Below are 57,149 nucleotides of genomic sequence, written 5' to 3' on the forward strand. Positions count from 1 at the left end.
CGCGACAGGCAGTTGAAGAGCGTGGTCTTGCCGGCGCCGTTCGGGCCGATCAGCCCAAGGATCTGGCCCTTGTGCATGTCGAAGGACACGCCGTTGAGCGCGACGATGCCGCCGAACACGACGCTAACGTCGCGAACCGCGAGCAGGGGCGATCTACCCTGCGCGAGCTGTGCCTGCGTCATCTCGTCTCGCTCACGTCGTTCAGTGAGCGATGGGGCGATGCGAGCCGCTCCCGATCATGACAAAGGCTATCTGAATCCCTCGGCCACACGCGCAACTTTTCCTCCTGATTTCAGCTTTTTGCTGCTGTCTTTTTTTGAATGCGGCATCAGACCCCCGAGCGCCGCCTCGATGTTCCTTACCATCGCTAAGAGACGCGGTCCAATGTCGTTGATCAAACGCTCTTCCGTGAAACGGAATGCGGGCGCGCCGCAATTGAATGCGTAAGGTCCGGTTCCGTCGTTGAGTTTGAGCGCGACGCCGGCCGCGCCGATGTCGTCGTGCCAATCGCCGACCGAAATCGCAAAGCCGTATTTCGCGACCGTCTCGCCGGAGCGTTCCAATCCCTCGCGCATCTTCGGCCAGCGGCTGCCGTAATGTTCGCGCAGGATGCGCGACACTTCGGCGCGACCTTCGTCATCGAGCGCCCAGAAATAGGCGCGGCCCATCGCGCTGGTTGCAATCGGCACGCGCGAGCCGACGTCAAGTTGAACGCCGACGGTCTCGCTGCCGCGGCTCTGCCCGAAATAGATCATGCTGTGGCGGTCACGGCCGCCGACGGCGACGGCGCCGCCGGTCGCGCGCATCACCTCTTCGCGGAACGGCTCGGACAAATGCCGAACGCCCAGATTGGCCAGCGCCGCGTAGCCGAGCGACATCGCTGCCGGGGCGAGCTGGTACTTCTCGAAGCGGGGAACCGGCGTCAGATAGCCGAGCTTGGTCAGCGTGTAGGTCAGCCGCGACACGGTGGGCTTGGGCAGTTTGGTGCGGGACGCAATCTCTTGATTGCCGAGCAGGCCGTCATTGGGTTGGAACGCGCGCAATACTTCCAGTCCGCGGGAAAGCGCGACGACAAAATTCCGATCGGTCGCGGTCTTCTTTCCTGTACGCTTCATCCCTGATCTGCTTCTTGCGCGGAGTCGTTGACAACGTCCGTGCTTCAAAATAACCCTGCCGTCAAGATGCGGAATTAAATTCCGCAATGCGAAATCGAAACAAAAGTAAATCCCCACCAAGGAGGGACACCGTGAGCGAAGTGGTCAAGCTTGAGCGTCATGACGAAGTCGGGATCGTCACGGTCAACAGCCCGCCGGTCAATGCGCTGAGTGCCGCAGTCCGCGGTGGAATCCTCGAGTGCATCAAGGCCGCGATCGCCGATCCCGCCATCAAGGGCATCGTGCTGACCTGCGCCGGTCGCACCTTCATTGCCGGTGCCGACATCACCGAGTTCGGCAAGCCGCCGAAGCCGCCCGCGCTCAACGACGTGCTGTCCGAGATCGAAAACTCGCCCAAGCCGGTCGTTGCCGCGATCCACGGCACCGCGCTCGGCGGCGGCCTCGAGGTCGCGCTGGCCTGCCATTTCCGCGTCGCGGTGAAAGAGGCCAAGCTCGGCCTGCCCGAGGTCAAACTCGGACTTCTGCCCGGTGCCGGCGGCACCCAGCGCCTGCCCCGTGCGGTGGGCCCGGAGCTTGCGGTCAAGATGATCGTCGGCGGCGATCCGATCGGGGCGGCGGAGGCGCTGAAGAACGGCCTGATCGAGGAGATCATCGAAGGCCCGGCCTCCGGCGGCGAGGCGTTCGTGCGCAAGCTGCTGGCGGAGAAGCGCCCGCTGCGCCGTCTGCGCGACGACGATTCCAAGCTCGCGGCGGCCAAGGCCGACCGTTCGATCTTCACCAATGCGGTCGCGGCCATGACCAAGAAGTCGCGCGGCCTGGAGGCGCCGTTCGCGGCGGCCGATGCCGTCGGCTACGCCATTGACCTGCCGTTCGACGAGGGCCTGAAGAAGGAGCGCGAGGGCTTCCTCAAGCTCGTCGCCAGCGACCAGTCCAAGGCGCAGCGTTACGCCTTCTTCGCCGAGCGCGAGGCCAACAAGATCGCGGGCGTGCCTGAAGGCACCAAGCCGCGGCCCGTGAACCGCGTCGCCATTCTCGGCGCCGGCACCATGGGCGGCGGCATCGCGATGTCCTTTGCCAATGCCGGCATTCCCGTCACCCTGATCGAGACCGGCGAGGAGCAGCTCAAGCGCGGCATGGGCGTGATGCAGAAGAACTGGGAGGCGACCGCCGCGCGCGGCGGCATTCCGGCCGATGCGCCCGCCAAGCGCATGGCGCTGATCAACGGCGTCGTCGGCATCGAGAATGTCGGCGATGCCGATCTCGTCATCGAGGCCGTGTTCGAGACCATGGCGGTCAAGAAGGAGGTGTTCGGCAAGCTCGACCAATACGCCAAGCCGGGTGCCGTGCTCGCCTCCAACACCTCGTATCTCAACATCGACGAGATCGCGAAGTCGACCAAGCGTCCGCAGGACGTGCTCGGCATGCACTTCTTCTCACCGGCCAACGTCATGAAGCTGTGCGAGATCGTGCGCGCCGACAAGACCGCGCCGGATGCGCTGGTGACTGCGGTGACGATCGCGCGAAAAATCGCGAAGGTGCCGGCCGTGGTCGGCGTCTGCGATGGCTTCGTCGGCAACCGCATGCTGGCCCAGCGCGGCAAGCAGTCCGAAAAGCTGCTGTTCGAGGGCGCGCTGCCGCAGCAGGTCGACGCCGTCGTCACCAAGTTCGGCATGCCGATGGGCCCGTTCGCGATGAGCGATCTCGCCGGCCTCGACATCGGCTGGCGCTCGCGGAAAGATCGCGGCATCAAGTCGGAGATCGCGGACGCGCTGTGCGAAGCCGGCCGCTTCGGCCAGAAGACCGGCAAGGGCTATTACAAGTACGAGCAGGGTTCTCGTGCGCCGCTGCCCGATCCCGATGTCGAGAAGCTGATCGACGAGACCTTGCTGCGCCTCGGCCGCAAGAAGCGAGTCGTCAGCGACGAGGAGATCCTCGAGCGCATGATGTATCCGATGATCAACGAGGGCGCGAAGATCCTGGAAGAGGGCATCGCCGCGCGTCCCTCGGACATCGACGTGGTCTGGCTTTACGGCTATGGCTGGCCGATCTATCGCGGCGGCCCGATGTTCTGGGCCGACAGCGTCGGCCTCAAGCACATCGCCGATCGCTTGGCCTTCTACGCCAAGGAGACCAACGACCCCAGCCTCGAGCCCGCCCCGCTGCTGAAGAAGCTCGCCGCGGAGGGCAAGACGTTTGCCTCGCTGGCTGCGGAGTCGAAGGCGGCGTGATGGGAGCTTCGTCTCATCCTTCGTCATTCCGGGATGCGCCGCAAGGCGCAGGCCCGGAATCCATAACCCCAGCTGGTGGCTATGGATTCCGGGTTCGCCCTTCGGGCGCCCCGGAATGACGGTCTGTGTTAGTTGCTCGCTCAAGCAATCCTAAAATGACCCATCCCGGCGAACAGTTTTACCCCGAGGGCGTGCGGTGGGACGAAACCATCGTCCAGGGCACGCTGCCGGACCTTCTGTCGAAGGCCGCCGCCGATTACGGCCCGCGCACCGCGCTGGAATTCCGCGACCGGCCGATCAGCTACACCGAGCTCGCAAGCTTGGCCGATCGCGCCGCTGCAGCGTTCCTGCGCGCCGGCTGTGGCAAAGGCGCGTCGGTCGCGCTGTTCCTCGGCAACACGCCCGATCACCCCGTCAATTTCTTCGGCGCGCTGAAGGCCGGCAGCCGCGTCGCGCATTTGTCGCCGCTCGACGGCGAGATCGCGCTGACGCACAAGATCACCGATTCCGGCTCGCGCGTGCTCGTCACCTCCAACCTCCAGGCCCTGCTGCCGACCGCGCTGAAATTCCTGGAGAAGGGCCTGATCGACACGCTCGTCGTCTGCGAGGACGATCATTGGGGCAAGGTCGGCACGCCGCAGGCGGCGATCCCCGACGATCCCCGCATCGTTACGTTCAGGGTTTTCGTCGAAGCCGCCGCCGCGCCTGCGCAATGGCCTGTCGTTACGGCCGACGACGTCGCGCTGCTGCAATACACCGGCGGCACCACCGGCCTGCCCAAGGGCGCGATGCTCACCCACGGCAATCTCACCTCGGCGGTGTCGATCTACGACGTCTGGGGCAGGCCGGCGCGTGCCGCCCGCGGCGACGTGATCGAGCGCGTGATCTGCGTGCTGCCGCTGTTCCACATCTACGCGCTCACGGTGGTGCTGCTGTCCTCGCTCCGCCGCGGCAATCTGATCTCGCTGCATCAGCGTTTCGACGTCGAAGCCGTGATGCGCGACATCGAGGTCAAGCGTGCGACCTATTTCCCGGGCGTGCCGACGATGTGGATCGCGATCGCCGCGCTGCCCGATCTCGACAAGCGCGACTTCTCCTCGCTCAATGCCATCGGCTCCGGCGGCGCGCCGCTGCCGGTGGAGATCGCTGGCTTCTTCGAGCGCAAGGTCGGCAAGAAGCTGAAGAGCGGCTGGGGCATGACCGAGACCTGCTCGCCCGGCACCGGCCATCCGCCCGCGGGGCCCGAGAAGCCCGGCTCGATCGGCCTGATGCTGCCCGGCATCGAGCTCGACGTCGTCGCGCTCGACGATCCCAGGCGCGCGCTGCCACCGGGCGAAATCGGCGAGATCCGCATCAAGGGCCCGAACGTCACCAAGGGCTACTGGAACAAGCCGGAGGGATCGACCGAGGCTTTCGTCGACGGCCGCTTTCTCACCGGCGACATCGGCTATGTCGATGGCGACGGCTATTTCTTCCTGGTCGACCGCAAGAAGGACATGATCATCTCCGGCGGATTCAACGTCTATCCGCAGATGATCGAGCAGGCGATCTACACCATCCCGGGCGTGCACGAGGTGATCGTGCTCGGCATTCCCGATCCCTATCGCGGCGAGGCCGCCAAGGCCTTCATCAAGCTCAGGCCCGAGGCAAAGCCGTTCACGCTCGACGAATTGTGCGCGCAGCTCGCCGGCAAGCTCGGCAGGCACGAATTGCCGGCCGCGGTCGAATTCGTCGATGACCTGCCGCGCACGCCGGTCGGGAAATTGTCGCGCCACGAATTGCGCCAGCAGCAGAAACCGTCGTCCGGGACTCGCGCTGCTGATGCCCCCGCAATGACGAAATGAAGTAACGTTTCACAGGAGGATCCAATGGATCTCGCATTCACGAAAGAAGAGCAGGCGTTTCGCGACGAAGTGCGGCAGTTCTTCCGCGACAACGTGCCGCCGGATACGCGGCGCAAGCTGGTCGAGGGCCGTCACCTCTCCAAGGAGGAAATGGTGACGTGGTGGCGCATCCTCAACAAGAAGGGCTGGGGCGTCAGCCATTGGCCGAAGGAATATGGCGGCACCGGCTGGACCTCGGTGCAGCACTACATCTTCAACGAGGAGCTGCAGTCCTATCCGGCGCCGCAGCCGCTCGCTTTCGGCGTCAGCATGGTCGGCCCGGTCATCTACACCTTCGGCAACGAGGAGCAGAAGAAGAAGTACCTGCCGCGCATCGCCAATGTCGACGATTGGTGGTGCCAGGGCTTCTCCGAGCCCGGCTCCGGCTCCGACCTCGCCTCGCTGAAGACGAAAGCCGAGCGCCGCGGCGACAAGTGGATCATCAACGGCCAGAAGACCTGGACCACGCTCGCCCAGCACGCCGACATGATCTTCTGCCTCTGCCGCACCGACAACAACGCCAAGAAGCAGATGGGCATCTCCTTCATCGTGTTCTCGATGAAGTCGAAGGGCGTCACCGTGCGCCCGATCCAGACCATCGACGGCGGCCGTGAGGTCAACGAGGTCTTCTTCGACGACGTCGAGGTTCCCTACGAGAACCTGATCGGCGAGGAGAACAAGGGCTGGGATTACGCCAAATTCCTGCTCGGCAACGAGCGCACCGGCATCGCCCGCGTCGGCGTCTCCAAGGAGCGCATCCGCCGCATCAAGGATCTGGCCTCGAAGGTCGAATCCGCCGGCAAGCCGATCATCCAGGACCCCGCTTTCCGCGAGAAGCTGGCGGCCTGCGAGATCGAGCTGAAGGCGCTCGAGCTTACCCAGCTCCGCGTCGTCGCCGACGAAGGCAAGCACGGCAAGGGCAAGCCCAATCCGGCCTCCTCGGTGCTGAAGATCAAGGGCTCGGAGATCCAGCAGACCACCACCGAGCTGCTGATGGAAGTGATCGGCCCGTTCGCTGCGCCTTACGACGTGCACGGCGACGACGGCTCGAACGAAGCCATGGACTGGACCGCCCAGATCGCGCCGAGCTACTTCAACAACCGCAAGGTCTCGATCTACGGCGGCTCCAACGAGATCCAGCGCAACATCATCGCCAAGGCGGTGCTGGGGCTGTGATCGTAGCCAGTCACCACACACTCGCCGTCATGGCCGGGCTTGACCCGGCCATCCACTCGTCGCGGCACGAAGAACGTGGACGCCCGGCACAAGGCCGGGCATGACGACATCAGATACCGGGAGAGTAGAGAAAAATGGATTTTGATCTGAACGAGGAGCAGCGGCTTCTCAAGGAAAGCATCGACGGCCTCTTGACCGATTCCTACGATTTCGAGCAGCGCAAGAAGTACATGGCGGAGAAGGGCGGCTGGAGCAAAACGGTCTGGCTCAAGCTCGCCGAGCAGGGTCTGCTCGGTCTGCCCTTCAGCGAGGCCGATGGCGGCTTCGGCGGCGGCGGCGTCGAGACCATGATCGTGATGGAAGCGCTCGGCAAGGCGCTGGTGCTGGAGCCGTATCTCGCCACGGTCGTGATCGGCGGCGGCTTCCTGCGCCATGCCGGCACCGATGCGCAGAAGGCCGCGCACGTGCCGGGGATTATCGATGGCAGCAAGACGCTGGCGTTTGCACAGCTCGAGAAGAACTCGCGCTACGATCTGTTCGACGTCACCACGACCGCGAAGAAGAAGGGCGATTCTTACGTGATCGACGGCGAGAAGTTCGTCGTGCTCAATGGCGAGAACGCCGACACGCTCGTCGTGACCGCGCGCACCAAGGGCGACCGCCGCGACAAGTCAGGCATCGGCGTGTTCCTGGTCCCCGCCAATGCCAAGGGCGTCGCCAAAAAGTCCTATCCGACCCAGGACGGCCTGCATGCCGCCGACATTACCTTCACCGGGGTCGAGGTCGGTCCTGAGGCCGTGCTCGGCAACCCCGAGGATTCGCTCGCGCTGATCGAGCGCGTTGTCGATGAAGCCCGCGTCGCGCTCTGCGCCGAAGCGGTCGGCCTGATGGACGAATCGCTCAAGACCACGGTCGAGTACATCAAGACGCGCAAGCAGTTCGGCGTCGCGATCGGCTCGTTCCAGTCGCTGCAGCACCGCGCCTCCGACATGTTCGTCGCCACCGAGCAGGCGCGCTCGATGTCGATGTTCGCGACCATGGCGAACGACTTCGAGGACGCCAAGGAGCGCAGCAACGCGATCGCCGCGGCCAAGGTGCAGATCGGCAAGTCGCTGAAGTTCGTCGGCCAGCAGTCGATCCAGCTTCACGGCGGCATCGGCATGACCATGGAGGCCAGGATCGGCCACTACTTCAAGCGCCTCACCATGATCGAGAACACGTTCGGCGACACCGACTACCACCAGCGCCGCGTCGCCGACGCGGGCGGGTTGATCTGAGGCACGCTGTCATCCCGGGGCATCGCGAAGCGATGAGCCCGGGATCTCTCTCCACATCGTCATTGCGAGCGAAGCGAAGCAATCCAGAATCTTTCCGTTGAGGCAGTCTGGATTGCTTCGTCGCTTCGCTCCTCGCAATGACGGAGGCCGTTGAATCAGCGGAGCAACACCCATGAAAAACTCCCCGTTCGATCTCACCGGCAAGGTCGCCGTGGTCACCGGCTCCAGCCGCGGCATCGGCCGCTCGTCGGCCGAACTGCTGGCAAAGTTGGGGGCCAAGGTCGTGGTCTCCTCGCGCAAGGCCGACGCCTGCAAGGAGGTCGCCGACGGCATCATTGCGGCCGGCGGCGACGCCATCGTCATTCCCTGCAACATCGCGCGCAAGCACGAGGTCGAGGCGCTGATCGCGGGTGCGACCAAGCATTACGGCAAGATCGACATCCTCGTCTGCAACGCCGCGGTGAATCCCTATTACGGCCCGCTGCTCGACATATCAGACGAAGCCTTCGACAAGATCATGGGCTCCAACGTCAAGAGCAACATCTGGCTCTCCGCGCTCGCGATCCCACAAATGGCGGAACGCGGCAAGGGCTCGGTGATCATCATCTCCTCGATCGGGGGCCTGCGCGGCTCCACCGTGATCGGCGCCTACGGCATCTCCAAGGCCGCCGACTTCGCGCTGTGCCGTTCGCTCGCCGGCGAGTGGGGCCCGAAAGGCGTCCGCGTCAACTGCATCGCGCCCGGCCTCGTCAAGACCGATTTCGCCCGCGCGCTCTGGGAAGACGAAGCCAATCTGAAGCGCCGCACCGCCACCACGCCGCTCCGCCGCATCGGCGAGCCCGACGAAATCGCCGGCGCCGTCGCCTACCTCGCCTCTGATGCCTCGAGCTTCATGACCGGCCAGACCATCGTCATCGACGGCGGCGTGACGACGGCGGCGGTGTAGCTTTTCTTCCCCTCTCCCCTTGTGGGAGAGGGTGGATCGCCGCGTAGCGGCGAGACGGGTGAGGGGTATCCCTCCGCGTGTGACTCTTTTGCGGCTGTATCCGCTGAAGCATACCCCTCATCCGGCGCTTCGCGCCACCTTCTCCTACAAGGGGAGAAGGGAAGGCAGCGTCCATCATCTCGCCTTGACCTTGCCGCCCTAATCCGCTCCCTTTGGCGCGACACAATGACCCGTCTCAGGGAAACGCCAAGGTAAGCCGCCATGTCTTTCGTCCTCGCCATCGATCAGGGTACCACCTCGTCGCGCGCCATCGTGTTTCGCGGCGATATTTCCATTGCGGCCAAGGCGCAGGCCGAGTTTCCTCAGCATTTTCCGGCCTCCGGCTGGGTCGAGCACGAGCCGGAGGACATCTGGACCTCGACCGTGATGGTCTGCCGCGAGGCGATCGAGCACGCCGGCATCAGCGCCAAGGACATCGCCGCGATCGGCATCACCAACCAGCGCGAGACCACGGTGGTGTGGGACCGTGCCACCGGCCAGGCCGTGCACCGCGCCATCGTCTGGCAGGACCGCCGCACCGCCGACATCTGCGCAAAACTGAAAGCAGAAGGCCGCGAGGGCGTGATCTCTGAGAAGACCGGCCTGATCATCGATCCCTATTTCTCCGGCACCAAAGTCGCCTGGATCCTCGACCACGTCCCCGGCGCCCGCGCACGCGCCGCGCGCGGCGAATTGATGTTCGGCACCATCGATTGCTATCTGCTCTGGCGCCTCACCGGCGGCAAGGTGCACGCCACCGACGCCACCAACGCCTCGCGCACGCTGCTGTTCAACATCCACACCGGCGAATGGGACGACGAGCTGCTGGAGATCATCGGCGTGCCGCGCTCGATGCTGCCCGAGGTGAAGGATTCCTCTGCCCGCTTCGGCGAGAGCACGCCGGACCTGTTCGGCGGCCCCATCGTCATCGCCGGCATCGCCGGCGACCAGCAGGCCGCCACCATTGGCCAGGCCTGCTTCCGCCCGGGCATGATGAAGTCCACCTACGGCACCGGCTGTTTTGCGCTGCTCAACACCGGCACCACGCCGGTGGTGTCCAAGAACAAGCTGCTCACCACCGTCGCCTACCAGCTCGACGGCAAGCGCACCTACGCGCTGGAAGGCTCGATCTTCGTCGCAGGCTCCGCCGTGCAATGGCTGCGCGACGGCCTCGGCATCATCAAGCATGCCGCCGAGACCGGACCGCTCGCCGATCAGTCCGACTCCATGCAGAGCGTCTATCTCGTCCCCGCCTTCGTCGGCATGGGCGCGCCCTACTGGAATCCGCGCGTCCGCGGCGCGCTGTTCGGCCTCACCCGCAACACCGGCCCGGCCGAGCTCGCCCACGCCGCGCTGGAGAGCGTGTGCTACCAGACCTTCGACCTCTGGGCCGCCATGCGCGCAGACTGGCCGAGTTCGGAAACCGCCAGCGTCGTGCTCCGCGTCGACGGCGGCATGACCGCCTCCGACTGGACCATGCAGCGCCTCGCCGATCTCCTCGATGCGCCGGTCGACCGCCCCGTGATCCAGGAGACCACCGCGTTAGGGGCCGCCTACCTCGCCGGCCTCAACGCCGGCGTCTATCCCGAGCCGACCAAGTTCGCCGACAATTGGCGCCTCGAGCACCGCTTCAAGCCGAACATGAGCCAGGCCACGCGCGAGCGGAAGCTCGCCGGCTGGGCGCGCGCGGTGAAGGGCGTGCTCGCGAGCGACGAAGGGGAGGGGTAGCACGGACTCCTAGCTCCAACCTCGCGAGGCGCATTCCACTGTCTCGACCGTCATTGCGAGGAGCTCTTGCGACGAAGCAATCCAGACTGCCTCTGCGGAAAGATTCTGGATTGCTTCGCTGCGCTCGCAATGACGGAGTGTGGCGCTGCTGTGGTGCCTCAAACGGCGCCGCCCGCTAGCCCACAACAAAAGAAGCAAGAAACATGATCCTCCCCGACGGCTATTCCGACGTCCCGAACGGCAAGATCGCCGCCGTCGTCACCCATCTGGAGATGACCGCGCCTCCAGCACGCCGCGACGATCCGCCCGGCGCCTGGACCCTGCGCAAGGTCGATGCCCCCGCGCTTGCCTGGTACCGCGATCTCTTCCGCCGCGTCGGCGAGGACTGGCTGTGGTTCTCGCGCGCCCGCATGACAGACGCCGAGCTCGCCGCTATCATCCACGCGCCTGGAATCGAAGTCTACGCCCTCGTCCTCGACGGCCACGACGAAGGCCTGCTCGAGCTCGACTTCCGTGAGCCCGGCCAGTGCGAGCTGACCTATTTCGGCGTCACCGCATCCTTGATCGGCACCGGCGCCGCCCGCTTCCTGATGAACCGCGCGCTGGAGCGCGCCTGGTCACGCGACGTCCGCCGTGTCTGGGTCCACACCTGCACGCTCGACCATCCCTCCGCCGTCGCCTTCTATCAGCGCTCCGGCTTCCGCCCCTTCCGCCGCCAGATCGAAGTGGCGGACGATCCGCGGCTTGATGGCACGGCACCGCGCGATGCGGCGAGACATGTGCCGATCATTGAATAACGCGCGGCCGCTCCCTCACCGTCATTGCGAGGAGCCCTTGCGACGAAGCAATCCAGACTGCCTCTGCGGAAAGACTCTGAATTGCTTCGCTGCGCTCGCAATGACGGAGTGTTGTACTGCTGTCGGTCTCCGAATCGTCATATCGACGGCGGGGCGGCGTCGTAGTCCGGGAGAAGCGTAGTGCAATCCGGTAAAGTGTCCCCGCATTCTGCGCTGCTCAATGCGAGATAAGGGGTCAGCCGGATGGGCGCGCGATGAAGGGCAGCGGCGAGTAACGAGCATAGCGAGCAGGCTCTCGTTGCGTCGTCAACGAGAAGAACGCGTGTCACAAGATCAGGGACGACGGAGGAATTCGCTAGGAATTGTCATTGATGTTCCTTGCTTCTTAGCATTCGCTGATTGGAGTGCGCTCAGTGCCTGGATGAGCTTGTCTTCGGTCCAAACATCAACAATGTCGTGCTTAAGGTCGCACATGTTTGCAAAGAATACGTTGGATTGCTCCCCTTCGGGAGTTTTGCCTCGATAGAGGTCGTAATAGTACCTCCGCGCGTGCCACGCGATCAAATCAGATGCTTGCAACGGTAAGACATCACTATCGCTTTTGAAGATTGGCATGCCGGCGCTTATGTTTTTAAGTTCAGGCGGTGCAACCGACATGCAAAGATCGTACTGTGTGGTTAGCGTGGTTTTATCTACCGCCTGCTCATCAAAAATGAGCTCAATCTTGTCTGTCAGTTTGAGTCGGTGAGTTAGCTTCACCAACTGGATCAGAACGCCAAAGAACGAAATGAAATATGGCTGATCTAGCATCTCCAACTTGAATTTTCCCTTCAGTAGCCGTTGATAAGGCTCGATGGGAATCACTGATATTATTCCATGCATTACATGGCGATTGATAACGCGGATGAACATCTTTAGCCGCTCATCACGCTGCTCGTCCGTCCATCCATAGAAGATCGTATTCGGCACTCGATTTCGATAAATGTCTTTCGTCTTTAGCACCCCGCCAGGCACAGGTGCAGGATCAGGATGATCCAAAACGGCTTGCCAATCATTGGAAAAGGCCTCCCAAGCTTCCGCTTTGGATTTACCCGGCGAGTACAAAGACTGGCGATTGGCCATCCCAGCCGCTGTCATCAATAAAACCTTGGATCATGACCACTAAAGCCGCGTGCAGCGCTTCCTATCAAAAAGACTTGACACAAGCGCGCTCCATTCGCGCCAAGCGTGCGATAACTGTACGCCGAAGCTAAGGTAGATTGTAGCCGTGATCCAGCGCAGCGTTCACATTCCGCTCCGCTTCGTGCGGGCTACAATCTCAAAACACCTCCTGCTTCCCCCGCGCCAGCGAAAACCCCCGCTGCATCGCGTTGAAGCACGTCAATCCCGTCTGCTCCGACCGGCACGTGAATCCCCCGCGCTGCCACACCTCGCCATAGGCGAGTACCGGCAGCGACGTGTCCATCACGGTGTCGCCGGCGCAGATGAGCCCCGCGGTGCCCTTCGCGCTCATCTCGAAGGCGTGGCCCCAGTCGAGCTCGCAACTCGCGGGCCGCCGCGGGCGCGCGTCCATGTTCATGATGTCGCAACGGAGCACGCCCTGTCCGTTGTCGGTGAAGAACTGGCAGGCGATGTTCTTTGACGGTGTCAGAAAGCCGATTGGACGGTCCTGGGCGCGGGCGCCACCGACCATCGACAGCAGAATCGCCGTCAGGATCAGTCCGCGCGCTCCCGTCATGTCATTCCCAATCAGCTATCGAAATTCACCGCATTGGTGTTGGCACCGCAGACCAACACCGCAATCCGTTCGCCCGGCTTCGGACGATAACGCCCGGAGAGCACCGCGGCAAAGGCGGCGGCGCCGCCGGGCTCGGCGACGAGGCGCAAGCGCGACCACAGCGCGGCCTGGGCCTGCCGGATCGCATCGTCGCTGACCAGGACGACGCGCTCGACATGGGCGCGCGCGACTGGAAACATCAGCGCGCCGACGCGGCGCGGCGCAAGGCTGTCGGCGGCGATGCCGCCGGCCGGCGCGTCGACCGGCGTGCCCGCCTCGAACGCGGCGTGCAGGGTTGGCGATTGCTCCGGCTCGACCGCGACGATGCGTGTCCTGCCGGCGTACCACGCCGCAATGCCGCCGATCAGCCCGCCGCCGCCGACCGCCACCAGCAGCGTGTCGATGCCGGGCGCGTCCTGCTCCAGCTCCAGTCCGACGCTGCCCTGGCCGAGCAGGGTTTCGGCCTGATCGTAGGCATGGACGGCCAGCGCGCCAGTCTGCGCGACATGCGCCTCGCTCGCGGCGAGCGCATCGGCGTAGCGGCTGCCCGCGATCTCGAGCTTTGCGCCATAGTTCCTGATCCGCTCCGCCTTCGCCGGCGAGGTGATGTCGGGCACGAAGATCGTGGCGGGAATGCCGAGCCGCTGCGCCGCATAGGCCACCGCCGCGCCGTGATTGCCGCCGGATGCGGCGACGACACCGGCCTCTGGCACCTGCCGCAGCAGCAGATTGGCAAAGGCGCCGCGCGCCTTGAACGATCCCGAATGCTGCAGCATCTCGAGCTTGAACGTAACGGGCGCTGCCGGCAGGCCGAAATCGGCGAGATCGGCCTGAAGGAGCGGCGTGCGCCTGATATGCGGACGGATGACCAGCTCGGTCGCCGCAATCCGCTCCCGTGTGATGTCCATTGTCGCTGTCATGATGCCGTCCAGGATAGCGCAGGGGAGCATTGACATCAATTAGGTAATTAGCAAAATGGCTAAATGAAATTTGCCGTCGCCTTGCGCGCGCTCTCCAACGAACGTCGCCTGCAGATCCTGGAATGGCTGCGGGATCCGCGGCGGCATTTTCGCGAGCAGGAAGATGGCGACCTGGTCGAGGACGGCGTCTGCGGATTGCTGATCGCCGAAAAGCTCGGCGTCAGCGCGCCGACATTGAGCGAGCACATGCGGGTTCTGACATCAGCCAAGCTGGTGCGCGCCAAGCGGATCAAGCAGTGGACCATGTACAAGCGCAACGAGACCGCCATCGCCGCGATCAAGCGCGCGATCCAGGACGGCCTTTGAGCGCAAGGCCGTCGCGGACGTCGTTGCAGCCGGCGCAATGCTCCATTTCCGAGATTTTTGTTGCGCCGCGCCGAGCTAATCACGGAGACTGATCGGCCCTGCCGTGTTCGATGATCGAGAAGAGCGAGAGCCATGTTCCTGATAGGCCAATATGATTCCCCCTTCGTCCGCCGCGTCGCGATCGCGCTGCGGCTCTACGGGCTCGCCTTCGAGCACAAGCCGTGGTCGACCTTCGGCGATGCGGACAAGATCGCGCCGTACAATCCGCTCCGCCGCGTGCCGACCCTGGTGCTCGACGACGGCGAGGCGCTGATCGAGAGCATGATCATCCTCGATTATCTCGACGACCTCATCGGCGTCGACAAGGCCATGCTGCCGCGCGGCGGTGCCGAGCGGCGCAGGCATTTGCGCATCTGCGCGCTGGCCTCCGGCCTCGGCGACAAGGCGGTCAGCCTGCTCTACGAGCGCGTGCTGCGGAAGGAGCAGCTCGCGCTGTGGGTCGAACGCTGCCAGGCGCAGATCGCGGATGTGCTAGAGGTGCTCGAAGCCGAGCGGGCCAAGGTGACGCCGCCGTATTGGCTGGGTGACCGCATCGGCCACGCCGACGTTGCGGTGGCCTGCGTCGTCCGCTTCACCCGCGAAGCGCATCCCGACCTGTTCGATGCCTCGCGCTATCCCGCGCTCGCGGCCCATAGCGAGCGCTGCGAGGCGCTGGCGCCGTTCCAGGAAATCGCGCAGCCGCTGGCCCCGCCAAAGGGATGAGCCCCTCCGTCATTCCGGGGCGCGCCTCTTGGCGCGAGCCCGGAATCCATCGTACAGCGGATGACGTGGTGAAATGGATTCCGGTCTCGCGCTACGCGCGCCCCGGAATGACAGCGCTGGACTTGGCGAGCTTTGTCAGTCCGCCACAGCAGCCGATGATGCAATACTACCCCTGTTTTGCCCGACGTCGCAACGAAATTTCGGCGAAACAGAAATAACTCAGCTTTTTCAACCCCATCGCTACTGTGCATGGGGTTGTTTTCCAACTTTCGGTTTTGAACGCCCGCTTACCCCGCCCCCGCGCGCTTCTTCTGCCAGACCAAGTGCACCGCGCAGGTGCAGCCCGGCGGATGCGAGGCGAGGTCTTTCGGCATCTCGTCATTTGCCGGCGTGGCGGGGAAGGGCTTGTCCTGGGACGGGATGTAGTTCAGCACCGGCGCGAGCCAGCGCTCGGCTTCCGCCACGCTCATGCCCTTGCGCGCCGCGTAGTCCTCGACCTGGTCGCGCTCGATCTTGCCGACGCCGAAATAATAGCTCTCGGGGTTTGCAAAATAGAGCCCGGAGACGGAAGAGCCCGGCCACATCGCAAAGCTCTCGGTCAGCTTCACGCCGGCGGTCGCCTCCGCATCCAGCAGCTCGAACAGCGTCGCCTTCTCGGTGTGATCGGGCTGCGCGGGATAGCCGGGCGCGGGACGGATGCCAGAGTACTTCTCCAGGATCAGCTCTTCGTTGGAGAGCGCCTCATCCGGCGCATAGGCCCAGAACTCGCGCCGGACGCGGGCATGCATGCGCTCGGCGAAGGCTTCGGCGAGGCGGTCGGCCAGCGCCTTGCACAGGATCGAGGAATAGTCGTCGTTCGCCATCTTGAAGCGGTCGGCAACGGCATCCTCGCCGATCCCTGCGGTGACGACGAAGCCGCCGATGTAATCCGGCACGCCGGCGGGCGCGATGAAGTCGGACAGCGCCGCATTGAAGCGGCCTTCGCGCTTCTCCAATTGCTGGCGCAACGTGTGCAGCGTCGCGATGCTCTTGGTCCTGTTATCGTCGGCATAGAGCACGATGTCGTCGCCTTGCGCATTGGCCGGCCAGAAGCCGATCGTCGCGCGCGCCCTGAACCACTTCTCCTTCACGATGGTGTCGAGCATCTTGCGCGCATCGTCGTAGAGCGAGCGCGCGACCTCGCCGACCTTGGCATCGTCGAGGATGGCGGGGAAGCGTCCGGCGAGCTCCCAGGTCTGGAAGAACGGCGTCCAGTCGATGCAGTCGACGAGCTCGGCGAGATCGTAGTCGTCGAAGCTCCTGATGCCGAGGAAGGTCGGCTTCACCGGCTTGCTCTTGGCAAAATCGACCGGCACGCGGTTGGCGCGGGCGTCAGCCAGCTTCAGCCGCTTCTTGTCGGCCTGCGCGCGCAGATGCGCCTCCGAGATCTTGGCGTATTCGGCGCGCACCTCGGCCGCATAGGCCTCGCGCCTCTCCGGCGAGAGCAGCGCGGAGGCGACGCCGACCGCGCGGCTGGCGTCGTTGACATGCACGACGGGACCGGCGCGATAGCTCGGGTCGATCTTGACGGCGGTATGCACGCGGCTCGTGGTGGCGCCGCCGATCAAGAGCGGTAGCCTCAAGCCTTCGCGCTGCAGTTCGCCGGCGAAGAACGCCATCTCGTCGAGCGAGGGCGTGATCAGGCCTGACAGCCCGACGATGTCGGCCTTCTCCGCCTTCACGGTCTCGACGATCTTCGCGGCCGGCACCATCACGCCGAGATCGATGACCTCGAAATTGTTGCACTGGAGCACGATGCCGACGATGTTCTTGCCGATGTCGTGGACGTCGCCCTTCACCGTCGCGAGCACGATCTTGCCGGCGGACGAGGACCCCTCCGTGCCGATGCCGTTCGCAAGGTTGCGCGCCTTCTCCTCCTCCATGAACGGCATCAGGTAAGCGACCGCCTGCTTCATGACGCGGGCGGACTTCACCACCTGCGGCAAAAACATCTTGCCGTCGCCGAAGAGGTCGCCGACGACGTTCATGCCCGCCATCAGCGGTCCTTCGATCACGTCGAGCGGGCGCGAGGAGGTTTTGCGGGCCTCCTCGGTGTCTTGCTCGATGAATTCGGTGATGCCGTGCACCAGCGAATGCGACAGCCGCTTCTCTACCGGCCATTCGCGCCAGGCGAGATCGGCTTCCTTGCCTTCGGTCTTCTTGCCGCGGAATTTCTCGGCGAGCGCGAGCAGCCGCTCGGATGCGCCAGCGTCGCGGTTGAGGACGACGTCCTCGCACACTTGCCGCAGCTCGGGATCGATGTCGTCATAAACGATCATCTGCCCGGCATTGACGATACCCATATCCATGCCGGCCCTGATGGCGTGATACAGGAACACCGAGTGCATGGCCTCGCGCACCGGCTCGTTGCCGCGGAACGAGAAGGAGAGATTGGAGACGCCGCCCGAGACATGCGCGCCCGGCAGGTTCTGCCGGATCCAGCGCGTCGCCTCGATGAAGTCGACGCCGTAATTGTTGTGCTCCTCGATGCCGGTCGCGATTGCAAAAATGTTCGGATCGAAGATGATGTCTTCCGGCGGGAAGCCGACCTTGTGCACCAGGATGTCGTAGGCGCGCTTGCAGATCTCGGTCTTGCGCGCGAACGTGTCGGCCTGGCCGACCTCGTCGAAGGCCATCACCACCACCGCCGCGCCGTGGCGACGGGCGATCTTGGCCTCAAGGATGAATTTCTCCTCGCCTTCCTTCATCGAGATCGAGTTCACGACCGGCTTGCCCTGCACGCATTTCAGGCCGGCCTCGATCACCGAGAATTTCGAGGAATCGACCATCACAGGGACGCGCGCGATGTCGGGCTCGGCGGCGAGGAGGTTGAGGAAGGTCACCATCGCCGCTTCGGAATCGAGCAGGCCCTCGTCCATGTTGACGTCGATGATCTGCGCGCCGTTCTCGACCTGATCGCGCGCGACCTGCAGCGCTGCGGTGTAGTCGCCGGCGGTGATCAGCTTGCGGAAGCGGGCCGAACCCGTGACGTTGGTGCGCTCGCCGACATTGACGAAGGGAATCGCGTCCGTCAGCACGAACGGCTCGAGCCCGGAAAGCCGCAAGCGTGACGCGATCTCCGGCACGATGCGCGGCTTGTGCGGCGCCACTGCGGCAGCAATCGCCGCGATATGGTCCGGCGTCGTACCGCAGCAGCCGCCGACGATGTTGACGAGGCCATCGCGCGCGAACTCGCCGATCAGCCGCGCCATGTATTCGGGCGTCTCGTCATACTGGCCGAACTCGTTCGGCAGGCCGGCATTGGGATAGGCGCATACGAGCGTGTCGGCGATGCGGCCGATGTCGGCGATATGCGCGCGCAGGTCTTCGGCGCCGAGCGCGCAGTTGAAGCCGATGGTGATGGGCTTGGCGTGCCGCACCGAGTTCCAGAACGCTTCCGGCATCTGGCCCGAGAGCAGGCGGCCGGATTTGTCGGTGATGGTGCCCGACACCATCACGGGAACGTCGATGCCGAGCTCTTCGGTGATCTCGGCGATGGCATAGAGCGCCGCCTTGGCGTTGAGGGTGTCGAAGATGGTCTCGACCAGCAGGAGATCGACGCCGCCGTCGATCAGGCCGCGGATCTGCTCGCCATAGGACTTGCGCAGATCGTCGAAGGTGACGGCGCGGTAACCGGGATTGGAAACATCGGGCGAGATCGAGGCGGTGCGGTTGGTCGGGCCGATGGCACCGGCGACGAAGCGCGGCTTGCCGTCGTCGGCCTCGACGCGCCGTGCAGCATTGCCGGCGAGGCGGGCGCCTTCACGCGCCATCTCGTAGACGATGTCGGTGAGGTCGTAATCGGCCTGCGCGATCGAGGTCGTCGAGAACGTATTGGTCGCGACGATGTCGGCGCCGGCGCGCAAATAGGCGGCGTGGATGTCCTCGATCGCCTGCGGCTGCGTCAGGATCAACAAATCGTTGTTGCCCCGCAAGTCGCGATGGAAGTTCTTGAAGCGCTCGCCGCGGAAGGCTTTCTCGTCGAGCTGCAGGTTCTGGATCATCGTGCCCATGGCGCCGTCGAGCACCAGGATGCGCTCGCGCGCGGCGTCGAGCAGGGCAGTTCGCTTCGGAGAGATGGTCACGGTCATTTTCTCTTACGCTGCCTTCTGCGCGCTCTTGGCGCGAATGCCGAGCAAATGGCTGATCGCGAACACGAGATCGGCGCGGTTCATGGTGTAGAAATGGAAGGTATCGACGCCGTGCTTGGCGAGCTTCTGCACCTGGCCGGCCGCAACGGTCGCGGCCACCAGCTTGCGCGTCTCGGCATCGTCATCGAGGCCCTCGAACTTCGCCGCGAACCAGTCGGGCACCGTGGTGCCGGCACGCGTCACGAAATTGCGCGCCTGCTTGAAGTTGTGCATGGGCATGATGCCCGGCACGATCGGGATGTCGATGCCGCGCGCACGCACGCGGTCGAGGTAGCGGAAGTAGAGATCGTTGTCGAAGAACACCTGCGTGATCGCGCGCGTCGCGCCCGCATCGACCTTGGCCTTGAGCGTGTCGATATCGGCATCGAAGTCGCGCGCTTCGGGGTGCTTCTCGGGATAGGCAGAGACCGAGACCTCGATGTCGCCGTGCCGCTTCTTGATGCCGGCGACGAGCTCGGCCGAGCTCTGATAACCCTCGGGATGGCTCGCATAGGGCGTGCCGATGCCGCCGACGGGATCGCCGCGCAAGGCCACGATGTGGCGGACGCCGACCTCGTGATAGCGGTCGACGATCTCGTCGATCTCGCCGCGCGAAGCACCGACGCAGGTGAGGTGCGCGGCCGGCAGCAGCGCGGTCTCTTTCAGGATGCGCGTGATGGTCGAATGGGTGCGCTCGCGGGTCGAGCCGCCGGCGCCATAGGTCACCGAGACGAACTTCGGCTCGAGCGGGGCCAGCCGGTTGACGGTCTCCCAGAGATTGCGCTCCATCTCTGCCGTCTTCGGCGGAAAGAACTCGAAGGAGATCGCGGGCCGCTTCAGGTGCCCGTCCTGCCGGTCGGCTGTCGCAGGCGTCGTCAGGTCAGTCATGGCACCACTCACTCCAATGTAGGCCGGCGATCGGGGTCTAGCCTCGGAGAGCTAAAATACGGCAAAGGCGCCTTGATCGACAGCCCATCATGCATGGGAAGTTGCCCATTCAAGTGCAGTTGGACAGGTTATTTTTGCGAATCATGTTTTGGGTGGGAAGAACGATAATTGACATAATGTATTGAATTTTCATATATTATCTCTCGTGAGCCATCTTTTATGAACGATTTTCTTGGTGGGCAGATCGAAACTGTCTGGAAAGTAGTTTCAGTTGTCCCAACTCCAGTCGATGGCGTGCCCGCCCGTTCGTACACGTCAGGCCTGCGCAGCCTGCCCATTGCCGCCGCGACCGCCTCCATTACGTTAAGCCGCCATGATCCCGCTCTCCGTCCTCGACCTCTCCGTCGTCACATCAGGCACCAAGCCCGCCGCGGCGCTGCGCAACAGCATCGATTTGGCGCGTCACGTCGATGGCCTCGGCTATGTCCGCTACTGGCTCGCCGAGCATCACAATCTCGCCTCCGTCGCGAGCCCCGCGCCCGACCTGATGATCGGCCAGATCGCGGCGGTGACGAAGCACCTCCGTGTCGGTTCCGGCGGGGTGATGCTGCCCAACCATGCGCCGCTGGTCGTCGCTGAGCGCTTCAAGATGCTGGAAGCACTGTTTCCCGGCCGGATCGATCTCGGTCTCGGCCGCGCCCCCGGCACCGACGGCGCCACGGCGTATGCGTTGCGGAGCCGGCTCGACCGCCGCGAGGGCGACGATTTCCTGGAACGGCTGCACGAGCTGATCCTGTGGGAGACCCGCGAATTCCCCGCAGGGCACCCCTACAACAACGTCGTCGCCATGCCCGACGACACCGCCCTGCCGCCGATCTGGTTGCTTGGCTCCAGCGATTATTCCTCGGAATTGGCCGCCCAGGTCGGCATGGGCTTCGCCTTCGCCCATCATTTCGCGTCCCACGACGCGATCGATGCGATGGTGCATTACCGCAATCGTTTTCAGCCCTCGGCCTGGCGTGCGAGCCCGCATGCCATTCTCGCGGTCGCCGTCATCGCGGCCGATACCGACGAGGAGGCCGAAAGGCTCGCCTCGTCCTTCGACCTCAACCGCCTTCGCCGCGACCGCGGTCAATATCTGCCGCTGCCGAGCATCGAGGAGGCGATGGCCTATCCGTATACGGACGCCGAGCGCACCTCGATCCTGCGCAACCGCTCGCGCCTGTTCGTCGGCAGCCCCGCGACGGTGCAGAAGAAGCTGCAGCCGCTGATCTACGCAAGCAAGCCGGACGAGCTGATGGTGATCACGGCGGTGTATGACCACGAGGCGCGAAGGAAGTCGTATTCGCTGCTGGCGGAGGCGTTCGGGCTCAGAGCGGCGGGCTAGCTTACCCTCCCCCCTCCAGCGGAGGGTGAGGGATCAATCCTGCGCTTCGCTGAACGTGGCGCGGAACGGATGGCCCGGATATACGCCGACGATGCGGAATTCGCGCGAGAAGAATTTCAGCTCCTCGATGGCGAAGGCGAGGCCCTTGTCATCGGGATGGCCGTCGACGTCGGCATAGAACTGCGTGGCGAAGAAATTGCCGTCGACCATGTAGCTCTCGAGCTTGGTCATGTTGACGCCGTTGGTGGCGAAGCCACCGAGCGCCTTGTAGAGCGCCGCCGGCAAATTGCGCACCCGGAAAACAAAAGTCGTGACGAGCGGCCCGGTGCCTTGGGGCGCCCATTTCGGCTCGCGCGCCAGCACCACGAAGCGCGTGGTGTTGTGGGCCTCGTCCTCGATGTCCTCGGCGAGGATGTCGAGACCGTAGATCTTTGCAGCAAGGCGCGAGGCGATCGCGGCCACCGTCTTGTCCTTGCGCTCCGAGATGTCGCGGGCGCTGCCGGCGGTATCGGCATGCACGATCGGCTTGATGCCGAGCTTGCGGATGATGCGCCGGCACTGGCCGAGCGCATGCACATGACTCTCGACGCTCTTGATGTCTTCGAGCTTGGTGCCCTTCACGGCCATCAGCTGATGCCGGACCGGCAGAAACCATTCGCCGACGATGAAGAGGCCGGACGCCGGCAGGAGGTGATGGATGTCGGCGACGCGGCCGGCGACCGAATTCTCGATCGGGATCATGCCGAGATCGGCCTCGCCCGACGAGATCGCCGACAGCGCGTCTTCGAATGTGGCGCAGGGCATCGGTTCGGCGTCGGGATAGGCCTCGACGATGGCGATGTGGGAATTGGCGCCAGGCTCGCCCTGGAATGCGATCTTCATCTTGCTCATGCTCGGCCTTGTAGCAGCGGCTCAGGATTTGGAAAGGATGCTGCGCGCGGTCTCGAGGTCCGCCGGCGTATCGACCCCGCGGGGCACGGTGTCGACGATGGTGAAATCGATGCGCATTCCGGCCTCAAGCGCCCGGAGCTGCTCGAGCTTCTCCTGCAATTCCAGCGGAGACGGCGGAAGGGAGACGTATCGCTCCAGCGCGGCGCGGCGAAAGGCATAGAGGCCGATATGGTGGTAACGCGGTCCGTCGCCGGTCGGGGCGGTCGCGCGGGTGAAATAAAGTGCGCGCATCCGCCTGCCGCCAACCGAGGTTCCGATCGCCTTCACCACGCTTGGGGCGAGATCCTCTTCCTCGGTGTGGATCCGCGAGGCCAGCGTCGCGATGTCCACGGCCGGGTCTTGCAGCGGCGGCAGCACCTCGCGGATGTTGTCGATCGTGATGGTCGGGAAATCCCCCTGGACATTGACCACGATCTCGGCCTTGCCCTCGGGATCGAGCTTCTGCATGGCCTCGTGGATGCGGTCGGAGCCGGAGGGGTGGTCGCCGCGGGTCATCACGGCCTCGCCGCCATGGGCGGTCACGACCGAGGCGATCTCGTCGGTGTCGGTGGCCACCGCGACCCTGCCGATTGCGGCGGCCTCGGCACGGCGCAGCACATGCACGATCATCGGCAATCCCGCGATATCGGCGAGCGGCTTGCCGGGCAGGCGGGTGGCGGCCATGCGAGCCGGGATCAGCACCAGGATGCGGGGATCGATCATCGGGTTCAAAGGTCTGAGGTCAAGAGCCTGAAAACGGAGCGTTTTCCGCACCGGGACATGGGATGGGGACGGGCCTGAAGCCGGGTCGCTTATACGGGTTGCCAGACCCCGGGCAAACCGATATCTCAATGGCAAAACTCGGGGAAACAATAAGGAACGTTTGATTCTCCGAGGCTCGTCCTGCGGCCATCCGGGCCGCTGTTTCCTTCTTGCGGTGGGGCCTGGCCGGAAATGGACTCTTTCGAACTCAACAAGATTCTCGGCGCCGTGTTCGGCACCTGTCTCTTCCTGCTGGTGACGAGCTTCACCGCGAGTGCGCTGTTCTCCCCCAAGATGCCGGAAAAGCCGGGCTTCGAGATCGCGGTCAAGCAAGATGCCGGCTCCGGCAAGGAGGGCGCCGCTGCCGCCGCACCGTCCGAACCGATCGAAAAGCTGCTCCAAACCGCCTCCGTCGAGAAGGGCTCCGCGGCCGCCAAGAAGTGTGGCGCCTGCCACACCTTCGAGAAGGGCGGCCCGAACCGGGTCGGTCCGAACCTCTACGGCGTCGTTGGCGAGCCCAAGGGCCAGGGCCGTGGTGGCTTCAACTTCTCGGCCGCCATCAAGGCCAAGGGTGGCAACTGGAGCTTCGACGACCTCAACAAGTTCCTCGCCAATCCGAAGGGCTTCATTCCGGGCACCGCGATGGGCTTTGCCGGTGTAGCCAAGGATTCCGAGCGTGCCGATATCATCGCCTATCTGAATTCGCAGTCGGAGAAACCTCAGCCCCTGCCGACGGCGTCAAAATAAGCTCCCAAGAACCGGTGCTGGAATATGCGGCCAGGCTGAAAAGTCTGGCCGTTTCCTTATCCGGGCCTCGCGGCGACGTTATCGGGGCGTTTGGCCGCATCCGATAGGCCGGACGGGCTTCCAAGATGAGGAAAAAGCAACATATTCGGTCGAAACCTCGCCTATATTGGGAACTTAAAGGAGTAGCCTCCTTCAAGACAGGGATGTTGATTTGGCCATTACCCGACGCGATCTCCTGCTCACCGGCACTGCAGCCGCAGCGCTTCCAGCCCTTGGCTCCGTCGCGGGCGTTCCCATCGGCGTGGCGCATGCGCAATCAGCAACTGAGCTGCCTTCCGGCGGGTTGCCCTGGCGCCACGCGCTGTCGCTGTTCGGAAAGGTCAAGTACCCCGCCGACTTCAAGCGCTTCGACTACGTCAATCCGGACGCCCCCAAAGGCGGTGTCGCGCGCCAGATCGCCGTCGGCACGTTCGACAATTTCAACATCGTCGTCTCGGGCGTGAAGGGCCAGGTCGCCGGTGCCGTCGCGTTCATCTATGAATCCCTCCTGACGCAGTCGCTTGACGAGGTCTCGACCGAATACGGCGCGCTGGCCGAAGCAGTCAGCCATCCCGACGATTTCTCCTTCGTCACCTATCGCCTGCGCGCGCAGGCGAAATGGCATGACGGCAAGCCCGTCACGCCCGAGGACGTGATCTTCTCGCTCGATTCCTTCAAGAAGAACCACCCGATGTACTCGGCCTATTACAGCCATGTGGTGAAGGCCGAGAAGGTCGGCGAGCGTGACGTGAAGTTCTTGTTCGATGCACCCGGCAACCGCGAGCTGCCGCTGATCGTGGGACAACTGATCGTGCTGCCGAAACATTGGTGGGAGGGGACGGACGCGCAGGGCCGCAAGCGCGATATCGCCGCCACTACGCTCGAAGTGCCGCTCGGTTCGGGCCCCTACAAGGTCAAGGAATTCGTCGCAGGACGCTCGATCGCGCTGGAGCGCGTCAAGGACTATTGGGGCCGCGATCTTCCCATCAATGTGGGCCGCAACAATTTCGACGAGCTGCGTTACGAATATTTTCGCGACGGCACCGTTGCGATCGAGGCCTTCAAGGCCGACCAGGTCGATTGGCGCACCGAGAACAGCGCGAAGAGCTGGGCGACCGCCTATGATTTCCCGGCCGTAACCGAAAAGCGGGTGATCCTCGAGGAATTCGCCAATCGCAGCTCGGGCGTGATGCAGGCCTTCGTGCCGAACCTGCGCCGCGCCAAGTTCAGCGATCCGCGTGTCCGTCGTGCGCTCAACTACGCGTTCGACTTCGAGGAGATGAACAAGCAGATCTTCTACGGCCAGTACAAGCGCATCAACAGCTATTTCGACGGCATCGAGGAGCTGATGGCCACCGGATTGCCGCAGGGCAAGGAGCTCGAAATTCTCGAGACCGTTCGCGCCCAGGTGCCGCCCGAGGTCTTCACGACGGCGTACACCAATCCGGTCGGGGGTAGTCCGGAGGCGGTGCGCGACAATTTGCGTGAGGCGCTGCGCCTGTTCAAGGAAGCCGGCTACGAGGTGCGAGATCGCAAGCTGGTCGACGTCAAGACCGGTGCGCAGTTCTCGCTGGAATTGCTCAACTCGGATCCCAGCTTCGAACGAATTACGCTGTTCTACAAGCCGTCGCTGGAGCGGCTCGGCATTGCGGTGAGCGTTCGGACGGTCGATCCGACCCAATATGAGAACAGGACGCGCGAGTGGGACTTCGACATCGTGACGAATTCCTGGGGCGAGTCGCAATCGCCGGGCAACGAGCAGCGCGAGTTTTGGTCCTCCAAGTCGGCCGACATCGCCGGCTCGCGCAATCTTGCCGGGATCAAGAATCCGGCCGTCGACAAGCTGATCGAGCGGGTGATCTACGCCACTGATCGCGACGATCTCGTCGCAGCCACCAAGGCACTCGACCGCGTGCTGCTGTGGAATCACTACGTCGTGCCGCAATGGACCTACAACAAGGTGCGCACCGCGCGCTGGGATCGCTTCGGCCGGCCGGCGGAATTGCCCAAATATGGTCTGTCCGGCTTCCCGTTCATCTGGTGGTACGACGCAGACAAGGCGGCGCGGATCGCAAAGAAATCGTGAAGGACAATCCCCGCATGACGCAGATGTCACGCCGCCATGTGCTGGTCCTGGGTGTTGGCGGCGCCCTCGGGGCGTCCGTCGGCGCGCCGCTGCTGCGCGGCGCGCGAGCATCGGAAGCGGCGACCGAGGCGCACGGCATGTCGGCATTCGGCGATCTCAAATATCCCGCCGACTTCCGTCATTTCGATTACGTCAATGTCGACGCGCCGAAAGGTGGCACGTTCTCGCTGATCCCGTCGGTGCGCGCCTACAATCAGGCCTACCAGACCTTCAACTCGCTCAACGCCTTCATCCTGAAAGGCGACGGCGCACAAGGTATGGGTATGACGTTCTCGCCGCTGATGATCCGCGCAGCTGACGAGCCCGACGCAATGTACGGGTTGGCGGCCAAATCCGTGCAGATATCGCCGGACAAGCTGGTCTACCGCTTCACGATGCGACCCGAGGCGAAATTCCACGACGGGACCAAGCTCACTGCCCACGATGCGGCCTTTTCGCTGACGACGCTGAAGACCAAGGGGCATCCGCTGATCATCGTGCAGATGCGCGACATGGTCAGTGCGGAAGCCCTCGACGATGCGACGCTCGTCGTCACCTTCGCCAAGGGGCGCGCGCGTGACGTGCCGCTCTATGTCGCCAGCCTGCCGATCTTCTCGAAGGCGTACTACGCCTCCCGGCCATTCGAAGAATCGTCGCTGGAGATTCCGCTCGGCTCGGGCCCGTACAGGGTCGGCAGGTTCGAGGTCAATCGCTACATCGAGTTCGAGCGTGTCAAGGACTGGTGGGCCGCTGATCTGCCGCCCTGCCGCGGCAGCTATAATTTCGATGTCGTCCGCTACGAATTCTATCGCGACCGCGATGTCGCCTTCGAGGGCTTTACCGGCAAGAGCTATCTCTACCGCGAGGAGTTCACCTCGCGCATCTGGGCGACGCGCTATGACTTCCCCGCGGTGAAGGATGGCCGGGTCAAGATGGAGGTCGTGCCCGACGATACGCCCTCCGGCGCGCAGGGCTGGTTCATCAATACGCGGCGCGACAAATTCAAAGACCCCCGCGTGCGCGAGGCCTTGATTAATGCCTTCGACTTCGAGTGGACCAACAAGACCATCATGTACGGCGCCTATGCCCGCACGGTGTCGCCGTTCCAGAACTCGGACCTGATGGCTGGCAATGTTCCGCCTTCGCCGGAAGAGCTGAAGCTGCTGGAGCCGTTTCGCGGCCAGGTTCCTGACGAGGTGTTTGCGGCGCCGTTCATGCCGCCGACCTCCGACGGCTCCGGTCAGGATCGCAGCCTGCTCCGCAAGGCGCAGCAATTGCTGACCGAGGCCGGCGTACCCATCAAGGACGGCAAGCGGGTGCTGCCGAACGGGGAGGTGTTCAAGATCGAGTTCCTGCTGGATGAGCCCTCGTTCCAGCCGCACCACGCGCCTTACATCAAGAATCTCGCGACACTCGGCATCGAAGCGAGCGTGCGCCTCGTCGATGCCGTACAGCACAAGGCCCGGCAGGAAGATTTCGATTACGACATGACCATCCAGCGCTTCAGCATGTCGGCGACGCCAGGCGATGCCATGCGCGCGTTCTTCTCCTCGCAGGTCGCAAACACCAAGGGCTCGTACAACCTGGCTGGCGTCGCCAGTCCGGCGATCGACGCCATGATCGAGAAGATCATGGCGGCCGACAGCCGCGAAGAGCTGACCGTTGCCTGCCGCGCCTTTGATCGCCTGTTCCGTGCCGGCCGCTACTGGGTACCGCAATGGTACAACAAGACGCACCGGCTGGCCTATTGGGATCAGTTCGGCCATCCACCGAGGCTGCCGCGCTATGCCAACGGCGTCGGGGCGCCGGATATCTGGTGGTATGAACCGACCAAGGCGGCCAAGCTCGAGCAGGCAAAACAGCCATGAGCGCCTATATCGCCCGCCGCCTCCTGCTGATGATTCCGACCCTGCTCGGGATCCTGTTCGTGTCCTTCGTCGTGGTGCAATTCGCGCCGGGCGGCCCGGTTGAGCGCGTGATCGCGCAACTCTCGGGCGCCGACACCGGCGGGACCTCGCGTATTTCCGGCGGCAGCGATTTTGCGCAGCGCGCGCCGGGGCAGGTCGGTGCCGGCGGCGATGCCGTCAACTCGAAATATCGCGGCGCGCAGGGCCTCGACCCCGATTTCATCAAGAAGCTCGAGGTGCAGTTCGGATTCGACAAGCCGGCGCCGGAACGCTTCCTGCTGATGGTGTGGAATTTCGCCCGCTTCGATTTCGGCAAGAGCTATTTTCGCGACGTCAGCGTGCTCCAGCTCATCAAGGAAAAGCTGCCGGTCTCGATCTCGCTTGGCCTCTGGCTGACGCTTCTGACCTACCTGATCTCGATCCCGCTCGGCATTCGCAAGGCTGTGAATGACGGTGCGCGGTTCGACACCTGGACCTCGACGGTACTCGTGCTCGGCTATGCGATTCCCGGGTTCCTGTTCGCGATCCTGCTGATCATCCTGTTTGCCGGCGGCTCCTTCTTCAACTGGTTCCCGCTGCGCGGACTGACCTCGGACGGCTGGTCGCAGTTTCCGTGGTACTGGAAGATCATCGACTATTTCTGGCACCTGACGCTGCCGCTGATCGCCATGGGGCTAGGTGCCTTCACCACGATGACGTTCCTGACCAAGAACTCGTTCCTGGACGAGATTCGCAAGCAGTACGTCATGACCGCGCGTGCCAAGGGCTGCAGTGAGAGCCGGGTGCTCTACGGCCACGTCTTCCGCAACGCCATGCTGATCGTGATCGCAGGTTTTCCCGGGACATTCATCCACGCCTTCTTTTCCGGCTCGCTTCTGATCGAGACCATCTTCTCGCTGGACGGGCTCGGGCTGCTCAGCTTCGAGAGCGTGCTCAACCGCGACTATCCCGTGGTGTTCGGCACGCTCTACATCTTCTCGCTGGTCGGACTCGTGATCAACCTGATCTCCGACCTGACCTATATGTGGATCGACCCCCGGATCGATTTCGAGGCACGGGAGGTCTGATGACTATCACCGCGCCGACGCCGATCGAGACAACAGCGAAGTCGCCGCTCGGCGATGCCGTTCCGATCACGCGCAAGCCCTTCGTGCCTTCACCGCTCAACAAGCGGCGGTGGCAGAACTTCAAGGCCAACCGCCGCGGCTACTGGTCGTTCTGGATCTTCATCGGCCTGTTCGCGATTTCGCTGTTAGCCGAGCTGATCGCGAACGATCGGCCCTTCCTGATCAAGTTCGATGGTCGTCTCTATTGGCCGGCCTTCGTCACCTATTCGGAGACGACCTTCGGCGGCGATTTCGAGACCGCGGCCGACTACCGCGACCCGTACTTGCAGAAGCTGATCAAGGACAAGGGCGGCAGCATCGTCTGGCCGCTGATCCGTTACTCCTACGATACCCACAATCTCGACCTGCCGACGCCGGCGCCGTCGCCGCCGACCTGGATGCTGACGGAGAAGCAGTGCAAGCCGGTGGTGGAGAAGAAGGGACTGAAGAGCTGCCGCGATCTCGAATACAATTGGCTCGGCACCGACGATCAGGGCCGCGACGTGGTGGCGCGGCTGATCTACGGCTTCCGCATATCGGTGCTGTTCGGCCTTTGTCTCACCATCGTCTCGTCAGTCATCGGCATCGCGGCGGGTGCAGTGCAGGGCTACTTCGGCGGTCGGGTCGATCTGATCTTCCAGCGTTTCATCGAGATCTGGACCGCGATTCCATCGCTGTATCTGCTCCTGATCTTGTCCTCGGTGCTGGTGCCTGGTTTCTTCGTGCTGCTCGGCATCTTGTTGCTGTTCTCCTGGGTCTCGCTGGTTGGCCTCGTGCGGGCCGAATTCCTGCGCGGGCGCAACTTCGAATACGTCCAGGCGGCACGTGCGCTCGGCGTCTCCAATCCTCTGATCATGTTCCGCCACCTGCTGCCGAATGCGATGGTCGCGACCATGACGTTCCTGCCGTTCATCGTCTCGAGCTCGGTGATGACGCTGACTGCGCTCGATTTCCTCGGCTTCGGCCTTCCGCCGGGATCGCCCTCGCTGGGTGAGCTGCTGTCGCAGGCCAAGGCCAATGTGCAGGCGCCGTGGCTCGGCTTCTCCGGCTTCTTCTCAGTCGCGATCATGCTTTCGCTGTTGATCTTCATCGGTGAAGCCGTGCGCGATGCCTTCGATCCGCGCAAGACGTTCAGGTAAGGCCATGGATGCGATCAACCAGCCCTTGCTCGCCGTTCGCGACCTCTCGGTGGCCTTTCACCAGGGCGGCGCCACCACGCTCGCGGTCGACAAGGTCTCGTTCCAGATCAAGCGCGGCGAATGCGTGGCGCTGGTCGGCGAATCCGGCTCCGGCAAATCGGTCAGCGCGCTCTCGATCCTGAAGCTGCTGCCGTATCCGAATGCCTCCCATCCGTCCGGCAGCATCCGCTTCAAGGGCCAGGAGTTGATCGACCAGTCCGAGCAGCAGATGCGGGAGATCAGGGGCAGCGACATCTCCATCATCTTCCAGGAGCCGATGACCTCGCTCAATCCGCTGCACACGATCGAGGCGCAGATCGGCGAGATCATTCAGCTGCACAATCCGACCAGCAATGCGCAGGCGCGCAAGCGGACGCTGGAGCTCTTGACCCAGGTCGGCATTCCCGATCCCGAGACGCGGCTGAACAGCTATCCGCACCAGCTCTCCGGCGGCCAGCGCCAGCGCGTGATGATCGCGATGGCGCTCGCCAACGAGCCGGACCTTCTGATCGCGGACGAGCCGACCACGGCGCTCGACGTCACGGTGCAGGCGCAGATCCTGGCGCTGCTCGCCGAGATCCGCGCGCGGCTCGGCATGAGCCTGCTCTTCATCACCCACGATCTCGGCATCGTGCGCCGCATCGCCGACACCGTCTGCGTCATGAAGGGCGGCGTGATCGTCGAGCAGGGGCCGGTCGAGCAGGTCTTCAAGACCCCGAAACATCCCTATACGCGTGACCTGCTCGCGGCGGAGCCCAAGCCCGATCCGGCGCCGCCGCAGCCGAATGCGCCGGTGGTGATGTCCGCCAATGATCTCAAAGTCTGGTTTCCGATCAAGCGCGGCCTGATGCGCAAGACGGTCGGTCACATCAAGGCCGTCGACGGTGTCAGCGTCGCCGTGCGTAAGGGCGAGACGCTCGGCGTGGTCGGCGAATCCGGTTCGGGCAAGACCACGCTGGGGCTGGCGCTCTTGCGGCTGATTTCCTCGAACGGCCGCATCGTGTTCTTAGGGAACGACATCCAGGGCCTGCGCTTCAAGGAGATGCGCCCCTTCCGGCGCGACATGCAGATCGTGTTCCAGGATCCGTTCGGCTCGCTCTCACCGCGCATGTCGGTCGCCGACATCATCGCCGAGGGCCTCACCGTGCATCAGCCGACGCTCTCGCGCGAGGAACGCGAGGCGCGCGTCGTCAAGGCGCTCGAAGATGTCGGACTCAATCCGGAGACGCGCTTCCGATATCCGCACGAATTCTCCGGCGGCCAGCGTCAGCGCATCTCGATCGCGCGCGCGATCGTGCTGGAGCCTGATTTCGTCGTGCTGGACGAGCCGACCAGTGCGCTGGACATGCTGTTCCAGGCGCAGATGGTCGACCTGTTGCGCGAGCTCCAGCGCAAGCGCGAGCTCACCTACATGTTCATTTCGCACGATTTGCGTGTCGTCGCCTCGCTCGCCAGCCATCTCATCGTGATGCGCGGCGGCAAGGTGGTCGAGGAGGGGCAGGCGGCCGAATTGTTCAAAAGCCCGAAGACCGATTACACCCGCGCGCTGTTCGCGGCCGCGTTTCGGCTGGAGACGGCGGGGAACGGGGCGGTGGCGACGTAGTCGTCCGTCTCCCCGGAGCGGAGAGGTGTCGCCGCCTTGTCAGGGGGTAACTACAGCCGCTTGATCGCGACGACCTCGCTGCCAGCCGCCTTGATCCGCGCGATCGCCGGCTCGATCGGCTCGATCACCGTTGCCATATGATGCGCATTGGCGTGAACCATGGTGGCGGCATCGCGCACGATGGCGACATGACCCTTCCAGAAGATCAGATCGCCGCGCTGCAAGCTGCTCCATTCATGCGGCTCCAGCGCGCGGCCGAGACCGGCGAGCTGCATATCGCTGTCGCGCGGGCAGCCGATGCCGGCTGATATCAGCGAGACCTGGACGAGGCCGGAGCAATCGATGCCAAAGCTGCTCTTGCCGCCCCAGAGATAGGGCGTGCCGACGAAGCGATCGGCCACCGCGACGAAATCCGGTTCGCGGCGATTGAGCGGGATGAGATGCGTTCTCGGCAGATATCTGCCGTCGTGCGTCACGGCGAAGCTGCCTTCCTCGCGCGCCACGGCGAGCTTCGATCCCATCACGAGCGTGTCGGCAGGCGGCAGCTTGATCGAGGGGCCGGGGAACGCAAACGTCCGCAGTGCGCCGACCAAGTGCGTTGCGGCAGCCGACGGCTTTGCGAGCGCCGCATCCGGGAGCCAGCCGACATAGCCATCGCTACTGAGCTGGCCCCAGGCCCAACCCTCGCCGTTGCGGTCGTAGATGGTGACGCGTTCGCCGCGCAGCGCTTCGGTCATCAACGTCGCGTTCGAGGACGGCTGCTCGCGCACGGAGGCGATCGGCTCGACCACCTCGAATTCCTCGCCGGTGACGAAACGCTCCGCCTCGACCTTGCCTTCGAGATATTTGGCGGCGAGGTCGCCCCGCGCCGGCGTCAGCCTCGGGTCGTATCCTGGATCAGGCATAGCGCTCGCTCAGCAGTGCGTAGATGGCGCGTGCGGCCTGGCATTCGCCGCCCTCGGGCCGCGCCGGCTTCGCCGACGGCGTCCAGCCATAGATGTCGACATGGAGCCAGCTCTTGGCGTGCTCGACGAAGCGTTGCAGGAACAGCGCGCAGGTGATCGAGCCGGCGAAACCGCCCGACGGTGCATTGGTAATGGTGGCGGTCTTGGAGTCCAGCCAGGCATCGTAAGGCGGCCACAGCGGCATACGCCACAATGGATCGTTCTCCTTCATCGCGCAGCGCGCGACGTCAGCAGCCAGCGTCTCATCATGGGTGTAGAACGGCGGCAGATCCGGCCCCAGCGCGACGCGGGCGGCGCCGGTCAGCGTGCCCAGGTCGATCAGCAGATCGGGCTCCTCCTCGTCGGCCAGAGCCAGCGCGTCGGCGAGCACGAGGCGGCCTTCGGCGTCGGTGTTGCCGATCTCGACGGTGATCCCTTTGCGCGAGGTGAAGATATCGAGCGGGCGGAAGGCATTGCCGGCGACGGCGTTCTCCACCGCCGGAATCAGCACGCGCAGCCGCACCTTCAGCTTCGCATCCATCACCATGCGCGCCAGCGCCAGCACGTTGGCGGCGCCGCCCATGTCCTTCTTCATGATCAGCATGCCGCTCGACGGCTTCAGATCGAGGCCGCCGGTGTCGAAACAGACGCCCTTGCCGACCAGCGTCACCTTGGGATGATCAGGATCGCCCCAGACAATGTCAATCAGCCGTGGCGCGCGGCTGGAGGCCATGCCGACGGCGTGGATCAGCGGAAAGTTCTTCGCCAGCTCTTCGCCGACGGTGCAGGAAAAGCTCGCGCCGAACTCGGCGGCGAGCGCTTGCGCGGCTGCGGCGAGCTCATCCGGGCCCATGTCGTTGGACGGCGTGTTGATGAGGTCGCGCGCGAGCATTGCCGCATCGGCAATCCGCTCGATCTCGGCCGCGTCGACACTGTCAGGCGGCACCAGCCGGATCTCGGGGCGATCTGCCTTGCGGTAGCGGGCAAAGCGGTAGCACCCCAGTGCGAAGGCGAGCGCGGCGAGCCGCGCATCGTGCGGTGCATTGGCAAAGCGATAGGTGCCGGGCGGCAAGAGGCCGGGCAGGGCGCCGGGCCGAAACAGGTCGCGCGATCTTGCATCCTCTTCCTCGAGCCCGAACAGCACCTGCGCAATGGTACCGTCGCTCGCGGGCAGCGCCAGATAGCCGCCCGGCTTGGCGGCGAAGGCGCTGGCACGCGCGAACTGGCGTTGCGCCGGCGGCAGCGTTTCGGCGACCTGATCCCAGCTCGATTTGGTGACGAAGGTGATCGGGGTGGCGGTGGATGACGTCTCGAAGAAAGGCATTGGCGGGTCCGGATCGTCAGTTCAGGCGAGTCATGCGAACGGAACGAGACTTCGCAGAGTTTGGCCGCCGCTGCAATCGGCTTTGCCGTCACCGTTCAGCGAGCCGCTACGCGCCGCAAGGTGGGCATGCGGTTCGATGCGCTCGGCGAGATCCGCGAGCGGTTTGCCATCGAATATCGACCGGGCGCGACGAAACCGTCCGCGGACAAATCTCGTATCTCACGCCGAGAGCTGCCGTTCGCAACGCCACGGCCGCAGGGCTTTACTAGCGCATCGGTTGTGGCATTATCGACGAACATTTTAGATTGTGTCGCTCGCTCTGCATGAACCCGAACGCAGACATGCGGCGGCATGGTGCCTGCCCAGGTTGGGTCGATACGGCTGAATCTGTTCGTCGAAGCATTTTTCTCATTGTTTGGGCGGCGCAGCATATGCAGATGAGCGGCGCAAAATGGATAGATCGTTCGTTGTTGCGCAGATTTCCGACCTGCATCTGGACGGGTCGGGCCGGCTGCTTCCGGCCGTCGAGACGCTCAGGGCCGCGATTTGCGACAAGATGGCGGCCGCTGCGAATGTTCCCGATCGCATCCTGCTGATCACGGGCGATCTGGTGGACGACCCGACGCCGCGCGCGCTCGACGAGGCGCTCGCCGTCATCGCATCCTTCCGGCAGACAGGGCTGTTCACCGACATCCAGGCGGTGGCAGGCAATCACGACGTCAAGCGGCTGAGCCAGCGTGCGGGCCGTCACGACGCCTACGACTACCTGCACCTGCCGCGGATCGCGAAGAATGTCTATTACCGTCAGGCAGGCCTCGACCTGGTGCTGCTCGATTCCAATCGCGCCAGCCTGAAGGCGCTCGCGAGCGGCAAGATCGACGAGAGCGCTTACAAGGCGATGGTCGCTGATGCCGCCCGGCTGAGCGCCGAGCTCGCGGGCAGCATCGGTTCGGCCGGACGTGCCGACTATGCTGAGCCGGCGGACAACCTGGTGCGCGTGCTGGCTCTGCATCATCATCCGCTGCCGCACGCGACCGGCGAAGGAAAGCGTTTTCTCGGAATGCCGGACGAGCCGCTGATGTATCTCGCCGCACCCGCGACGTTCCTCGAGGCCGCCACCTCGCTCAACGTCGATCTGGTTCTGCACGGTCATCGCCATGTCGAAGGGCTGACCCGCTATTCCATCCCCGATCCGCGTGCGACGTCGAGCGAGAGTGGTGAGGCGTTCTGGCGCACGATCTACGTGCTCTCCTGTCCGTCCTCGACCGGGCAAGCCGGCGACGATGCCGGTTTCAACCTCGTCCATTTCGGCCCCGCGTCTCATGCCGGCCGCAACGAGCACCGCTTCGCGATCACCCGCTATACGAGGCTCCGCAACGATGCGGCCTTCAGGCCGCTCGATTCCAACCTGCCGGGCGGCGTCATCAGACTGCCGGCGGGGCGGGATTTTTCCCGCGATCCGGCCGTCCAGTCGGCGATCGAGGCGGCCTCGTCCCGCACACTGAAACGCGACCAGGTCGCGGCGATCGTCCGCCGGCTGTTCATGCGTGGCAGCTTTTACGATGAGGCGGAGCCGAACTGGGCGATAGCGCTCTACACCTACATGGTCTCGGCCCGTGCCTGGGCGGAGCTCGAGCGTAAGGCCGCGAGATGCCGGCCGGGATTCGACAGCGACGCGCTCGCCGCGGTGAAAACGTTGCTCGGCCGATTGATCGAGCAATCCGCTGACGTGCTCGGCATCGATCGCGCTCAGCTCGATGAGCTCTGCGGGAGAGGCCTGATCAATTGTAACGACTTCCTGCGTCAGGTGCCGCGGCTGCCTTCTGAAGGTGTCGACGTTCAGCGGCGGGGGCGGCAGAGGCTGCAATTGCTGCGGGAGCTGGATCAGCAGGTGCAGGCGCTCGGCCTCGATCTCGGCCTCGGCGGCAAAGCGCCGCCGCAACCATCGCCGGCGTGAGAGAAGCGCGTCTGAGCGCTGTTAACCGGCCGTTAGGGTTAACATTCTACTACTGACGCGTTCGGCTCGATCGAGCAGCTCGAGAGTCAAAGCGTCATGCGTCAACGGATCAGGCTTACCCGGCTACTTGCTTCGACGTCGCTGGTCGCGACGGTGGCGATGAGCCTCGGCGGCTGCACGGCGATGTCGAAACTCTCGGAGGTGACGGGCTCGGTCGGCCCCCGGGCGGACGCGGCCTCCGCCGATCGCGCGCCCGCCGATCCGGCGCGTGCGGTCGAAGCCTATGGCGAGCGCTACCGCGCCAATCCCAAAGATGCCGACGCCGCGCTCGCCTATGGACAGGCCTTGCGCGCCAACGGCCAGCGCGCCCAGGCCGCCGCCGTGCTCGAGCAGGCGACCATCGCCAACCCCGGCAACAAGGCGCTGCTTGCCCAGTACGGCCGCGCACTCGCCGACAACGGCAATTTCCAGCAGGCCTTCGACGTGCTGTCCAAGGCGCATTCGCCCGACAATCCGGACTGGCGCCTGCTCTCGGTGCAGGGCACCGCGCTCGACCAGATGGGCCGTCATGTGGAGGCGCGATCCTATTACGCGAGCGCGCTCAAGATCGCACCAGGTGATCCCGGCGTGCTCTCCAACCTCGGGCTGTCCTACATGCTGTCGAAAGAGCTGCCGAAGGCGGAAGAGGCGCTGCGGCAGGCGCATGCCTCGCCGCGTGCCAGCGCCCGGGTCCGGCAGAATCTCGGCCTGGTCGTCGGCCTGCAGGGCCGCTTCGCGGAGGCGGAGACCATCGTCAAGGCGGACCTGCCGCCGGACCAGGCTGCGGCCAATGTCGCCTATCTCAAGGAGATGCTGAGCCGTAGCGAGGCCCCGCGCGGCGCGCCGAAGCGGACACCGGTCGCTTCGCTGAGCCAGCCCGGCTGATCATCTGACTTCCTGGCTTTGGTGGCGGACCGTATGGTCCAGCCCGGCTCATTGCATCTCGGTGACCTTGATGGCGGTGGGTCCGAGAATGACCACGAACAGCACAGGCAGGAAAAACAGGATCATCGGCACCGTGAGCTTCGGCGGCAGCGCGGCCGCCTTCTTCTCGGCCTCGTTCATGCGCATGTCGCGATTCTCCTGCGCCATGACGCGCAAGGAATGGCCGAGCGGGGTGCCGTAACGTTCCGCCTGTTGCAGCGCCAGACATACCGACTTGACGCCCTCGAGCCCGGTGCGCCGTGCCAGGTTCTCATAGGCGACCTTGCGATCCTGCAGGTAGGACAGCTCGGCCGTGGTCAGGGTGAACTCCTCCGACAGCGCGATCGACTGGCCCACGATTTCGGTCGCAACTTTCCGGAATGCCATCTCGACCGACATGCCGGATTCGATGCAGATCAGGAGCAAATCGAGCGCGTCGGGAAACGCACGCTTGATCGAGAGCTGGCGCTTGGAGATCGCATTCCTGAGGAACAGCATCGGCGCCTGGAGGCCGAGATAGGCGGCGCCGATACAGATGCCGATCTTGATCGGCATCGCCTGTTGCATGTTTCCGATCACGAACACGTAGAGGGCCGAGCCGATCAAGAACACGATCGGGGCGACCATGCGGGCAAACAGGAAGGTGATGTAAGGCGCCTGGCCGCGGTAACCTGCCATGATGAGCTTGTCCCGCGCAGCCTCCTGCGCGAGCCATTTGGTCAGGTTGAAGTCCTCGACCACCTTGGAGACGAGTTGCTTCGGCGTCTGGCGCAGCGAAACCTTCTCGCTCTTGTTGAGACGCTCACGCTCGCGCTGCCGGATGCGTTCACGCTCGCTCGCCACCGCCTTCATGCGCTTGGAGAGGCCCTCGCCGGCGAACAACGGCATCACTAGCGTATAGACGGTGGCGCTCGCGGCGATGGCCGCGAGCAGCATGGTCATGAAACGGACGTCGTGCAGTTTCGAGACGAGGAATTCGACCATGCGACACCGTCAGAAATCGAAGTTGATCATCTTCTTCATCACCAGGATGCCGATCGACATCCAGACGACGCAGCCGACCAGCATCAGCTGGCCGGTGGGATGAGTCCAAAGCACCGAGATGTATTGCGGCGTCGTGAGATAGACCAGGAACATCACGATCGGCGGCAGCGAGCCGATGATGCCGGCCGAGGCCTTGGCTTCCATCGACATCGCCTGGATCTTTTCCTTCATCTTCTTGCGGTCGCGCAGCACCTTGGACAGGTTACCGAGCGCTTCGGAGAGGTTGCCGCCCGACTTCTGCTGGATCGACACCACGATGCCGAAGAAATTGGCTTCCGGCAGCGGCATGCGCTCGTAGAGTCGGGCGCAGGCCTCGCCCAGCGGCATGCCGATCGCCTGCGTCTCGATGATGGCCAGAAACTCGCTCCGCAGCGGCTCGGGCGCATCGGCGGCCACGACCTTGATCGATTCGAACAAGGGCAGGCCTGCCTTGATGCCGCGCACGATCACGTCGACCGCATCGGGCAGTGCAGCCAGGAACTTGGTTTCGCGGCGCTTCTTCAAAAAGCCGAGTGCCCAGCGCGGCAGGCCGAAGCCGCCGGCAAAGGCAAGACCGGCGGCGCCGATCAGGCCGCCGCCCGCGAACATGGCGGCTACGAAAAATACCCCCGCCACGACGGCGGACACGATCCAGAATTTCTGCGGCGTCCAGTCGAGCCCGGCCTGCGACAGGCGGACGCTGAGCGGGGCGCTCTTCTCCTGGGCACGCCGCGCCTCGAGATCCTTGAGCGTGGACTCGACCTGCTCGCGGCGCGAGCGCTGGGTTTTCTCGGCCTGCCGGGCCGTGGGCGCTTCGGCCCGTGCGACCGAGGCGCGACGGCTTTCCGCCTTTCGCTCCCCGGACAGCAGCGGATAGAGGAATACCCAGGCGATGCCACCGACCGCTGCGGTGGCGAGGAAGGCGAGGGCGAGGACCTGCATGTTCATGATGCTGCCGATCTGCTCACGTCGTCGGCGCGACTTCCGCCGCGTCGAGCGCCGCGGCGAGGCGCTTCTCCTCGCCATAATAACGGGCGCGTTCCCAGAATTTCGGACGGCCGATCCCGGTTGAGCGGTGCCGGCCGATGATCTTGCCGTTGGCGTCCTCGCCGACCATGTCGTAGAGGAAGATGTCCTGGGTGATGATGGTGTCGCCTTCCATGCCCATCACCTCGGTGATGTGGGTGATGCGGCGGGAGCCGTCGCGCAGGCGCGCGGCCTGGATGATGACATCGATCGAGGCGCAGATCATCTCGCGAATTGTTCGCGACGGAAGGGAAAAGCCGCCCATCGTGATCATGGATTCGCAGCGCGACAGCGCCTCGCGCGGGTTGTTGGCGTGCAGCGTGCCCATCGAGCCGTCATGGCCGGTGTTCATGGCCTGCAGCAGGTCGAAGGCTTCGGGTCCGCGGACCTCGCCGACGATGATGCGTTCGGGACGCATACGCAGGCAGTTGCGCACCAATTCGCGCATCGTGACCTGACCCTCGCCCTCGATGTTGGGCGGACGGGTTTCCAGCCGCACCACGTGGGGCTGCTGCAGTTGGAGCTCGGCGGCGTCCTCGCAGGTGATGACGCGCTCATCGTGCTCGATGTAGTTGGTGAGGCAGTTGAGCAGGGTCGTCTTGCCCGAGCCGGTACCGCCGGAAATCAGCACGTTGCAGCGGACGCGGCCGATGATCTGAAGGATCTCGGCGCCTTCCGGCGTGATCGCGCCGAACTTGACGAGCTGATCCAGCGTCAGCTTGTCTTTCTTGAATTTGCGGATGGTGAGCGCAGGGCCGTCGATCGACAGCGGCGGCACGATGGCGTTGACGCGGGAGCCGTCGGCGAGGCGCGCGTCGCAGATCGGCGAGGATTCGTCGACGCGCCGGCCGACCTGGCTGACGATGCGCTGGCAGATGTTGAGAAGCTGCTGGTTGTCGCGGAAGCGGATGCCGGTACGCTGGATCTTGCCGCCGACCTCGATGTAGACGGTGTTGGCGCCATTGACCATGATGTCGGCGATGTCGTCGCGCGACAATAGCGGCTCGAGCGGCCCGTAGCCGAGGACGTCGTTGCAGATGTCGTCGAGCAGCTCCTCCTGCTCGGCGATCGACATCACGATGTTCTTGATCGCGATGATCTCGTTGACGATGTCGCGGATTTCCTCGCGCGCGGACTCCGAATCGAGCTTGGCGAGCTGGGCGAGGTCGATGGCCTCGATCAGCGCGCCGAAGATGGTCGCCTTGACCTCGTAATAATTGTCCGAACGCCGGCTCTCCATGGCCGGAGGCGGCGGAGCCTTGGCGGGCGCAAGCGGCGGCGAGGCGACGGCCGGCGGAGGCGGAGCGCGCGACACCGTCGGCGCCTGAGCCGGGGCAGGCTCGAGCGACACGGCGCCGGGCTTGGGCGCCCGAAGGTCGGTGTCTGTTCCGCTACGCTTACCGAACACTTAACAACTCCATGCGGCGGCTTATCTTCCCCGCAACTTCTCAATCAGAGGTGAAAGCAGGGACGACTTTTGCTTCTTGGTCTCGCTGCGGCCGGTCAGGCGCTGGGCGATCTGCAGGAACATCTCGATCGACCTGTGGTTGGCGGAGATCTCCGCAATCATCTGGCCGTTGTTGGCCGCCGAGCCGAAGATCTGCGGCTCGAACGGGATCGAGACGACGGGTTGGCTCTCGATCGCCTTGGCGAACTCCGCGGCGGCGATTTCGGGCCGTTTCGGCACGCCGACCTGGTTCAGGCAGTAGAGCGGCGGCCGGTCATTGGGGCGGGCGGCCTTCAATAGATCGAACAGGTTCTTGGTATTGCGCAGATTGGCGAGGTCCGGGGCGGCCACGATCAGGATGTCGTCCGCCCCGATCAAGGCGCGCTTGGTCCAGCCCGACCATTGATGCGGAACGTCGAGCACGATGCAGGGCATCGTGGAGCGCAGCGTGTCGAATACGGCATCGAAAGCGTCAGTGCCGAAATCATAGACCCGGTCGAGCGTCGCAGGCGCCGCCAGCAGGCTGAGATGGTCGGTGCACTTCGACAGCAGGCGGTCGATGAAGGCGGTGTCGACGCGGTCGGGCGAGAATACCGCGTCGGCGATACCCTGCGGCGGATCCTGGTTGTAGTCGAGGCCGGCGGTGCCGAAGGCAAGGTCGAGATCGGCGACGACAGCATCCATCGCGAGGTCGCGCGCGATCGCCCAGGCGACGTTGTGCGCGATGGTCGAAGCCCCGACGCCACCCTTGGCGCCGACCACGGCGATGATGCGGCCGACTGCCTTGGCTTCGGGGGCCGAGAACAGGTTACAGATCGAGCGTACGACGTCGATCGCGCCGACCGGCGCGAGCACGTAATCGCTGACGCCGCGGCGCACCAGCTCGCGATAGAGCGTGACGTCGTTGATGCGGCCGATCACCACCACGCGGGTGCCGGCATCGCAGACGGTGGCGAGCTGGTCGAGTCCGCCCAGCAGGTCGTTGCGACCGTCGCTCTCGAGCACGATCACGTTCGGCGTGGGAGCCGAGCGGTAGGCTTCGATCGCGGCCGCCATGCCGCCCATCTGGATCTTCAGGTGAGCCTTGCCGAGACGGCGATCCTCGCCGGCCGACTGCACCGCGGCGGCCGTCTCCACGGTTTCGCAGAAGGCCTGGACGGAGACGCGCGGCGCGGGCGCAATATGCTCCTCGACCGGCGGAGGAGCTGCTGCCGGCTGCTCTTCGTGTGTCTGGCGCGCGTAACTGATCATTTGCCGGTGTCGCTGAGTTTGGCCCTGTCGGCCTCGGGATAGGTGGTCGCCGTCGTCGTTCCCTTGCGATACTTCTCGAAGCCGGTGATGCGCCGCGGCGTGTATGACGGAGTTTCGGGCCGCGGCTGCTCAAGATCCGACGGATTGTCGACCATGGCCGCGAGGTTGCGCTGATAAGCGCAGCCATAATTGTAATAGTCCTTGTTCTCGAACCAGCGCTTGTTCTTCATCGAGGGCCCGATGTCTTCCGGCCACAGGCCGCAGGGACCGGCGACTGCGGCAATCCTGGAATAGGTGAGCCGGATCGGCGGGAGGAAGCGCTTGTCTTGCGGCTGGTAGGGGTGAACGCTGACGCCGCGCGGCGGAACGCCTGCCGCCGCCAGCATCGCCTGGATCTCACGCATCGTATCGGCGACCGGGCGAGCATTGGACGTATTGGAAGGCACGTCGATGCGGATGGCGCCGGTGCCTTCTTGCAACCACGCCGATGCCACGCCCATCACGTCGGCGCGCTGGGCAGCGGTCAATCCGCCGCGGGCATGACCCACGAAGACGACGATCGAGCGATTCTGCTCCTCGACCGCGATCGGATGGCGCTGCTTGTAGTCGTCGGGAATGGACGCCGTGAGGACTTCGTCGTGCTGGCAGCCGCCGACCGCGAGCGCGATGCCGACGAGCGCGCCACCGACGCGGATGGCCCGCTTGCGAAGCTGGGGTGGTCTCGTGATCATCGTGAAATCCCCGTTCCGCCTCAGTCGGTAATGAAGCCGTAGGTGCCGCGGTAGTTCTTGGCCGGTTCGGTCCGGCCCGGCACGCCGTAGATCCGGTTAATATTGCCGATCAGCTGCGCCTGCGGATCCGCAGGCGGGGCGAAGCCGTCATCCGGCCGCGACAGGTCCTTCGGCGCCACCGCGCGGACCACATAGGGCGTCACGATCACGACCAACTCGGTTGCGTTGTTGACGAAGTCGCGGCTGCGGAACAGCGTGCCGAGGATCGGCAGCTGCATCAGCCCCGGCATTCCGTTGACAGCTTGCTTGGTCTGCTGCTGGATCAGGCCGGCCATCGCCATCGCGCCGCCGGACGGAATTTCCAGCGAAGTCTCTGCGCGGCGTGTCTTGATTGACGGTACCGTCAGCGAGTTGACCGTGTTCGAGGTCACCGCTTGCGATAGCGTGATCGCATTCTCATTGGACAGTTCGGAGACCTCGGTCATCACCCGCAAGCTGATCTTGCCTTCGCTCAGGACCACGGGCGTGAAGTTGAGTGAGATGCCGAACTTCTTGAAGCTGATCTGGGTGGTACAGACGCGCGTAACGGGATCGCACGAATAACCTGCGGGCACCGGAAATTCGCCGCCGGCGAGGAAGGTGGCGGACTCTCCGGAGATCGCGGTCAGGTTCGGCTCGGCCAGCGTCCTGATCACGCCCGCGCTCTCCATCGCACGCAGGGTCGCCTGCACCGAAGGCGTCGCGCCGAAACTCGCAGTGAGATTGTTGCCATCCACCAGATTACGGCCGAGGGCCGTGAACGGGTTGGAGTTGGTGAAGCTCACCACCGATGTGCCGTAGTTGAGGTTGGCGGTGAGGTCGATACCGAGCTGCTTGACGATCGTGCGCGCGACTTCGGCAACGGTCACCTTGAGCATGACTTGGTCGCGGCCGCGGACCACGATCGAGTTCACCACCTTGTCGACGCCGCCGGCCAGGCGCGCAGCGAGCTCGTTGGCCTGCTGCGCCTCCATAGGGTTGGCGGCCGTGCCGGACAGGACGATACCGTCGCCGAGGCCGTCGATCTGGATGTCTGAGTTGGGCAGAACCTGCTTCAGTGCGGCCCGCACGCCGTTGAGGTCGCGCTTCACCGCGATGTCGTAGGCCGCGATCTGCTGCCCGGCGGAATCGAAGAACACGATATTGGTCTGGCCGACCGCGGCGCCGATGATATAGGCGCGCTGTGCGGAGCGGACCACCGCATTGGCGATCTTGGGATCGGCGACCAGCACGTCCTTGATGTCGCGCGGCAGGTCGATCACGACGGACTTGCCGATGCCGAGCGAGAGGAAACGCGCGTTGATCTGGCCGTCCGCCGCGGCCTGCGGCACGGGGCGGTAATCGGCGGCGACCGCCGGGGCGATCGCCGGGTTGAGCGCCAGCGCGAGGGCGGCCGAAAACGACAGGGCGCGGACCAGTGAGGTCCGCATCGTCGCCGAATCTGCCCTGTATTTGATGTCGACTGTCTTCATCGTGCCTTAGCCGTCTGACTTGGAATGCCGTAGCGAATGATCGAGACACCCTCGCGCTTCTGCGCGGAGTCATCGAGCGTGATCTCGCTCATCTTGACGTCGACGATGCTGCGCAGCGCCAGCGACAGCGTGCCGCTCTGACGCGCCGCGGAGAGCGTTGCGGTCTGCGCGGGATTGAGCTCGAGGGTGACGGTCTTGCCGATCACCGCGTTCTGCCCGTCCTTCTCCTTGGGTGCCTGGTCGATGGCCAGGACCCGGATATTGGCCAGGATGATCTCGGAGGTGACGATGTCGGGAGCGCCGCTGCTCTGATCCGGGTTCTTGAGCCGGCGGGTGAGCAGGACGTCGACGCGGTCGTTGGGCAGGATGAAGCCGCCCGCGCCGGTCTCCGGCGAGATCTCGGTCGAGATCGCCCGCATGCCGGTGGGCAGGATTGCCGCCATGAAGCCGGAACCTTCGGCCTTGACCAGCTTCTGGTCGCGGATCGGCTCACCCTGGATGAAGGGGGCGCGCGCGATCGAGCCGGTCACCTGGGTCGCACCGTCGGGGCGCTCGTTGCGTCGGATGAAGGTGGCGCTGGCGGTCGCGGTCGGCCAGGTCTGCCATTGCACGTCTTCGGGCTTCACGGTCTGGCCGAGGCCGATGTCGTTCTTGGCCACGAGGACGTCGACGGTCGGCAGCTGTGCGACCGGAACCGGAGGCGGCGCAGAATTGTCGGTGCCGCTCGCCAGGTACGCGGCGACGCCGCCGGCGCAGATGGCGACCGTCAGGACGACAATGCGTGCCCTATTCATACGCTTCACTTTCCAACAATACGCCGCGACGCTGCCGCCGCCGTGATCGGCAGTTGACCAGCTATTCGTCAAAGCATGGTTAATGAGGCGTATCTAAATCGCCTTAACGCCGGGTTTACCCGGAGCGTTCAGCGCAGCGCGAGGCGAGCGAGGTCGATCGCCTTCACCCATTCGGTCTCCGGGTAGACCATCAGCGCGCTCAGCGCGAGCGCGATGCCGTAGGGAATGCCGCTCTCCTTGGCGTGCAGCCGTGCGAGCCAGGCCTGTCCTGCCAGCCCGTAAGGCAGCGGCCATTGCCGGAACTGCAGCAGGAGCAGCGTCAGCGCGCCGCCGAACAGCGAGGCGTAGAGCAGGAAGTTCATCAGATGTGGGAAGCCGAACCAGAGCGCGACGGAGGCCGCGACCTTGGCGTCGCCGCCGCCCACCCAGCCCATGGCGAAGCAGGTGAAGGCCACGACCAGAACGAGCGCACCGGCGCCGACATGACTCAGCATCTCGTAAGGTGCCATGCCCCCGGCGAGGGCGAGCACGAAGAAGCCCGCCACCAGCGCCAGCGATACGCGGTTCGAGATCGTCATCGTGAAGAGATCGCTCGCGGCGGCGAACGCCATCAGGGCCGGGAAGAGCAGAAGGCGCGCAAGGTCGAGAATCATGGGCTGCGTCTTGAGGCCTGGGTTTGTCGCGGGAGCTGCTTCGGGCGATGCTAGCGCGCGATGCTAAACAAACCGACAACGGCGGCACGGGCGCGCGGGGGCCTCGGCCGACGAACGCGCTTTCACCAGAAGCTGGCAATACGTGCGGCGAGCGCGACCGTCGCAACCAGCAGCGCAAGGCAGATCCAATAGACCGGCGAGCCGGCCTGCGCCGCTTCCGCCTCGCGGGCCGCGACCGCGGCATCGGATCTGAACTCGTGCAACGCCACTGGAACTCGCCGTCTTCAGAAAAACAAACGCCCCGGAAGTCCGGGGCTTTTGCCGTCGTTCGTGGACCCGCTTACTTCAGCGAGGTGCTGATCGAGCTGAACTTGGCGTTCAGCGTGGTGCCGAGATTGTTGACGACCGTGATGATGGCCAGCGCGATGCCGGCGGCGATCAGGCCGTATTCGATGGCGGTGGCGCCGGATTCATCCTTCGCGAAACGCGCAATCAAGTTCTTCATGAACAAAACTCCGTCTGGGTGGGGACCGCCTCGTTCGGCGCTGTCGTTGACGCGACGACCATGAGAGCCGAGCTCTTTCGGGAGGGTTAATTCGATCGGGTAATCCCACGTCCGGCGCGATGCTTTTGCCCAGAGTGAATTTCGCCTTAAGACGGCATCTGCAAATTCGTTGCGGTTCCGGATGTGCCGCCAACGCGGCGCGTGCTTCACCCTCCCTTAAATTTCGCGGAGTAGGCCTTAAGCTACAGCGGAATTCGCGGAGAGAGACGACGATGTCGAGCCTGCCCATGCAAGTCGCCTTGATGCTCGGCGAGACCATCGTCAAGGTGATCCCGGTCACCATGGTGCTCGCGGCGGTCTTCACCGTGCTGGAGCATTTCTGGGCCTGCAATCCCGGCGCGCCGTGGTGGCGCAAGCGGGAGATCGTCACCGACATCTGCTACTGGTTCTTCGTTCCGGTGTTCGCCCGCACCATGCGGATCGGGCTGCTGGTCGTCGGCGCCAGCGTCGTCTTCAACATCCACGACGCCGACGAGCTCATCGCCTTTTACGACAATGGCCACGGTCCGCTGGCGCAGCTGCCGCTGTGGCTGCAGGCCCTGCTGTTCCTGGTGCTGTCCGATTTCATGCTGTACTGGCTGCATCGGCTTTTCCACGACGGCGGCTTCTGGAAATATCACGCCATCCATCATTCGTCGGAGGAGATCGGCTGGATCTCCGCGGCGCGCTTCCATCCGGTCAATCTCTTGCTCGGGACGATCAGCGTCGACGTCGTGCTGCTGATGGCAGGCATCTCCCCGAACGTCATGGTCTGGGTCGGCCCGTTCACCACCTTCCACTCCGCCTTCGTGCACGCCAACCTGAACTGGACGTTCGGACCGTTCAAATACGTCCTGGCGACGCCGGTCTTCCATCGCTGGCACCACACCTCGCTCGAAGAGGGCGGCGACACCAATTTCGCCGGAACGTTCCCGATCTGGGACGTGCTGTTCGGCACCTTCCGCATGCCAGAGGGCAGGCTGCCGCAGGATTACGGCAAGGACGAAGCGACCATGCCCAAGGAGATCGGGGGCCAACTCGCCTATCCGTTCCGGCACTAAAGCATAATCCGGAAAAGTGCGAAGCGGTTTTCCGGAAAGATCATGCGTAAACAACAACCTAAAGCGCGATGACGATTCATCCAAAACTCATCGCGCTTTAGGGGCGAGCCCGCAAATGTCCGTCCGTTCAAACAATACGCGACGAGTTTGCGGAACGTTCACGAATTAAAGGCAGGTTAGCCGGGTCGGGCACCGGCTCCGCTGTATTCGGTCGCTTCTGCCGGTTTGTGACGTCCCGGGGGTAAGAGTATGCGTAAAGAAATGCTGCGCCGTCATGTGCGCGTCTGTGTTCTGGTTGTCGCTGCGGTGCTGGCATCGCCGGCCGCCGGCCTCGCCGAGCCTGCCGCCGATACCATCGCCGTCAATGTCGACCAGGCCAAGCTGGTGCGGCTGCCCGGCAAGGTGGCGACCATCGTGGTCGGCAATCCCCTGATCGCCGACGTCACGCTCCAGCCCGGCGGCATGATCGTCGTGACCGGAAAGGGCTACGGGGCCACCAACTTCATCGCGCTCGACCGCGGCGGCGAGATTCTGGTGGACCGCCAGATCCAGGTCGAAGGTCCGAGCGACCGGCTCGTCACCGTCTATCGCGGGGTCGAGCGGGAGTCCTACAGCTGCGTGCCGCTTTGCCAGCGTCGCGTGACGCTCGGCGACAGCGACACCTATTTCAACAACGCCATGAGCCAGGCCGGTACGCTGAGCAGCAGCGCCAGCGGAGGTGCGGGTGCCGGCGCGGCTGCCAAGCCAAACTAGCCGACCGGCGGGCCTCGATCCCGCCAAGCCGCTCGATTCGAGGGCGGCACCTCGTTGCATGCCGTGCTTCCTCCCGCTTGCGGGCGCGCCTGGTTAACACGGTGTTAACGGCGCGGTCCGCCGGAAGCGGATCGTCTGAAACACTTAGACAATCAGTTTCCGCTATTGAACGGGCAGATGATCGCCGGTCGCTGGGGAATTTGACGAGATGCCATCGCCTGCACCTACGAGGTTCACGCTCCGGAAAGCGCTGCTCCGGTTTCGCGGCAACCGCCGCGGCTCCGCAGCCGTCGAGTTTGCCCTGGTCGCGCCGATGTTCTTCGCGCTGCTGTTCGCGATCATCGAGACAGCGCTCATGTTCTTCTCGAGCCAGGTGCTCGAGACCATCGCGCAGGACTCCGCGCGCGCAATTCTAACCGGCCAGGCTCAGGCACAGGGCGGCTCGGTGGCAGCCTGCCAGACCGCGCCCAACACCGTCGCTGCCTGCGATCAGACAACGTTCAAGACCTTTGTCTGCAGCAAGATTCCGGCGTTGTTCGATTGCAGCAAGCTGTACGTCGACGTCGTCAGCACCAGCTCATTCGGGACGCTCAGCCTCACCAACTTCGGCAATTCCTGCACCTTCAACCCCTCGGGCATGCAGTACAGTGCCGGAACCTCCGGTCAGGTCGTCGTGGTGCGCCTGTTTTATCAGTGGCCGCTCATCGTCACCGGCCTCGCCTACAACATGGGATGCAACAACAAGCGGCTGATGGTGGCGACGGCGGCGTTCAAGAACGAACCCTTCTGAGGCAGATGGATCTGGGCGGACCGATGCGGGCGATTGCGAACATCTGGAGAAATGCACGCGGCTCCGTGCGCGGCTTCGTCGCCGACAAGCGCGCGCTGGCGGCGACCGAATTCGCGATCATCGTACCGCTGATGCTGGTGATGTTCTTCGGCACTGTCGAATTTTCGTCCGCCGTGGCGATCGACCGCAAAATCACGTTGATCGCGCGGACATTGTCCGATTTGACCTCGCAGTCGACGACGCTCAACGATGCCGGCATGAAGGATACGTTCACGGCAAGCATCTCCGTCGTCATGCCTTACGACGCTGCGCTCGTGAAGGGCACGATCTCCCAGATCTACATCGACGCCAACGGAGTCGCCAAGGTCCAGTGGAGCAGGGCCGGCACGATTGCGAGCGGCGCGACGCAAGCCACGCTTGCGACCTCGGCTCGGAACGCCGGCGACACGGTCACTACGATGATTCCCCCGGCACTCTTGATTCCGTCGAGCTATCTCATCCTGAGCGAAGCCAACTACATTTACACGCCGACCATCGGCTACGTGTTGAAGTCGAGCGTAACCCTGAGCGATCTCTCCTACACGCGGCCGCGTCAGGTCACCTGCGTGCCCTACAACAACGTGCCGTCGACGTGTTGAGATTCGTCGGCCGTCCGCGACATGAAAAAGGCCGTGCGTCACGCACGGCCTTTGTGCTTTGGCTCGCTGATCGGGCCGGGGCCCGGCGAGCTCAGCCCGCAGCGCGCAGGTTGTCCGCTGCCGACTTGCCGGAACGGCGGTCGGCCACAATCTCGTAGGAGATCTTCTGGCCCTCGCGCAGCGAGCCGAGGCCGGCGCGTTCCACGGCGCTGATGTGAACGAACACGTCCTGGCCGCCATCATCGGGCTGAATGAAGCCGAAACCCTTGGTCGCGTTAAACCACTTCACGGTTCCCATGCTCATGGGGGTAGTCCTTCTCAGATAACACTATGTCGGAGCCCGCTCGCGCGGGCAGGGTTAGATCGAATTTCTGGAAGGGTCGTCAGCGTGTCTGAACCGGCTGTACCGGTGGATGCCAATGTCGTCCGGCCGAAAATCGATTAATTCATTTTATCGGAAGCAACGGTTCGAAACAATCCGGACGCGCACGATTTTTTGATCCGCCGTGCTGTCAACGGCGGATCAACCTACAGATCGGAATTCGAACCCGCGCCGCCGACTAGCGGCGGCGGAATTGGCCGCCGCGCTGTCCGGGACGGGGCGGTCCGCCCGACGTGCTGGGACGTTCGTCCTTGTGGCGGAAAATCAGCCGGCCCTTCTCGAGGTCATAGGGCGACATCTCCACCGTCACGCGGTCGCCCGCGAGCGTCTTGATGCGGTTCTTCTTCATCTTGCCGGCGGTATAGGCAACGATCTCGTGTCCGGCGTCGAGCTGCACGCGGTAGCGGGCATCGGGGAGGATTTCGGTGACCAGTCCTTCGAACTGGATCAGCTCTTCCTTAGCCATTGATATCTCCAGGTCGTGGACGGCTAGTGCGAATAGGGTTTGCGGTTCGGTTGGCTGTTTGGCCGACTCTGGCGGCGCAAAAAGGCAACGCCTTGTATCCCATCAGGGGTCCCGGCGCTATGCGCGGAACGCTGTTCCGGACGGTCGACAGGCGATGAATGCATCTTACCACCGGAGCGGCGGCGGCGAGAACCCTTGGAGGCATTCGGGCCATTGCCGGGCCGTCCGTCGGCATGCCTCGCCTCGGCGTGCCGGCCTTCACCGTGCCTGCCGTCGCCTTGCTTGCCCGCACCATGGTGGCGCCCGTCGGCATGCCGTTCGTCGGCGCGACGTCCGTCACCGTGCCGTGCGCCTTGCGGGCGCTGGCCCGGCCGGCCGCCCGGCCGGCCCTGTCGTTGCTGCGACGGAGCGGGACCGGGATCGCGGCGGCCGGCGTCGGTGCGGTGGTCCTCCCGCTGCAGGGCGACGCGAATCAGCCGCTCGATGTCGCGCAGATAGCCGAGCTCCTCGCCGCCCGCCACCAGCGAGATCGCGGTGCCGTCGGCGCCGGCACGCGCGGTGCGACCGATGCGGTGGACGTAGGTCTCCGGCACGTTCGGCAGGTCGAAATTGATGACGTGGCTGATGCCGTCGACGTCGATGCCGCGGGCGGCGATGTCGGTGGCGACCAGGGTGCGGATCTCGCCCGAGCGGAACTGGGCGAGCGTGCGCTCGCGATGGTTCTGCGACTTGTTGCCGTGGATGGCGTTGGCGGCGATGCCGGCCTTGGCCAGCGTCTTCACCACCTTGTCGGCGCCGTGCTTGGTGCGGGTGAAGACCAGCGCGCGGTTGATCGCATCGTCCTGCAGCAGCTTGGTCAGGAAGGCCGGCTTGGCCGCGAAGTCGACCTGCAGGATGCGCTGGTTGATCCGCTCGGCGGTCGAGGACACCGGGGTCACCGCGACACGGGCGGGGTCGCGCAACATGGAATCGGCGAGCTCGGCGATGTCCTTCGGCATGGTGGCCGAGAAGAACAGCGTCTGCCGCTTGATCGGCAGCTTGGCGACGATTTTGCGGATGTCGTTGATGAAGCCCATGTCGAGCATGCGGTCGGCCTCGTCGAGCACGAGGAACTCGACGCTTGAAAGCTTCAAGCCGTTGCTCTGGACGAGGTCGAGCAGGCGGCCGGGGGTGGCGACAAGCACGTCGACGCCCTGCATCAGCGCGCGGACCTGGCGGCCCATCGGCACGCCGCCGATCGCGAGCGTCGAGGACAGGCGGATGTGGCGGCCGTAGGCGTTGAAGCTGTCGAGGATCTGCCCGGACAGCTCGCGGGTCGGCGACAGCACCAGCACGCGGGCGGTCTTGGGCTGCGGCTTGATGCGGTTCTCGAGCAGACGATGCAGGATCGGCAGCGCGAAGGACGCGGTCTTTCCGGTCCCGGTCTGGGCGATGCCGACGACGTCGCGACCGGTCAGTGCCAATGGGATGGTCTGGGCCTGGATCGGAGTGGGGGTGACGTAATTCTCTTCACGAAGAGCGCGTGCGATGGGTTCGGCGAGGCCGAAGTCCTGAAACGAAGTCAAAAGGGGGGTTCTTTCCATGTCAAAAGCGAACGCCCGGCGCATCAGCGCGGCGCGCGCAAAAGGGTGTCGAGAAGACACCTGCGTGTTTGGGGTGTCGGATGCTTGGGAGAGATGGGGCAAGCCAGAGGCCCGTAGAGGGCTTAAGAACACGCGGCTCGCTACGACCCCTTGATTCGCAAGAGGTCTCGGACACTCATATGGAACATCGAGGGGGCGCTTTCAAGGCAGTTGCCTCCGAAACAGCGGGTGCGGTGCAAAAATACTGCTGCCAGAAATTTAGCCAGAATTGGCGATTTGCTTAGAAAGTAGTCTGGCTGCCGCTTTCGCATACATTTATATTGCCTATGATTTAGGCTGAAAGACTGCGGCGAAACTTTGATTTCTGCCAATTAAGCCTGTAAATTCAATAAGTTGATGGGTGCCCAGCCCATGGCATGGTTCTTGCGATTCCGTTAACCGCAGGCGGCCGTGGGGCCGTTTCGCAGCGTTTTTCACGTCTGCGTCAGGGAGATGAAGCACTCATGTTTAACAAATCCACTCACGATATAGCGGCGTCATTTAGCCGCCGCGGCGTGCTCGCTGCGACAGCCGGACTGATGCTCGGTCTGGCTTCATTGACTGGCGCAAAGGCCGCCGACGACACCATCAAGGTGGGTGTACTCCACTCCCTGTCCGGCACCATGGCAATCAGCGAAACCACGCTGAAGGACACCATCCTCTTCCTGATCGACGAGCAGAACAAGAAGGGCGGCGTGCTCGGCAAGAAGCTGGAAGCCGTCGTCGTCGATCCCGCATCGAACTGGCCGCTGTTCGCCGAAAAGGCGCGCGAGCTGATCACCAAGAACAAGGTCTCGGTCGTGTTCGGCTGCTGGACCTCGGTGTCGCGTAAGTCGGTGCTCCCGGTGTTCAAGGAGCTCAACAGCATCCTGTTCTACCCCGTGCAATACGAGGGCGAGGAGAGCGAGCGTAACGTGTTCTACACGGGGGCTGCGCCGAACCAGCAGGCGATCCCCGCCGTCGACTACCTCATGAAGGACGAGAAGGTGAAGCGCTGGGTGCTCGCGGGCACCGACTACGTCTATCCGCGCACCACCAACAAGATCCTGGAGGCCTATCTGAAGTCCAAGGGCGTCGCCCAGGAAGACATCATGATCAACTACACGCCGTTCGGTCATTCCGACTGGCAGACGATCGTGGCCGACATCAAGAAGTTCGGCTCGGCCGGCAAGAAGACCGCGGTGGTCTCGACCATCAACGGCGACGCCAACGTTCCCTTCTACAAGGAGCTCGGCAACCAGGGCATCAAGGCCAAGGACATCCCGGTGGTGGCGTTCTCCGTGGGTGAGGAAGAGCTCGCCGGCATCGACACAAAGCCGCTGGTCGGCCACCTCGCCGCCTGGAACTACTTCCAGTCGATCAAGTCGCCGGAGAACGAGAAGTTCATCAAGGCGTGGCAGGCCTACACCAAGAATCCGAAGCGCGTGACCAACGATCCGATGGAAGCGCACGTGATCGGCTTCGACATGTGGGTCAAGGCGGTCGAGAAGGTGAAGTCGACCGATCCCGACAAGGTCATCGACGCTCTCCCGGGCATCGAAGCCAAGAACCTGACCGGCGGCACCTCCAAGATGCTCCCGAACCACCATATCACCAAGCCGGTGTTCATCGGCGAGATCAAGGGCAACGGCCAGTTCGACGTGGTCTGGAAGACCCCGAGCCTCGTCCCCGGCGATGCCTGGTCGAAGGAGCTCGACGGCTCCAAGGACCTGATCGGCGACTGGGTCGGCAAGAAGTGCGGCAACTTCAACACCAAGACCAACAAGTGCCTCGGCTCGGGCTCCTGATCCCGATCTGACGCTCCATTGCAAGACCGGAGAAGGCGGCGATCCCGCCGCCTTCTCCACTCATTTCTGCCGGGGTCATTCACAGTGCCAGCCCATTTGTCCGCCCGTCTCTGTTCGCTTGCACTCTCGTTGTTCCTGATCGCGTTTGCGCTGCCGGCCTTCGCCGGTCCGTTCGAGGATGCGGTCGCCAAATTCGCCAATGATGATTTTTCCGACACGGAAGAGGCGATCGGTGTGATCGCGGGCAGCGGCAGCAAGCTGGCTTTTCCGATCATCAATGCGCTCCAGAACGGCCGCCTCATGGCCGATCCCGACAGCAAGAAGGTCTACGTCACCGATGCAGACGGCAAGTCGATCGACGCTGCGACCGGCGAGGCCGTCGCCAGCGTTCCCGACAGTGCGACCGCAGTTCGCCTCAACAACCGCCTGCGGCGCAGCGTCGATGCCGCGCTGGGCAGCCTGACGCTGCAGTCTCCGGACGTCGGCACGCGCCTGCAGGCCGCGCAGTCCGTCTTCAAGTCGCACGAGGAGACCGCGCTCGAGGCGGTCGATGCCGCGCTTGCCAAGGAAGCCAACAAATCCGTCAAGGCGGCGCTGGGTGAGGCCCGCGCGGCGATCCTGCTGTTCAAGTCCGACGCCACCGAGGTCGAGAAGCTCGAAGCGGTCGCGACCCTCAAGGCGCGGGGCGACCAGGATGCGCTGGCGCTGCTCACCGGCATGGGCGATCAGCCGGCCTCGGTCACCAAGGCCGCCGCGAGCGCGATCGGCTCGATCCAGAATTCGCTCGCGGTCTGGTCGATGGTGCAGAATGCCTGGTACGGCCTCTCGCTCGGCTCGGTGCTGCTGCTCGCCGCGATCGGGCTCGCCATCACCTTCGGCGTGATGGGCGTCATCAACATGGCGCATGGCGAGATGGTGATGATCGGGGCCTACACCACCTTCGTGGTGCAGGAGGTGATCCGCACCCGCTATCCCGGCCTGTTCGACTATTCGCTCTTGATCGCCGTGCCGCTCGCCTTCCTCGTCGCCGGCGCGATCGGCGTGCTGATCGAGCGCAGCATCATCCGCTTCCTCTACGGCCGCCCGCTCGAGACGCTGCTCGCGACCTGGGGCCTGTCGCTGGTGCTGCAGCAGGCGGTGCGCACCATGTTCGGCCCGACCAACCGCGAGGTCGGCAACCCCTCCTGGATGAGCGGCGCGTTCGAGCTCGGCCAGATCACCATCACCTATAACCGGCTCTGGATCCTTCTCTTCACGCTCGCCGTGTTCGCGATCCTGCTCGCGATGCTGCGCTACACCGCGCTGGGCCTCGAAATGCGCGCGGTGACGCAGAACCGCCGCATGGCGGCCTCGATGGGCATCGCCACCTCGCGCGTCGACGCGCTGACCTTCGGCCTCGGTTCGGGCATTGCCGGCATCGCCGGCGTGGCGCTGTCGCAGATCGACAATGTCAGTCCCAATCTCGGCCAGAGCTACATCATCGACAGCTTCATGGTCGTGGTGTTCGGCGGGGTCGGCAATCTCTGGGGCACGCTCGTCGGCGCCTTCACGCTCGGCATCGCCAACAAGTTCCTGGAGCCGGTCGCCGGCGCCGTGCTCGGCAAGATCGCGATCCTGGTTCTCATCATCCTGTTCATTCAAAAGCGGCCGCGCGGCCTGTTCGCGCTCAAGGGCCGTGCGGTGGAAGCATGACCCCTCACATGCTGACGCGATCGCTGGACCGCAGCGCGGCGATCTTTCTCGCCGTCGTCGCCGGCTGCGGCATCCTCATCCCGCTCTCCAACCTGCTGCTGCCCGCGGGCTCGTTCCTGCAGGTGCCGACCTATCTCGTCGCGCTCTGGGGCAAGTATGTCTGCTACGCCATCCTGGCGCTGTCGATCGACCTGATCTGGGGCTATTGCGGCATTCTCTCGCTCGGCCACGGCGCCTTCTTCGCGCTCGGCGGCTACGCCATGGGCATGTACCTGATGCGGCAGATCGGCACCCGCGGCGTCTACGGCAATCCGATCCTGCCCGACTTCATGGTGTTCCTGAACTGGGAGAAGCTGCCCTGGTACTGGTACGGCTTCGACATGTTCTGGTTCGCCGCGCTGATGGTGCTGGTCGTGCCCGGCCTGCTCGCCTTCTGCTTCGGCTGGCTCGCCTTCCGCTCACGTGTCACCGGCGTTTATCTGTCGATCATCACGCAGGCGATGACCTACGCGCTGCTGCTCGCCTTCTTCCGCAACGACTTTGGTTTTGGCGGTAATAACGGCCTGACCGACTTCAAGGATATCCTCGGTTTCAATGTCCAGGCCGAAGGCACCCGCGCCGCGCTGTTCGCGCTGAGCTGCCTGGCGCTGATCATCGGCTTCCTGATCTGCCGCGCCATCGTCTCCTCCAAGCTCGGCAAGGTCTTGATTGCCGTGCGCGATGCGGAATCGCGCACGCGCTTCCTTGGCTACCGCGTCGAATCCTACAAGCTGTTCGTGTTCACGGTGTCGGCCTGCATGGCGGGCGTCGCCGGCGCGCTCTACGTGCCGCAGGTCGGCATTATCAACCCAAGCGAATTCGCGCCGGGCAATTCGATCGAGGCGGTGATCTGGGTCGCGGTCGGCGGCCGCGGCACCCTGGTCGGCGCGGCGCTCGGCGCCGTCGTCGTCAACTACGCCAAGACGTTCTTCACCTCGGGCGTGCTCGCGCCGTACTGGCTGTTCATGCTGGGCGCATTGTTCATCCTGGTGACGCTGCTGCTGCCCAAGGGCATCGTCGGCACCTTCAATGCCTGGTGGGATCAGTCGAAGGAAAAACGCACCTCCGCGACCTCCGTGAGCGCTGCGGCCGAAGACGGCGTCACCGAACCCAAGATGGCGGAGTAAGCGGTCATGAACGTCATGGACACCCGCGCAACCTCCGCAATGCTCTATCTGGACGGCGTGCACGTCTCCTTCGACGGCTTCCACGCCATCAACAATCTGTCGCTGACGCTCGAGCCCGGCGAGATGCGCGCCATCATCGGCCCGAACGGCGCCGGCAAGACCACGATGATGGACATCATCACCGGCAAGACCAAGCCGGATGAAGGCACCGTGTTGTTCGACGGCGTCACCGACCTGACGCGGCTCGACGAGACCCGCATCGCCGAGCTCGGCATTGGCCGCAAATTCCAGAAGCCGACGGTGTTCGAGAGCCAGACCGTGCAGGACAATCTCCTGCTGGCGCTCAATGTCGACCACTCGGTCCGCGGCACGCTGTTCTGGCGCGGCAGCAAGGCGGAGTCCGAGCGTATCGACAAGGTGCTGGAGACGATCCGCCTCACCGAGGCCCGCAATCGCCTCGCCGGCAGCCTCAGCCATGGCCAGAAGCAATGGCTGGAGATCGGCATGCTGCTCGCGCAGGATCCGAAACTGCTGCTGGTCGACGAGCCCGTCGCGGGAATGACCGACGTCGAGACGCATCTCACCGCCGAGCTGCTGAAGGAAATCAACAAGACCCACACCGTCATGGTGGTCGAGCACGACATGACCTTCGTGCGCGAGCTCGGCGTCAAGGTCACCTGCCTGCATGAAGGCACGGTGCTTGCGGAGGGGACCATCGACCAGGTCTCGTCCAACGAGCGGGTCATCGAAGTGTATCTGGGACGCTGAA

Annotated in this window: 51 protein-coding genes; 27 read left to right on the forward strand and 24 right to left on the reverse strand. The window is 64.2% G+C overall.

Translation table 11 applies throughout. From position 1 onward, the window contains the following. Together P0R31_RS33220 and P0R31_RS33225 are read right to left on the reverse strand one after the other, a co-directional pair. Nucleotides 1-182, reverse strand: a 182-nt coding sequence (locus P0R31_RS33220) for an ATP-binding cassette domain-containing protein (RefSeq protein WP_275518840.1), incomplete at its 3' end; no start/stop codon positions are given. Between the two features lie 66 nt (nt 183-248). Beyond that, complete coding sequence (locus tag P0R31_RS33225) at nt 249-1,115, reverse strand: IclR family transcriptional regulator (protein ID WP_275518949.1); 867 nt, start codon at nt 1,113-1,115, stop codon at nt 249-251. Between the two features lie 131 nt (nt 1,116-1,246). On the opposite strand from P0R31_RS33225, the gene P0R31_RS33230 reads away from it, so the two are divergent. The 7 genes from P0R31_RS33230 (at nt 1,247) to P0R31_RS33260 (ending at nt 11,189) form a co-directional block, all read left to right on the forward strand. Then, the gene (locus P0R31_RS33230) at nt 1,247-3,343 is read left to right on the forward strand and encodes a 3-hydroxyacyl-CoA dehydrogenase NAD-binding domain-containing protein (RefSeq protein WP_275518841.1); all 2,097 of its coding nucleotides are present in this window, start codon (nt 1,247-1,249) and stop codon (nt 3,341-3,343) included. Nucleotides 3,344-3,498: 155 nt separating this feature from the next. Continuing rightward, on the forward strand, nt 3,499-5,187 hold the full coding sequence (pimA, locus tag P0R31_RS33235) for a dicarboxylate--CoA ligase PimA (protein ID WP_275518843.1): 1,689 nt from the start codon (nt 3,499-3,501) through the stop codon (nt 5,185-5,187). Between the two features lie 24 nt (nt 5,188-5,211). After that, nucleotides 5,212-6,402: a pimeloyl-CoA dehydrogenase large subunit gene (gene pimC, locus P0R31_RS33240; protein WP_275518845.1), complete on the forward strand. Its 1,191-nt coding sequence runs from the start codon at nt 5,212-5,214 to the stop codon at nt 6,400-6,402. Between the two features lie 134 nt (nt 6,403-6,536). Beyond that, complete coding sequence (gene pimD, locus P0R31_RS33245; RefSeq protein WP_275518847.1) at nt 6,537-7,679, forward strand: pimeloyl-CoA dehydrogenase small subunit; 1,143 nt, start codon at nt 6,537-6,539, stop codon at nt 7,677-7,679. A 172-nt stretch (nt 7,680-7,851) separates the two neighbouring features. Further along, nucleotides 7,852-8,625: an SDR family NAD(P)-dependent oxidoreductase gene (locus P0R31_RS33250; RefSeq protein ID WP_275518849.1), complete on the forward strand. Its 774-nt coding sequence runs from the start codon at nt 7,852-7,854 to the stop codon at nt 8,623-8,625. Between the two features lie 261 nt (nt 8,626-8,886). After that, on the forward strand, nt 8,887-10,392 hold the full coding sequence (gene glpK / locus P0R31_RS33255; protein ID WP_275518851.1) for a glycerol kinase GlpK: 1,506 nt from the start codon (nt 8,887-8,889) through the stop codon (nt 10,390-10,392). Nucleotides 10,393-10,595: 203 nt separating this feature from the next. Then, nucleotides 10,596-11,189, forward strand: coding sequence for a GNAT family N-acetyltransferase (locus P0R31_RS33260; RefSeq protein ID WP_275518853.1), 594 nt, complete (start codon nt 10,596-10,598; stop codon nt 11,187-11,189). 333 nt (nt 11,190-11,522) lie between these two features. Here the strand turns inward: P0R31_RS33260 and P0R31_RS33265 are convergent, their stop codons facing one another. The 3 genes from P0R31_RS33265 to P0R31_RS33275 all read right to left on the reverse strand — a co-directional run bounded on the left by P0R31_RS33265 (nt 11,523) and on the right by P0R31_RS33275 (nt 13,922). Next, nucleotides 11,523-12,311, reverse strand: a complete 789-nt coding sequence (locus P0R31_RS33265) for a hypothetical protein (RefSeq protein ID WP_275518855.1) — start codon at nt 12,309-12,311, stop codon at nt 11,523-11,525. 196 nt (nt 12,312-12,507) lie between these two features. Beyond that, a complete protein-coding gene (locus P0R31_RS33270; protein WP_275518857.1) occupies nt 12,508-12,927 on the reverse strand; it encodes a DUF6636 domain-containing protein in 420 nt (139 codons plus the stop codon). A gap of 11 nt (nt 12,928-12,938) precedes the next feature. After that, nucleotides 12,939-13,922, reverse strand: a complete 984-nt coding sequence (locus P0R31_RS33275; protein WP_275518859.1) for a threonine/serine dehydratase — start codon at nt 13,920-13,922, stop codon at nt 12,939-12,941. 27 nt (nt 13,923-13,949) lie between these two features. Here P0R31_RS33275 and P0R31_RS33280 point away from each other — a divergent pair, with 27 nt between their 5' ends. Both P0R31_RS33280 and P0R31_RS33285 read left to right on the forward strand, forming a co-directional pair. Beyond that, nucleotides 13,950-14,252 (forward strand): ArsR/SmtB family transcription factor, encoded by a 303-nt coding sequence (locus P0R31_RS33280; RefSeq protein ID WP_275518861.1) that lies wholly within the window; start codon nt 13,950-13,952, stop codon nt 14,250-14,252. Between the two features lie 132 nt (nt 14,253-14,384). Beyond that, nucleotides 14,385-15,014 carry a glutathione S-transferase family protein gene (locus P0R31_RS33285; RefSeq protein WP_275518863.1) on the forward strand — a complete coding sequence of 210 codons (630 nt, stop codon included), beginning with the start codon at nt 14,385-14,387 and terminating at the stop codon, nt 15,012-15,014. 287 nt (nt 15,015-15,301) lie between these two features. On the opposite strand, the gene metH is transcribed toward P0R31_RS33285, so the two are convergent. Together metH and metF are read right to left on the reverse strand one after the other, a co-directional pair. After that, the gene (metH, locus tag P0R31_RS33290; protein ID WP_275518865.1) at nt 15,302-19,144 is read right to left on the reverse strand and encodes a methionine synthase; all 3,843 of its coding nucleotides are present in this window, start codon (nt 19,142-19,144) and stop codon (nt 15,302-15,304) included. A 6-nt stretch (nt 19,145-19,150) separates the two neighbouring features. Next, on the reverse strand, nt 19,151-20,071 hold the full coding sequence (metF, locus tag P0R31_RS33295; protein WP_275518867.1) for a methylenetetrahydrofolate reductase [NAD(P)H]: 921 nt from the start codon (nt 20,069-20,071) through the stop codon (nt 19,151-19,153). 373 nt (nt 20,072-20,444) lie between these two features. Between metF and P0R31_RS33300 the strand changes: the two genes are divergently transcribed. Then, nucleotides 20,445-21,458 carry an LLM class flavin-dependent oxidoreductase gene (locus tag P0R31_RS33300; protein ID WP_275518869.1) on the forward strand — a complete coding sequence of 338 codons (1,014 nt, stop codon included), beginning with the start codon at nt 20,445-20,447 and terminating at the stop codon, nt 21,456-21,458. A gap of 33 nt (nt 21,459-21,491) precedes the next feature. On the opposite strand, the gene P0R31_RS33305 is transcribed toward P0R31_RS33300, so the two are convergent. After that, entirely contained in the window at nt 21,492-22,349 is an 858-nt protein-coding gene (locus P0R31_RS33305; RefSeq protein ID WP_197953968.1) for a prephenate dehydratase, read from the reverse strand. A 21-nt stretch (nt 22,350-22,370) separates the two neighbouring features. Then, on the reverse strand, nt 22,371-23,111 hold the full coding sequence (locus P0R31_RS33310; RefSeq protein ID WP_035998024.1) for a 3-deoxy-manno-octulosonate cytidylyltransferase: 741 nt from the start codon (nt 23,109-23,111) through the stop codon (nt 22,371-22,373). Between the two features lie 231 nt (nt 23,112-23,342). On the opposite strand from P0R31_RS33310, the gene P0R31_RS33315 reads away from it, so the two are divergent. The 6 genes from P0R31_RS33315 to P0R31_RS33340 all read left to right on the forward strand — a co-directional run bounded on the left by P0R31_RS33315 (nt 23,343) and on the right by P0R31_RS33340 (nt 31,855). Further along, nucleotides 23,343-23,897: a c-type cytochrome gene (locus P0R31_RS33315; protein WP_109142421.1), complete on the forward strand. Its 555-nt coding sequence runs from the start codon at nt 23,343-23,345 to the stop codon at nt 23,895-23,897. Nucleotides 23,898-24,108: 211 nt separating this feature from the next. Continuing rightward, nucleotides 24,109-26,022: an extracellular solute-binding protein gene (locus tag P0R31_RS33320; RefSeq protein WP_275518871.1), complete on the forward strand. Its 1,914-nt coding sequence runs from the start codon at nt 24,109-24,111 to the stop codon at nt 26,020-26,022. 14 nt (nt 26,023-26,036) lie between these two features. After that, nucleotides 26,037-27,929, forward strand: a complete 1,893-nt coding sequence (locus tag P0R31_RS33325) for an extracellular solute-binding protein (RefSeq protein WP_275518873.1) — start codon at nt 26,037-26,039, stop codon at nt 27,927-27,929. Continuing rightward, complete coding sequence (locus P0R31_RS33330; RefSeq protein WP_275518875.1) at nt 27,926-29,035, forward strand: microcin C ABC transporter permease YejB; 1,110 nt, start codon at nt 27,926-27,928, stop codon at nt 29,033-29,035. The genes P0R31_RS33325 and P0R31_RS33330 overlap by 4 nt, the downstream gene beginning before the upstream one ends. Next, entirely contained in the window at nt 29,035-30,213 is a 1,179-nt protein-coding gene (locus P0R31_RS33335; RefSeq protein WP_275518877.1) for an ABC transporter permease, read from the forward strand. The genes P0R31_RS33330 and P0R31_RS33335 overlap by 1 nt, the downstream gene beginning before the upstream one ends. Nucleotides 30,214-30,217: 4 nt before the next feature. Beyond that, nucleotides 30,218-31,855 carry an ABC transporter ATP-binding protein gene (locus tag P0R31_RS33340; protein ID WP_275518879.1) on the forward strand — a complete coding sequence of 546 codons (1,638 nt, stop codon included), beginning with the start codon at nt 30,218-30,220 and terminating at the stop codon, nt 31,853-31,855. Nucleotides 31,856-31,905: 50 nt separating this feature from the next. Here P0R31_RS33340 and P0R31_RS33345 read toward each other — a convergent pair whose 3' ends face one another. Further along, entirely contained in the window at nt 31,906-32,760 is an 855-nt protein-coding gene (locus P0R31_RS33345; protein ID WP_275518881.1) for an NlpC/P60 family protein, read from the reverse strand. Beyond that, complete coding sequence (locus P0R31_RS33350; protein WP_275518883.1) at nt 32,753-34,123, reverse strand: leucyl aminopeptidase family protein; 1,371 nt, start codon at nt 34,121-34,123, stop codon at nt 32,753-32,755. Before P0R31_RS33350 ends, P0R31_RS33345 begins: the two co-directional genes overlap by 8 nt. A gap of 60 nt (nt 34,124-34,183) precedes the next feature. Between P0R31_RS33350 and P0R31_RS33355 the strand changes: the two genes are divergently transcribed. From P0R31_RS33355 to P0R31_RS33365, 3 genes are all read left to right on the forward strand, one after another. Next, entirely contained in the window at nt 34,184-34,450 is a 267-nt protein-coding gene (locus tag P0R31_RS33355; RefSeq protein WP_275518885.1) for a hypothetical protein, read from the forward strand. A gap of 124 nt (nt 34,451-34,574) precedes the next feature. Then, nucleotides 34,575-36,080, forward strand: a complete 1,506-nt coding sequence (locus P0R31_RS33360) for a metallophosphoesterase family protein (RefSeq protein WP_275518887.1) — start codon at nt 34,575-34,577, stop codon at nt 36,078-36,080. 96 nt (nt 36,081-36,176) lie between these two features. After that, on the forward strand, nt 36,177-37,004 hold the full coding sequence (locus P0R31_RS33365) for a tetratricopeptide repeat protein (RefSeq protein ID WP_275518889.1): 828 nt from the start codon (nt 36,177-36,179) through the stop codon (nt 37,002-37,004). Nucleotides 37,005-37,052: 48 nt separating this feature from the next. Here the strand turns inward: P0R31_RS33365 and P0R31_RS33370 are convergent, their stop codons facing one another. The 10 genes from P0R31_RS33370 to P0R31_RS33415 form a co-directional block, all read right to left on the reverse strand. Further along, nucleotides 37,053-38,027 (reverse strand): type II secretion system F family protein, encoded by a 975-nt coding sequence (locus P0R31_RS33370; RefSeq protein ID WP_036021591.1) that lies wholly within the window; start codon nt 38,025-38,027, stop codon nt 37,053-37,055. 9 nt (nt 38,028-38,036) lie between these two features. Then, nucleotides 38,037-39,014, reverse strand: a complete 978-nt coding sequence (locus tag P0R31_RS33375) for a type II secretion system F family protein (protein ID WP_275518891.1) — start codon at nt 39,012-39,014, stop codon at nt 38,037-38,039. 16 nt (nt 39,015-39,030) lie between these two features. Next, nucleotides 39,031-40,500 (reverse strand): CpaF family protein, encoded by a 1,470-nt coding sequence (locus P0R31_RS33380; protein WP_275518893.1) that lies wholly within the window; start codon nt 40,498-40,500, stop codon nt 39,031-39,033. A 21-nt stretch (nt 40,501-40,521) separates the two neighbouring features. After that, nucleotides 40,522-41,790, reverse strand: coding sequence for an AAA family ATPase (locus P0R31_RS33385; RefSeq protein ID WP_275518895.1), 1,269 nt, complete (start codon nt 41,788-41,790; stop codon nt 40,522-40,524). Further along, nucleotides 41,787-42,521, reverse strand: coding sequence for a CpaD family pilus assembly protein (locus tag P0R31_RS33390; protein WP_275518897.1), 735 nt, complete (start codon nt 42,519-42,521; stop codon nt 41,787-41,789). Before P0R31_RS33390 ends, P0R31_RS33385 begins: the two co-directional genes overlap by 4 nt. Nucleotides 42,522-42,541: 20 nt before the next feature. Beyond that, nucleotides 42,542-44,032, reverse strand: a complete 1,491-nt coding sequence (locus tag P0R31_RS33395) for a type II and III secretion system protein family protein (RefSeq protein WP_275518900.1) — start codon at nt 44,030-44,032, stop codon at nt 42,542-42,544. Then, the gene (gene cpaB, locus P0R31_RS33400) at nt 44,029-44,826 is read right to left on the reverse strand and encodes a Flp pilus assembly protein CpaB (protein WP_275518902.1); all 798 of its coding nucleotides are present in this window, start codon (nt 44,824-44,826) and stop codon (nt 44,029-44,031) included. The genes P0R31_RS33395 and cpaB overlap by 4 nt, the downstream gene beginning before the upstream one ends. 128 nt (nt 44,827-44,954) lie before the next feature. Next, nucleotides 44,955-45,479 carry an A24 family peptidase gene (locus P0R31_RS33405; RefSeq protein WP_275518904.1) on the reverse strand — a complete coding sequence of 175 codons (525 nt, stop codon included), beginning with the start codon at nt 45,477-45,479 and terminating at the stop codon, nt 44,955-44,957. 122 nt (nt 45,480-45,601) lie between these two features. Further along, entirely contained in the window at nt 45,602-45,742 is a 141-nt protein-coding gene (locus tag P0R31_RS33410) for a hypothetical protein (RefSeq protein WP_275518955.1), read from the reverse strand. A 77-nt stretch (nt 45,743-45,819) separates the two neighbouring features. Continuing rightward, nucleotides 45,820-45,984 carry a Flp family type IVb pilin gene (locus P0R31_RS33415; RefSeq protein ID WP_025033956.1) on the reverse strand — a complete coding sequence of 55 codons (165 nt, stop codon included), beginning with the start codon at nt 45,982-45,984 and terminating at the stop codon, nt 45,820-45,822. 272 nt (nt 45,985-46,256) lie between these two features. On the opposite strand from P0R31_RS33415, the gene P0R31_RS33420 reads away from it, so the two are divergent. The 4 genes from P0R31_RS33420 (at nt 46,257) to P0R31_RS33435 (ending at nt 49,265) form a co-directional block, all read left to right on the forward strand. Beyond that, on the forward strand, nt 46,257-47,084 hold the full coding sequence (locus P0R31_RS33420; RefSeq protein ID WP_275518906.1) for a sterol desaturase family protein: 828 nt from the start codon (nt 46,257-46,259) through the stop codon (nt 47,082-47,084). A gap of 249 nt (nt 47,085-47,333) precedes the next feature. Next, nucleotides 47,334-47,837 carry a pilus assembly protein N-terminal domain-containing protein gene (locus tag P0R31_RS33425; protein ID WP_275518908.1) on the forward strand — a complete coding sequence of 168 codons (504 nt, stop codon included), beginning with the start codon at nt 47,334-47,336 and terminating at the stop codon, nt 47,835-47,837. A gap of 208 nt (nt 47,838-48,045) precedes the next feature. After that, nucleotides 48,046-48,627 (forward strand): TadE/TadG family type IV pilus assembly protein, encoded by a 582-nt coding sequence (locus tag P0R31_RS33430; RefSeq protein ID WP_275518910.1) that lies wholly within the window; start codon nt 48,046-48,048, stop codon nt 48,625-48,627. A 23-nt stretch (nt 48,628-48,650) separates the two neighbouring features. Beyond that, a complete protein-coding gene (locus P0R31_RS33435; protein ID WP_275518912.1) occupies nt 48,651-49,265 on the forward strand; it encodes a TadE/TadG family type IV pilus assembly protein in 615 nt (204 codons plus the stop codon). A gap of 91 nt (nt 49,266-49,356) precedes the next feature. Here P0R31_RS33435 and P0R31_RS33440 read toward each other — a convergent pair whose 3' ends face one another. The 3 genes from P0R31_RS33440 to P0R31_RS33450 form a co-directional block, all read right to left on the reverse strand. Next, nucleotides 49,357-49,569, reverse strand: coding sequence for a cold-shock protein (locus tag P0R31_RS33440; protein WP_014439634.1), 213 nt, complete (start codon nt 49,567-49,569; stop codon nt 49,357-49,359). A gap of 256 nt (nt 49,570-49,825) precedes the next feature. Then, nucleotides 49,826-50,113, reverse strand: coding sequence for a translation initiation factor IF-1 (gene infA, locus P0R31_RS33445; protein ID WP_275518914.1), 288 nt, complete (start codon nt 50,111-50,113; stop codon nt 49,826-49,828). A gap of 23 nt (nt 50,114-50,136) precedes the next feature. Next, nucleotides 50,137-51,720, reverse strand: coding sequence for a DEAD/DEAH box helicase (locus tag P0R31_RS33450; RefSeq protein WP_275518916.1), 1,584 nt, complete (start codon nt 51,718-51,720; stop codon nt 50,137-50,139). A 479-nt stretch (nt 51,721-52,199) separates the two neighbouring features. Between P0R31_RS33450 and urtA the strand changes: the two genes are divergently transcribed. The 4 genes from urtA to urtD all read left to right on the forward strand — a co-directional run bounded on the left by urtA (nt 52,200) and on the right by urtD (nt 57,148). Further along, nucleotides 52,200-53,522, forward strand: coding sequence for an urea ABC transporter substrate-binding protein (gene urtA / locus P0R31_RS33455; protein ID WP_193760479.1), 1,323 nt, complete (start codon nt 52,200-52,202; stop codon nt 53,520-53,522). A gap of 84 nt (nt 53,523-53,606) precedes the next feature. Continuing rightward, the gene (gene urtB / locus P0R31_RS33460) at nt 53,607-55,214 is read left to right on the forward strand and encodes an urea ABC transporter permease subunit UrtB (RefSeq protein ID WP_275518918.1); all 1,608 of its coding nucleotides are present in this window, start codon (nt 53,607-53,609) and stop codon (nt 55,212-55,214) included. Then, a complete protein-coding gene (gene urtC, locus P0R31_RS33465; protein WP_275518919.1) occupies nt 55,211-56,380 on the forward strand; it encodes an urea ABC transporter permease subunit UrtC in 1,170 nt (389 codons plus the stop codon). Before urtB ends, urtC begins: the two co-directional genes overlap by 4 nt. Before the next feature lie 6 nt (nt 56,381-56,386). Continuing rightward, the gene (gene urtD / locus P0R31_RS33470; RefSeq protein ID WP_018646608.1) at nt 56,387-57,148 is read left to right on the forward strand and encodes an urea ABC transporter ATP-binding protein UrtD; all 762 of its coding nucleotides are present in this window, start codon (nt 56,387-56,389) and stop codon (nt 57,146-57,148) included. Nucleotide 57,149 lies beyond the last annotated feature (1 nt).

This window comes from Bradyrhizobium yuanmingense, assembly GCF_029167105.1.
Taxonomy (GTDB): domain Bacteria; phylum Pseudomonadota; class Alphaproteobacteria; order Rhizobiales; family Xanthobacteraceae; genus Bradyrhizobium; species Bradyrhizobium yuanmingense_A.

Excerpts from the sequence above, each read along its gene's own strand:
- P0R31_RS33225 (WP_275518949.1), bottom strand. The coding sequence starts at position 1,115 with ATGAAGCGTACAGGAAAGAAGACCGCGACCGATCGGAATTTTGTCGTC.
- pimA (WP_275518843.1), top strand. The coding sequence starts at position 3,499 with ATGACCCATCCCGGCGAACAGTTTTACCCCGAGGGCGTGCGGTGGGAC.
- pimC (WP_275518845.1), top strand. The coding sequence starts at position 5,212 with ATGGATCTCGCATTCACGAAAGAAGAGCAGGCGTTTCGCGACGAAGTG.
- pimD (WP_275518847.1), top strand. The coding sequence starts at position 6,537 with ATGGATTTTGATCTGAACGAGGAGCAGCGGCTTCTCAAGGAAAGCATC.
- P0R31_RS33250 (WP_275518849.1), top strand. The coding sequence starts at position 7,852 with ATGAAAAACTCCCCGTTCGATCTCACCGGCAAGGTCGCCGTGGTCACC.
- glpK (WP_275518851.1), top strand. The coding sequence starts at position 8,887 with ATGTCTTTCGTCCTCGCCATCGATCAGGGTACCACCTCGTCGCGCGCC.
- P0R31_RS33260 (WP_275518853.1), top strand. The coding sequence starts at position 10,596 with ATGATCCTCCCCGACGGCTATTCCGACGTCCCGAACGGCAAGATCGCC.
- P0R31_RS33265 (WP_275518855.1), bottom strand. The coding sequence starts at position 12,311 with ATGGCCAATCGCCAGTCTTTGTACTCGCCGGGTAAATCCAAAGCGGAA.
- P0R31_RS33270 (WP_275518857.1), bottom strand. The coding sequence starts at position 12,927 with ATGACGGGAGCGCGCGGACTGATCCTGACGGCGATTCTGCTGTCGATG.
- P0R31_RS33275 (WP_275518859.1), bottom strand. The coding sequence starts at position 13,922 with ATGTCAATGCTCCCCTGCGCTATCCTGGACGGCATCATGACAGCGACA.
- P0R31_RS33280 (WP_275518861.1), top strand. The coding sequence starts at position 13,950 with ATGAAATTTGCCGTCGCCTTGCGCGCGCTCTCCAACGAACGTCGCCTG.
- P0R31_RS33285 (WP_275518863.1), top strand. The coding sequence starts at position 14,385 with ATGTTCCTGATAGGCCAATATGATTCCCCCTTCGTCCGCCGCGTCGCG.
- metH (WP_275518865.1), bottom strand. The coding sequence starts at position 19,144 with ATGACCGTGACCATCTCTCCGAAGCGAACTGCCCTGCTCGACGCCGCG.
- metF (WP_275518867.1), bottom strand. The coding sequence starts at position 20,071 with ATGACTGACCTGACGACGCCTGCGACAGCCGACCGGCAGGACGGGCAC.
- P0R31_RS33300 (WP_275518869.1), top strand. The coding sequence starts at position 20,445 with ATGATCCCGCTCTCCGTCCTCGACCTCTCCGTCGTCACATCAGGCACC.
- P0R31_RS33305 (WP_197953968.1), bottom strand. The coding sequence starts at position 22,349 with ATGAGCAAGATGAAGATCGCATTCCAGGGCGAGCCTGGCGCCAATTCC.
- P0R31_RS33310 (WP_035998024.1), bottom strand. The coding sequence starts at position 23,111 with ATGATCGATCCCCGCATCCTGGTGCTGATCCCGGCTCGCATGGCCGCC.
- P0R31_RS33315 (WP_109142421.1), top strand. The coding sequence starts at position 23,343 with ATGGACTCTTTCGAACTCAACAAGATTCTCGGCGCCGTGTTCGGCACC.
- P0R31_RS33325 (WP_275518873.1), top strand. The coding sequence starts at position 26,037 with ATGACGCAGATGTCACGCCGCCATGTGCTGGTCCTGGGTGTTGGCGGC.
- P0R31_RS33330 (WP_275518875.1), top strand. The coding sequence starts at position 27,926 with ATGAGCGCCTATATCGCCCGCCGCCTCCTGCTGATGATTCCGACCCTG.
- P0R31_RS33335 (WP_275518877.1), top strand. The coding sequence starts at position 29,035 with ATGACTATCACCGCGCCGACGCCGATCGAGACAACAGCGAAGTCGCCG.
- P0R31_RS33340 (WP_275518879.1), top strand. The coding sequence starts at position 30,218 with ATGGATGCGATCAACCAGCCCTTGCTCGCCGTTCGCGACCTCTCGGTG.
- P0R31_RS33345 (WP_275518881.1), bottom strand. The coding sequence starts at position 32,760 with ATGCCTGATCCAGGATACGACCCGAGGCTGACGCCGGCGCGGGGCGAC.
- P0R31_RS33350 (WP_275518883.1), bottom strand. The coding sequence starts at position 34,123 with ATGCCTTTCTTCGAGACGTCATCCACCGCCACCCCGATCACCTTCGTC.
- P0R31_RS33360 (WP_275518887.1), top strand. The coding sequence starts at position 34,575 with ATGGATAGATCGTTCGTTGTTGCGCAGATTTCCGACCTGCATCTGGAC.
- P0R31_RS33365 (WP_275518889.1), top strand. The coding sequence starts at position 36,177 with ATGCGTCAACGGATCAGGCTTACCCGGCTACTTGCTTCGACGTCGCTG.
- P0R31_RS33370 (WP_036021591.1), bottom strand. The coding sequence starts at position 38,027 with ATGGTCGAATTCCTCGTCTCGAAACTGCACGACGTCCGTTTCATGACC.
- P0R31_RS33375 (WP_275518891.1), bottom strand. The coding sequence starts at position 39,014 with ATGAACATGCAGGTCCTCGCCCTCGCCTTCCTCGCCACCGCAGCGGTC.
- P0R31_RS33385 (WP_275518895.1), bottom strand. The coding sequence starts at position 41,790 with ATGATCAGTTACGCGCGCCAGACACACGAAGAGCAGCCGGCAGCAGCT.
- P0R31_RS33390 (WP_275518897.1), bottom strand. The coding sequence starts at position 42,521 with ATGATCACGAGACCACCCCAGCTTCGCAAGCGGGCCATCCGCGTCGGT.
- P0R31_RS33395 (WP_275518900.1), bottom strand. The coding sequence starts at position 44,032 with ATGAAGACAGTCGACATCAAATACAGGGCAGATTCGGCGACGATGCGG.
- cpaB (WP_275518902.1), bottom strand. The coding sequence starts at position 44,826 with ATGAATAGGGCACGCATTGTCGTCCTGACGGTCGCCATCTGCGCCGGC.
- P0R31_RS33405 (WP_275518904.1), bottom strand. The coding sequence starts at position 45,479 with ATGATTCTCGACCTTGCGCGCCTTCTGCTCTTCCCGGCCCTGATGGCG.
- P0R31_RS33415 (WP_025033956.1), bottom strand. The coding sequence starts at position 45,984 with ATGAAGAACTTGATTGCGCGTTTCGCGAAGGATGAATCCGGCGCCACC.
- P0R31_RS33420 (WP_275518906.1), top strand. The coding sequence starts at position 46,257 with ATGTCGAGCCTGCCCATGCAAGTCGCCTTGATGCTCGGCGAGACCATC.
- P0R31_RS33425 (WP_275518908.1), top strand. The coding sequence starts at position 47,334 with ATGCGTAAAGAAATGCTGCGCCGTCATGTGCGCGTCTGTGTTCTGGTT.
- P0R31_RS33430 (WP_275518910.1), top strand. The coding sequence starts at position 48,046 with ATGCCATCGCCTGCACCTACGAGGTTCACGCTCCGGAAAGCGCTGCTC.
- P0R31_RS33435 (WP_275518912.1), top strand. The coding sequence starts at position 48,651 with ATGCGGGCGATTGCGAACATCTGGAGAAATGCACGCGGCTCCGTGCGC.
- P0R31_RS33440 (WP_014439634.1), bottom strand. The coding sequence starts at position 49,569 with ATGAGCATGGGAACCGTGAAGTGGTTTAACGCGACCAAGGGTTTCGGC.
- infA (WP_275518914.1), bottom strand. The coding sequence starts at position 50,113 with ATGGCTAAGGAAGAGCTGATCCAGTTCGAAGGACTGGTCACCGAAATC.
- P0R31_RS33450 (WP_275518916.1), bottom strand. The coding sequence starts at position 51,720 with ATGCGCCGGGCGTTCGCTTTTGACATGGAAAGAACCCCCCTTTTGACT.
- urtA (WP_193760479.1), top strand. The coding sequence starts at position 52,200 with ATGTTTAACAAATCCACTCACGATATAGCGGCGTCATTTAGCCGCCGC.
- urtC (WP_275518919.1), top strand. The coding sequence starts at position 55,211 with ATGACCCCTCACATGCTGACGCGATCGCTGGACCGCAGCGCGGCGATC.
- urtD (WP_018646608.1), top strand. The coding sequence starts at position 56,387 with ATGAACGTCATGGACACCCGCGCAACCTCCGCAATGCTCTATCTGGAC.